The organism is Streptomyces sp. NPDC038213 (assembly GCF_055600495.1).
Genome location: NZ_JBVJYM010000002.1, coordinates 112,550 through 168,850 on the forward strand (window position 1 = coordinate 112,550; position 56,301 = coordinate 168,850).

Annotated in this window: 49 protein-coding genes (1 of these 49 running past the window's edge); 28 read left to right on the top strand and 21 right to left on the bottom strand. The window is 73.7% G+C overall.

The features are described from left to right. The first annotated feature begins 314 nt into the window (after window positions 1-314). From ACZ7JZ_RS03220 to ACZ7JZ_RS03265, 10 genes are all read left to right on the top strand, one after another. A complete protein-coding gene (locus tag ACZ7JZ_RS03220; RefSeq protein WP_470932631.1) occupies window positions 315-1,391 on the top strand; it encodes a nitronate monooxygenase in 1,077 nt (358 codons plus the stop codon). Further along, complete coding sequence (locus ACZ7JZ_RS03225; protein WP_470932633.1) at window positions 1,388-2,134, top strand: 16S rRNA (uracil(1498)-N(3))-methyltransferase; 747 nt, start codon at window positions 1,388-1,390, stop codon at window positions 2,132-2,134. Before ACZ7JZ_RS03220 ends, ACZ7JZ_RS03225 begins: the two co-directional genes overlap by 4 nt. 85 nt (window positions 2,135-2,219) lie before the next feature. Further along, the gene (locus ACZ7JZ_RS03230; RefSeq protein WP_470932635.1) at window positions 2,220-2,579 is read left to right on the top strand and encodes a histidine triad nucleotide-binding protein; all 360 of its coding nucleotides are present in this window, start codon (window positions 2,220-2,222) and stop codon (window positions 2,577-2,579) included. Between the two features lie 6 nt (window positions 2,580-2,585). Beyond that, entirely contained in the window at window positions 2,586-3,491 is a 906-nt protein-coding gene (locus ACZ7JZ_RS03235; protein ID WP_470932637.1) for a ribonuclease Z, read from the top strand. 254 nt (window positions 3,492-3,745) lie between these two features. Continuing rightward, window positions 3,746-4,861 carry a PfkB family carbohydrate kinase gene (locus ACZ7JZ_RS03240; RefSeq protein ID WP_470932639.1) on the top strand — a complete coding sequence of 372 codons (1,116 nt, stop codon included), beginning with the start codon at window positions 3,746-3,748 and terminating at the stop codon, window positions 4,859-4,861. A 136-nt stretch (window positions 4,862-4,997) separates the two neighbouring features. Then, the gene (locus ACZ7JZ_RS03245; protein WP_470932641.1) at window positions 4,998-6,020 is read left to right on the top strand and encodes a PhoH family protein; all 1,023 of its coding nucleotides are present in this window, start codon (window positions 4,998-5,000) and stop codon (window positions 6,018-6,020) included. A gap of 12 nt (window positions 6,021-6,032) precedes the next feature. Further along, entirely contained in the window at window positions 6,033-6,536 is a 504-nt protein-coding gene (gene ybeY, locus ACZ7JZ_RS03250) for an rRNA maturation RNase YbeY (protein ID WP_470932643.1), read from the top strand. Continuing rightward, entirely contained in the window at window positions 6,533-7,834 is a 1,302-nt protein-coding gene (locus tag ACZ7JZ_RS03255) for a hemolysin family protein (RefSeq protein ID WP_470932645.1), read from the top strand. The genes ybeY and ACZ7JZ_RS03255 overlap by 4 nt, the downstream gene beginning before the upstream one ends. Continuing rightward, a complete protein-coding gene (locus ACZ7JZ_RS03260; protein ID WP_470932647.1) occupies window positions 7,831-8,184 on the top strand; it encodes an MmcQ/YjbR family DNA-binding protein in 354 nt (117 codons plus the stop codon). Before ACZ7JZ_RS03255 ends, ACZ7JZ_RS03260 begins: the two co-directional genes overlap by 4 nt. Before the next feature lie 333 nt (window positions 8,185-8,517). Next, entirely contained in the window at window positions 8,518-8,871 is a 354-nt protein-coding gene (locus ACZ7JZ_RS03265; protein ID WP_470932649.1) for a cytidine deaminase, read from the top strand. Window positions 8,872-8,919: 48 nt separating this feature from the next. Here the strand turns inward: ACZ7JZ_RS03265 and ACZ7JZ_RS03270 are convergent, their stop codons facing one another. Continuing rightward, the gene (locus ACZ7JZ_RS03270; protein ID WP_470932651.1) at window positions 8,920-10,215 is read right to left on the bottom strand and encodes an MFS transporter; all 1,296 of its coding nucleotides are present in this window, start codon (window positions 10,213-10,215) and stop codon (window positions 8,920-8,922) included. A gap of 93 nt (window positions 10,216-10,308) precedes the next feature. Between ACZ7JZ_RS03270 and ACZ7JZ_RS03275 the strand changes: the two genes are divergently transcribed. From ACZ7JZ_RS03275 to era, 3 genes are all read left to right on the top strand, one after another. After that, on the top strand, window positions 10,309-11,364 hold the full coding sequence (locus ACZ7JZ_RS03275) for a GlxA family transcriptional regulator (protein ID WP_470932653.1): 1,056 nt from the start codon (window positions 10,309-10,311) through the stop codon (window positions 11,362-11,364). A gap of 175 nt (window positions 11,365-11,539) precedes the next feature. After that, entirely contained in the window at window positions 11,540-12,910 is a 1,371-nt protein-coding gene (locus ACZ7JZ_RS03280) for a beta-xylosidase (RefSeq protein WP_470932655.1), read from the top strand. A gap of 980 nt (window positions 12,911-13,890) precedes the next feature. Continuing rightward, window positions 13,891-14,844, top strand: coding sequence for a GTPase Era (gene era / locus ACZ7JZ_RS03285; RefSeq protein WP_470933365.1), 954 nt, complete (start codon window positions 13,891-13,893; stop codon window positions 14,842-14,844). Between the two features lie 80 nt (window positions 14,845-14,924). On the opposite strand, the gene ACZ7JZ_RS03290 is transcribed toward era, so the two are convergent. From ACZ7JZ_RS03290 to ACZ7JZ_RS03300, 3 genes are all read right to left on the bottom strand, one after another. Next, complete coding sequence (locus ACZ7JZ_RS03290) at window positions 14,925-15,791, bottom strand: GNAT family N-acetyltransferase (RefSeq protein WP_470932657.1); 867 nt, start codon at window positions 15,789-15,791, stop codon at window positions 14,925-14,927. A 68-nt stretch (window positions 15,792-15,859) separates the two neighbouring features. Continuing rightward, complete coding sequence (locus tag ACZ7JZ_RS03295; RefSeq protein WP_470932659.1) at window positions 15,860-16,129, bottom strand: protealysin inhibitor emfourin; 270 nt, start codon at window positions 16,127-16,129, stop codon at window positions 15,860-15,862. 19 nt (window positions 16,130-16,148) lie between these two features. Beyond that, window positions 16,149-17,210, bottom strand: coding sequence for a M4 family metallopeptidase (locus ACZ7JZ_RS03300; RefSeq protein ID WP_470932661.1), 1,062 nt, complete (start codon window positions 17,208-17,210; stop codon window positions 16,149-16,151). A gap of 390 nt (window positions 17,211-17,600) precedes the next feature. Between ACZ7JZ_RS03300 and leuA the strand changes: the two genes are divergently transcribed. Next, window positions 17,601-19,367 carry a 2-isopropylmalate synthase gene (gene leuA / locus ACZ7JZ_RS03305; protein ID WP_470932663.1) on the top strand — a complete coding sequence of 589 codons (1,767 nt, stop codon included), beginning with the start codon at window positions 17,601-17,603 and terminating at the stop codon, window positions 19,365-19,367. Between the two features lie 73 nt (window positions 19,368-19,440). On the opposite strand, the gene ACZ7JZ_RS03310 is transcribed toward leuA, so the two are convergent. Then, window positions 19,441-20,199 (bottom strand): SDR family NAD(P)-dependent oxidoreductase, encoded by a 759-nt coding sequence (locus ACZ7JZ_RS03310; protein ID WP_470932665.1) that lies wholly within the window; start codon window positions 20,197-20,199, stop codon window positions 19,441-19,443. 200 nt (window positions 20,200-20,399) lie between these two features. Between ACZ7JZ_RS03310 and ACZ7JZ_RS03315 the strand changes: the two genes are divergently transcribed. The 4 genes from ACZ7JZ_RS03315 to ACZ7JZ_RS03330 all read left to right on the top strand — a co-directional run bounded on the left by ACZ7JZ_RS03315 (window position 20,400) and on the right by ACZ7JZ_RS03330 (window position 24,930). Then, window positions 20,400-21,095 carry a TerB family tellurite resistance protein gene (locus ACZ7JZ_RS03315; protein WP_470932667.1) on the top strand — a complete coding sequence of 232 codons (696 nt, stop codon included), beginning with the start codon at window positions 20,400-20,402 and terminating at the stop codon, window positions 21,093-21,095. A gap of 611 nt (window positions 21,096-21,706) precedes the next feature. Continuing rightward, entirely contained in the window at window positions 21,707-23,242 is a 1,536-nt protein-coding gene (locus ACZ7JZ_RS03320; RefSeq protein ID WP_470932669.1) for a nucleobase:cation symporter-2 family protein, read from the top strand. A 97-nt stretch (window positions 23,243-23,339) separates the two neighbouring features. Then, complete coding sequence (gene recO, locus ACZ7JZ_RS03325) at window positions 23,340-24,086, top strand: DNA repair protein RecO (RefSeq protein ID WP_470932671.1); 747 nt, start codon at window positions 23,340-23,342, stop codon at window positions 24,084-24,086. A 13-nt stretch (window positions 24,087-24,099) separates the two neighbouring features. After that, window positions 24,100-24,930: an isoprenyl transferase gene (locus tag ACZ7JZ_RS03330; RefSeq protein ID WP_470932673.1), complete on the top strand. Its 831-nt coding sequence runs from the start codon at window positions 24,100-24,102 to the stop codon at window positions 24,928-24,930. A 75-nt stretch (window positions 24,931-25,005) separates the two neighbouring features. Here the strand turns inward: ACZ7JZ_RS03330 and ACZ7JZ_RS03335 are convergent, their stop codons facing one another. From ACZ7JZ_RS03335 to ACZ7JZ_RS03350, 4 genes are all read right to left on the bottom strand, one after another. Next, the gene (locus tag ACZ7JZ_RS03335; RefSeq protein WP_470932675.1) at window positions 25,006-25,443 is read right to left on the bottom strand and encodes a Fur family transcriptional regulator; all 438 of its coding nucleotides are present in this window, start codon (window positions 25,441-25,443) and stop codon (window positions 25,006-25,008) included. Window positions 25,444-25,531: 88 nt separating this feature from the next. Next, a complete protein-coding gene (locus ACZ7JZ_RS03340) occupies window positions 25,532-26,398 on the bottom strand; it encodes a metal ABC transporter permease (protein ID WP_470932677.1) in 867 nt (288 codons plus the stop codon). Further along, on the bottom strand, window positions 26,398-27,207 hold the full coding sequence (locus ACZ7JZ_RS03345) for a metal ABC transporter ATP-binding protein (protein WP_470933366.1): 810 nt from the start codon (window positions 27,205-27,207) through the stop codon (window positions 26,398-26,400). Before ACZ7JZ_RS03345 ends, ACZ7JZ_RS03340 begins: the two co-directional genes overlap by 1 nt. Window positions 27,208-27,236: 29 nt before the next feature. After that, window positions 27,237-28,232 carry a metal ABC transporter substrate-binding protein gene (locus ACZ7JZ_RS03350; RefSeq protein ID WP_470932679.1) on the bottom strand — a complete coding sequence of 332 codons (996 nt, stop codon included), beginning with the start codon at window positions 28,230-28,232 and terminating at the stop codon, window positions 27,237-27,239. Between the two features lie 156 nt (window positions 28,233-28,388). Here ACZ7JZ_RS03350 and ACZ7JZ_RS03355 point away from each other — a divergent pair, with 156 nt between their 5' ends. Beyond that, window positions 28,389-29,771: a glycine--tRNA ligase gene (locus tag ACZ7JZ_RS03355; protein ID WP_470932681.1), complete on the top strand. Its 1,383-nt coding sequence runs from the start codon at window positions 28,389-28,391 to the stop codon at window positions 29,769-29,771. 141 nt (window positions 29,772-29,912) lie between these two features. On the opposite strand, the gene ACZ7JZ_RS03360 is transcribed toward ACZ7JZ_RS03355, so the two are convergent. From ACZ7JZ_RS03360 to ACZ7JZ_RS03370, 3 genes are all read right to left on the bottom strand, one after another. Next, complete coding sequence (locus tag ACZ7JZ_RS03360) at window positions 29,913-30,500, bottom strand: TetR/AcrR family transcriptional regulator (RefSeq protein WP_470932683.1); 588 nt, start codon at window positions 30,498-30,500, stop codon at window positions 29,913-29,915. Window positions 30,501-30,520: 20 nt separating this feature from the next. Next, complete coding sequence (locus ACZ7JZ_RS03365) at window positions 30,521-31,570, bottom strand: aldo/keto reductase (protein ID WP_470932685.1); 1,050 nt, start codon at window positions 31,568-31,570, stop codon at window positions 30,521-30,523. A 379-nt stretch (window positions 31,571-31,949) separates the two neighbouring features. Beyond that, entirely contained in the window at window positions 31,950-33,425 is a 1,476-nt protein-coding gene (locus ACZ7JZ_RS03370; protein WP_470932687.1) for an MFS transporter, read from the bottom strand. A gap of 52 nt (window positions 33,426-33,477) precedes the next feature. Between ACZ7JZ_RS03370 and dusB the strand changes: the two genes are divergently transcribed. The 3 genes from dusB to ACZ7JZ_RS03385 all read left to right on the top strand — a co-directional run bounded on the left by dusB (window position 33,478) and on the right by ACZ7JZ_RS03385 (window position 39,181). Next, window positions 33,478-34,620, top strand: a complete 1,143-nt coding sequence (gene dusB / locus ACZ7JZ_RS03375; protein ID WP_470932689.1) for a tRNA dihydrouridine synthase DusB — start codon at window positions 33,478-33,480, stop codon at window positions 34,618-34,620. Window positions 34,621-34,974: 354 nt separating this feature from the next. Next, complete coding sequence (ppdK, locus tag ACZ7JZ_RS03380) at window positions 34,975-37,689, top strand: pyruvate, phosphate dikinase (RefSeq protein ID WP_470932691.1); 2,715 nt, start codon at window positions 34,975-34,977, stop codon at window positions 37,687-37,689. Between the two features lie 490 nt (window positions 37,690-38,179). Next, entirely contained in the window at window positions 38,180-39,181 is a 1,002-nt protein-coding gene (locus ACZ7JZ_RS03385) for an ArsR/SmtB family transcription factor (protein ID WP_470932693.1), read from the top strand. A 145-nt stretch (window positions 39,182-39,326) separates the two neighbouring features. On the opposite strand, the gene ACZ7JZ_RS03390 is transcribed toward ACZ7JZ_RS03385, so the two are convergent. After that, on the bottom strand, window positions 39,327-40,484 hold the full coding sequence (locus ACZ7JZ_RS03390; RefSeq protein WP_470932695.1) for an alkaline phosphatase PhoX: 1,158 nt from the start codon (window positions 40,482-40,484) through the stop codon (window positions 39,327-39,329). Window positions 40,485-40,852: 368 nt separating this feature from the next. On the opposite strand from ACZ7JZ_RS03390, the gene ACZ7JZ_RS03395 reads away from it, so the two are divergent. Then, window positions 40,853-41,266 carry a VOC family protein gene (locus tag ACZ7JZ_RS03395; RefSeq protein WP_470932697.1) on the top strand — a complete coding sequence of 138 codons (414 nt, stop codon included), beginning with the start codon at window positions 40,853-40,855 and terminating at the stop codon, window positions 41,264-41,266. Window positions 41,267-41,314: 48 nt separating this feature from the next. Here the strand turns inward: ACZ7JZ_RS03395 and nirD are convergent, their stop codons facing one another. From nirD to ACZ7JZ_RS03410, 3 genes are read right to left on the bottom strand one after another with little or no spacing between them, the layout of a single operon-like run. Next, window positions 41,315-41,647 carry a nitrite reductase small subunit NirD gene (gene nirD, locus ACZ7JZ_RS03400; RefSeq protein WP_470932699.1) on the bottom strand — a complete coding sequence of 111 codons (333 nt, stop codon included), beginning with the start codon at window positions 41,645-41,647 and terminating at the stop codon, window positions 41,315-41,317. Then, entirely contained in the window at window positions 41,644-44,196 is a 2,553-nt protein-coding gene (nirB, locus tag ACZ7JZ_RS03405) for a nitrite reductase large subunit NirB (protein WP_470932701.1), read from the bottom strand. Before nirB ends, nirD begins: the two co-directional genes overlap by 4 nt. Before the next feature lies 1 nt (window position 44,197). Continuing rightward, window positions 44,198-45,535, bottom strand: coding sequence for an NAD(P)/FAD-dependent oxidoreductase (locus ACZ7JZ_RS03410; RefSeq protein ID WP_470932703.1), 1,338 nt, complete (start codon window positions 45,533-45,535; stop codon window positions 44,198-44,200). A gap of 193 nt (window positions 45,536-45,728) precedes the next feature. On the opposite strand from ACZ7JZ_RS03410, the gene ACZ7JZ_RS03415 reads away from it, so the two are divergent. Then, window positions 45,729-46,508, top strand: coding sequence for a sulfite exporter TauE/SafE family protein (locus ACZ7JZ_RS03415; RefSeq protein ID WP_470932705.1), 780 nt, complete (start codon window positions 45,729-45,731; stop codon window positions 46,506-46,508). 43 nt (window positions 46,509-46,551) lie between these two features. Here the strand turns inward: ACZ7JZ_RS03415 and ACZ7JZ_RS03420 are convergent, their stop codons facing one another. Both ACZ7JZ_RS03420 and ACZ7JZ_RS03425 read right to left on the bottom strand, forming a co-directional pair. Further along, complete coding sequence (locus ACZ7JZ_RS03420) at window positions 46,552-47,313, bottom strand: class F sortase (protein WP_470932707.1); 762 nt, start codon at window positions 47,311-47,313, stop codon at window positions 46,552-46,554. Between the two features lie 158 nt (window positions 47,314-47,471). Further along, a complete protein-coding gene (locus ACZ7JZ_RS03425; RefSeq protein WP_470932709.1) occupies window positions 47,472-47,996 on the bottom strand; it encodes a hypothetical protein in 525 nt (174 codons plus the stop codon). 519 nt (window positions 47,997-48,515) lie between these two features. Between ACZ7JZ_RS03425 and cutA the strand changes: the two genes are divergently transcribed. Beyond that, window positions 48,516-48,884 carry a divalent-cation tolerance protein CutA gene (gene cutA, locus ACZ7JZ_RS03430; protein ID WP_470932710.1) on the top strand — a complete coding sequence of 123 codons (369 nt, stop codon included), beginning with the start codon at window positions 48,516-48,518 and terminating at the stop codon, window positions 48,882-48,884. Window positions 48,885-49,030: 146 nt separating this feature from the next. Next, window positions 49,031-49,435, top strand: coding sequence for a gamma-glutamylcyclotransferase family protein (locus ACZ7JZ_RS03435; RefSeq protein WP_470933368.1), 405 nt, complete (start codon window positions 49,031-49,033; stop codon window positions 49,433-49,435). Window positions 49,436-49,476: 41 nt separating this feature from the next. Here the strand turns inward: ACZ7JZ_RS03435 and ACZ7JZ_RS03440 are convergent, their stop codons facing one another. The 3 genes from ACZ7JZ_RS03440 to ACZ7JZ_RS03450 form a co-directional block, all read right to left on the bottom strand. After that, the gene (locus ACZ7JZ_RS03440; RefSeq protein ID WP_470933370.1) at window positions 49,477-51,519 is read right to left on the bottom strand and encodes a molybdopterin oxidoreductase family protein; all 2,043 of its coding nucleotides are present in this window, start codon (window positions 51,517-51,519) and stop codon (window positions 49,477-49,479) included. A 263-nt stretch (window positions 51,520-51,782) separates the two neighbouring features. Then, window positions 51,783-52,553, bottom strand: coding sequence for a glucose 1-dehydrogenase (locus ACZ7JZ_RS03445; protein ID WP_470932712.1), 771 nt, complete (start codon window positions 52,551-52,553; stop codon window positions 51,783-51,785). A gap of 107 nt (window positions 52,554-52,660) precedes the next feature. Continuing rightward, the gene (locus tag ACZ7JZ_RS03450; protein ID WP_470933372.1) at window positions 52,661-53,326 is read right to left on the bottom strand and encodes a SanA/YdcF family protein; all 666 of its coding nucleotides are present in this window, start codon (window positions 53,324-53,326) and stop codon (window positions 52,661-52,663) included. 850 nt (window positions 53,327-54,176) lie between these two features. Here ACZ7JZ_RS03450 and ACZ7JZ_RS03455 point away from each other — a divergent pair. Both ACZ7JZ_RS03455 and ACZ7JZ_RS03460 read left to right on the top strand, forming a co-directional pair. Beyond that, entirely contained in the window at window positions 54,177-55,001 is an 825-nt protein-coding gene (locus ACZ7JZ_RS03455) for a sirohydrochlorin chelatase (RefSeq protein ID WP_470932714.1), read from the top strand. 60 nt (window positions 55,002-55,061) lie between these two features. Then, window positions 55,062-56,301, top strand: the 5' portion of a protein-coding gene (locus tag ACZ7JZ_RS03460) for a deoxyguanosinetriphosphate triphosphohydrolase (RefSeq protein WP_470932716.1). Its footprint extends 173 nt past the window's final position; 1,240 of the gene's 1,413 nt are visible here — the first part of the coding sequence; it begins with the start codon at window positions 55,062-55,064; its stop codon lies beyond the right edge, outside the window.

A 56,301-nucleotide genomic window follows, 5' to 3' on the forward strand; every position in this document is an offset into this window, starting at 1 on the left:
CCCCGGCGGGGGCCCTGCCGGGGGTCCGGGGGTGGCCCCCCGGGTGGGTGCAGTCAGCCGGGGCAGCAGGGGCTGTTCTCCCGGCTGAAGGACGCCTTCAACGGCCGCTGGTGATCCCCGGCGGGGGCCCTGCCGGGGGTCCGGGGGTGGCCCCCCGGGTGGGTGCAGTCAGCCGGGGCAGCAGGGGCTGTTCTCCCGGCTGAAGGACGCCTCCAACGGCCGCTGAGCCGGTGCGTGGCGGGTTTCGTCCGGCGGACTATGCCAGACGAATGCCCTGATTCGGACCGGTGCGGGGGACATGGCACGATGCGCTCATGTCCTCCGCACTGAACGGTCTCTTCGGCTATCCGATCGTGCAGGCCCCGATGGCCGGCGGCGGTTCGCGCCCCGAGCTCGCCGCCGCCGTCTCGGAGGCCGGGGGGCTCGGATTCCTGGCCGGCGGCTACAAGACCGCCGACGGCATGTACCAGGAGATCAAGCGGCTGCGGGCGCTCACCGCCCGCCCCTTCGGCGTGAACCTCCTCCTCCCGCAGCAGGCGCAGGTCGACCCCGCCGAGGTCGAGGCCTACCGGGGACAGCTCGCAGGCGAGGCGAACTGGTACGCCACCGCACTCAGCGAGGACGTCTTCGCCTGCACCGACGACGGGTACGACGCCAAGGTCGCGATCCTGCTCGACGACCCCGTCCCCCTGGTCTCCTTCACCTTCGGCTGCCCCGCCCCCGAGACCCTCGCCGCCCTCGCCCGGGCGGGCACCCGTACCGCCGTCACCGTCACCTCCGCCGAGGAGGCGCGCGCGGCGCAGGCCGCCGGCGCGCACGCCGTGTGCGTCCAGGGCATCGAGGCCGGGGGCCACCAGGGCACGCACCGCGACGACCCCGAGGCCGACGGCAGCGGGATCGGACTGCTGTCGCTCGTCGCCCAGGTGCGCGAGGCCGTGGCGCTGCCGATCATGGCTGCGGGCGGGCTGATGCGCGGGGCCCAGATCGCCGCCGTGCTCGCCGCCGGGGCCGAGGCCGCGCAGCTCGGCACGGCCTTCTTGGTGTGCCCGGAGTCGGGGGCCGACGGCGTGCACAAGAAGGCGATGACGGACCCGCTGTTCGTCCGCACCGCGCTCACCCGGGCCTTCTCCGGGCGCCCGGCCCGCGGGCTGGTCAACCGGTTCATGCGCGAGCACGGACCCTATGCGCCGGCCGCCTACCCGCAGGTGCATCATCTGACCACCGGCCTGCGCAGGGCCGCCGCCGAGGCGGGGGACGCGCAGGGGATGGCCCTGTGGGCCGGGCAGGGCCACCGGCTGGCCCGGGCCCTGCCCGCCGGGGAGCTGGTGGAGGTGCTTGCGGCCGAACTGGCCGAGGCGCAGAGTGCGTTGCAGATGAGGAGTGCGTCATGACGGCCCCCGTGTTCGTGGTGGACAAGGTGCCCGGCACCGGGCCCGGATTCGTCCTGGACGGCCCCGAGGGCCGCCACGCGGTCTCCGTGAAGCGCCTGGAGCCCGGCGAGGAGCTCGTCCTCACCGACGGGCGCGGCGACTGGGCCGAGGCCGTGGTCACCGCCGCCGAGGGCAGGGACCGCCTCGTGGTGGACGTACGGGCGGTGGACGCGGAGCCCGAGCCCGCCCCGCGGATCACCGTGGTCCAGGCCCTGCCCAAGGGCGACCGCGGCGAACTGGCCGTGGAGACGATGACCGAGACCGGCGTCGACGCCATCGTGCCCTGGCAGGCCTCCCGCTGCATCACGCAGTGGCGCGGGGACCGCGGCGCGAAGTCCCTGGCCAAATGGCGCAGCACCGCCCGCGAAGCCGGCAAGCAGTCCCGCCGGGTCCGCTTCCCCGAGGTCGCCGAGCCGATGTCCACCAAGCAGGTCGTACAGCTCCTCGCCGGGGCCGACCTCGCGGTGGTGCTGCACGAGGACCGCGAGGCCGGCAGCGGTGCCCTCGCCACGGCCGAACTGCCCGCCTCGGGCTCGATCGTGGTGGTCGTCGGCCCCGAGGGCGGGGTCGCCCCCGCGGAGCTGGAGGCCTTCGCGCAGGCGGGGGCCCGCCCGTACCGCCTGGGCCGCTCGGTCCTGCGCACCTCCACGGCGGGCACGGCCGCCGCCGCGGTCCTCCTGTCCCGCACCGGCCGCTGGTCCTGACGGGGCCCCGGCCACCGGGCCGGGCGGCCCGTAGCGGGGCGGCTACCATGCGCGTAACCGATCAACGCTACGGGAGGCGAGGCCGATGGCAGGCGAACCGCAGGCGGACTGCCTGTTCTGCAAGATCGTCAAGGGGGAGGTCCCGGCGACGGTCGTACGCGAGACCGAGACCACGGTCGCGTTCCGCGACATCAACCCGCAGGCGCCCACGCACGTGCTGGTGATCCCCAAGGTGCACTACCCCGACGCCGCCTCGCTGGCCGCGGCCGAGCCGGCGGTCGCCGCCGACGTGCTCGCCGAGGCGCAGGCCGTCGCCGCCGGGGACAAGGTCGAGGACACCGGGTACCGGATCGTCTTCAACACCGGCGCCGGCGCCGGCCAGACCGTCTTCCACGCGCACGCGCACGTCCTCGGCGGGCGCGGCCTCGCATGGCCGCCCGGGTAGCCGACCGTGTCCGTACGCGAACTCGTGGTGCTCGGGACGGCCAGCCAGGTCCCGACCCGGCACCGCAACCACAACGGCTACCTGCTCCGCTGGGACGGGGAGGGCATCCTCTTCGATCCCGGCGAGGGCACCCAGCGGCAGATGCTGCGCGCCGGGGTGGCCGCCCACGACATCAACCGGATCTGCATCACGCACTTCCACGGCGACCACTCGCTCGGACTGGCCGGGGTCATCCAGCGGATCAACCTGGACCGGGTCCCGCACCCCGTCACCGCCCACTTCCCGGCGAGCGGCCAGAAGTTCTACGACCGGCTGCGCCACGCCACCGCCTACCGCGAGACGGTGGCCATCGGCGAGGAGCCGGTGGCCGCGGACGCGACCCTGGCGGCCGGGCCCCCGTACCGGCTGGAGGCCCGCCGGCTCAGCCACCCCGTGGAGTCCTTCGGCTACCGGATCACCGAGCCCGACGGGCGCCGCATGATCCCGGAACTCCTCGCGGAGCACGGCATCGAGGGCCCCGACGTGGGCCGCATCCAGCGCACCGGCGAGCTGAACGGCACCACCCTCGAGCAGGTCAGCGAGGTCCGCCGGGGCCAGAGCTTCGCCTTCGTCATGGACACCCGGCTCTGCGAGGGCGTGGACGCGCTCGCGGCCGGCTGCGACATGCTGGTGATCGAGTCGACCTTCCTCGACGAGGACGAGCCGCTGGCCGTCGAGCACGGGCACCTGACCGCGGGGCAGGCGGCCCGGGTCGCCCGGGACGCGGGCGTGCGCCACCTGGTCCTCACCCACTTCTCGCAGCGCTACCCCGACCCCGAGCCCTTCGAGCGGCAGGCCCGCGCCGCAGGCTTCGACGGGGAGCTCACGGTCGCCCAGGACCTCCTGCGGGTGCCGCTCCCCAAGCGGTCCTGAGCGCGGACATGGCGCAGTAGCACCCCGCGGTCCCCGGCGGCGGGCGCGGGGTGCCCGCGGCATGGGAGCGTGGTGGGTGCGGGCCCCGGTACCCCCGGGACGGGGGCCGACTCCTGCGCGGAGCCGGGAAGGGAGCGATTCGGCGGTGATCTGAGACACACTGGGTTTGAGCCGGTCCCGCACGGGCAGGGCTGGCGGTCTCACCCCGCGCTTTCGACCCAGCAGAAACCACCCCTCGGGACGGGGAGCCCATCGTGACCAGTCGGGATGCACAGCAGCCGATCCACCCAGTCCGCCCTGTCCGCACCGCACTGGACCCGCTCAGCGGCGTACGGGCCCCGTACGACCCCGGCTGCGACGTCTTCCTGACGGGCACGGTCTTCCTGGACATCATCTTCACCGGCCTGGACACCGCACCCGTCCGCGGTACGGAGACCTGGGCCCGCGGCATGGGCTCCAGCCCCGGCGGCGTGGCCAACATGGCCACCGCCCTGGCCCGCCTCGGCCTGCGCACCTCCCTCGCCGCAGCCTTCGGCGACGACCACTACGGCGAGTACTGCTGGGACGCCCTGGAGCAGGGCGAGGGCATCGACCTGTCCATGTCCCGCACCATCCCCGGCTGGCACTCCCCGGTCACCGTCTCCATGGCGTACGAGGGCGAGCGCACGATGGTCTCGCACGGGCACGAGGCCCCCCTCCCGGCCGGCCCCGGCCCCTTCCCCGACTGCCCCCCGCGGGCCCGCGCCGCCGTCGCCTCCCTCGCACCGGGCCGCAGCGAGGAGTGGATCGCCTCCGCCGCCCGCCGCGGGGCCCGGATCTTCGCCGACGTGGGCTGGGACGACAGCGGGCGCTGGGACCTGGGCGGCCTCCGGGACCTGGAGCACTGCGAGGCCTTCCTGCCGAACGCGGGCGAGGCCATGCGCTACACCCGCACCGAGTGTCCGAGGGCAGCCGCCCGGGCCCTGGCCGAGCGGGTGCCGATCGCCGTCGTGACCATGGGGGCCGAGGGCTCGTACGCCGTGGACGGGCGGACCGGGGAGACCGCGCAGGTGCCCGGGATCCGGGTCGCGGAGCTGGACCCGACCGGCGCCGGGGACGTGTACGTCGCCGGATTCGTGACCGGCACCCTGGCGGGCTGGCCGCTCGCCGACCGGCTCGCCTTCGCGGGGCTGACGGCCGCCCTGTCCGTGCAGGAGTTCGGCGGTTCGCTCTCGGCCCCGGGGTGGCCCGAAGTGGCCGCCTGGTGGCGCACGGTGCCCGGGGAGCTGCGCTACCGCTACGCCTTCCTGGAGGACCTACTGCCCCCCGAGACGGTCTGCGCCCCCCGGCCGCGCGCCGTGCCCACCATCGGGTTCCGCAATTCGGCCTGAGTCCGCTCCTGCCCCCGGGGGCGGTCCGAAAACCCCTCGGGAATCGCTCCGGGGGCGTCGTACGCTTGGAATCACAGAGGCCGTCGAGCGGCGAGGCCTCACAACGGGAGGTATGTGCAGGCCACAGAGCCGGCCCATGACTCAGACACCCACAGACCGGATCCCCGCGCCGGGACAGGCACGAGCCCACTTCACCGTCCCCGCCAAGCACCCGATGGTCATGGTGCTCGGCTCGGGCGACTCCCTGCTGCGCGTGATCGAGAACGCCTTCCCCGCCGCCGACATCCACGTGCGGGGGAACCAGATCAGTGCCGTGGGCGACGCGGCGGAAGTCGCGCTGATCCAGCGCCTGTTCGACCAGATGATGCTGGTGCTCCGCACCGGGCAGCCGATGACGGAGGACGCAGTGGAACGGTCGATCGCCATGCTCAGGGCGAATGGCTCCGACGGCGGGGAGGCCGTCCCGGAGACCCCCGCCGAGGTGCTCACGCAGAACATCCTCTCCAGCCGCGGCCGCACCATCCGCCCCAAGACCCTCAACCAGAAGCGGTACGTCGACGCGATCGACAAGCACACGATCGTCTTCGGCATCGGCCCCGCGGGCACCGGCAAGACCTACCTCGCCATGGCGAAGGCGGTCCAGGCCCTGCAGTCCAAGCAGATCAGCCGGATCATCCTGACCCGCCCCGCCGTCGAGGCCGGCGAGCGCCTCGGCTTCCTCCCCGGAACCCTCTACGAGAAGATCGACCCGTACCTGCGCCCGCTCTACGACGCCCTGCACGACATGCTCGACCCCGACTCGATCCCGCGCCTGATGGCGGCGGGCACGATCGAGGTCGCGCCGCTGGCGTACATGAGGGGCAGAACCCTGAATGACGCGTTCATCATCCTCGACGAGGCGCAGAACACGAACCCCGAGCAGATGAAGATGTTCCTCACCCGGCTCGGGTTCGATTCGAAGATCGTCATCACGGGTGACGTGACGCAGGTCGACCTGCCCGGCGGGACCAAGTCCGGTCTCAAGCAGGTGCAGGAGATCCTGGACGGGGTTCCGGACGTCCACTTCTCGCGGCTCACGTCCCAGGATGTCGTCCGGCACAAGCTCGTCGGCCGTATTGTCGACGCGTACGAGCAGTACGACAGCCGCAACGGGAAGTAGTTCGAGAAGCACATGTCGATCGACGTCAACAACGAGTCCGGTACCGAGGTGGACGAGCAGGCGATCCTGGACGTCGCCCGCTACGCGCTCACCCGCATGAGGATCCACCCGCTGTCCGAGCTGTCCGTGATCGTGATCGACGCGGAGGCGATGGAGCAGCTCCACATCCAGTGGATGGACCTGCCCGGACCGACCGACGTCATGTCCTTCCCGATGGACGAGCTGCGCCCGCCGGCGAAGGACGACGAGGCCGCGGAGCCCCCGCAGGGGCTCCTCGGCGACATCGTGCTCTGCCCCGAGGTGGCCAAGAAGCAGGGCGAGGACGCGCCCACGCAGCACTCCATGGACGAGGAGCTCCAGCTCCTCACGGTCCACGGGGTGCTGCACCTGCTCGGCTACGACCACGAGGAGCCGGACGAGAAGGCCGAGATGTTCGGCCTCCAGGCGGCCATCGTGGACGGCTGGCGGGCCGAGCGCGGCCTGACCGGTCCCTCGCCCGCCCCCACGGTCTCGTGAGCCTCGGCCAGCTGATCGCCGGGGCGGTACCGCTGCTGGTCGTGGCCTGGCTCGCGGCCTGCGCGGAGGCGGGCATCGCCCGCGTCTCCGTCTTCCGGGCGGAGGAGGCCGTACGGGCCGGCCGGCGCGGCGCCGCCCGGCTGCTGCAGGTGGCCTCCGACCCGACGCGGTACCTGAACGTCGCCCTGCTCGTGCGGGTGGCCTGCGAGATGGCCGCCGCCGTACTCGTCACGTACGGCTGCCTCGACGCCTTCGACGAGACCTGGAAGGCCCTGCTGGTCGCCATCGCCGTCATGGTCCTCGTCTCGTACGTGGCCGTCGGCGTCTCCCCGCGCACCATCGGCCGCCAGCACCCCCTGAACACCGCCACGGCCTCCGCGTACGTCCTGCTGCCGCTGGCCCGCATCATGGGCCCCGTCCCGCAGCTGCTGATCCTCCTCGGCAACGCCCTCACCCCCGGAAAGGGCTTCCGCAAGGGGCCGTTCGCCTCCGAGGCGGAGCTGCGGGCGATGGTGGACCTGGCGGAGCAGGAGTCCCTGATCGAGGACGACGAGCGCCGGATGGTGCACTCCGTCTTCGAGCTGGGGGACACCCTCGTGCGCGAGGTGATGGTCCCGCGGACCGACCTCATCTGCATCGAGCGGTACAAGACGGTCCGTCAGGCGACCACCCTGGCGCTGCGCTCCGGCTTCTCGCGGATCCCCGTGACGGGGGAGAACGAGGACGACATCGTCGGGATCGTGTACCTGAAGGACCTGGTCCGCAAGACGCACATCAACCGCGACGCCGAGGCCGACCCGGTCTCCACCGCCATGCGCCCGGCCGCCTTCGTGCCGGACACGAAGAACGCCGGCGACCTGCTGCGCGAGATGCAGCAGGACCGCAGCCACGTGGCCGTGGTCATCGACGAGTACGGCGGTACGGCCGGCATCGTCACCATCGAGGACATCCTGGAGGAGATCGTCGGCGAGATCACCGACGAGTACGACAGGGAGCTGCCCCCGGTGGAGGAACTGGGCGGCGGCCGCTACCGGGTGACGGCCCGTCTGGACATCACGGACCTCGGGGAGCTGTTCGGGCTCGACGAGTTCGACGACGAGGACGTGGAGACGGTCGGCGGCCTCCTGGCCAAGGCCCTGGGCCGGGTACCCATTGCGGGTGCGACGGCCGTGGTCGAGCTGCCGGACGGGCGGCGGCTGCGGCTGACCGCGGAGTCCCCGGCCGGCCGCCGAAACAAGATCGTCACGGTGCTGGCCGAGCCGGAGCCCGAAACGGAACCGGCTGGGGCGGGCGCGTGACCCCCGCGGAGCTGCGCAGCTTCTGCCTCGGCTTCAACGCGGCGGTGGAGGAGTTCCCCTTCGACGAGCGCACCTCGGTCTTCAAGGTGCTGGGCAAGATGTTCGCCCTGTCCGCCCTGGACTCCTCCCCGCTGACCGTGAACCTCAAGTGCGACCCGGAGATCGCGGTACAGCTGCGCGCCGAGTACGAGGCGGTCGCACCGGGCTGGCACATGAACAAGCGGCACTGGAACACCGTCACCGTCGACGGCCTCCCCGCCGGGGTCGTCCGCGAGCTGATCGAGGACTCCTACGACCTCGTGGTCGCCGGACTCCCGAAAGCGGAACGCCTGCGCCTGGACCGTCCGTAACCCTCCGGGCCCCGGGGGCCGGTGCGCCGGACCCCTTCCGGAGTGTGATCCGGTCGAAGGTCACGATTGGGCTGGGCCGCTGGACCACCGGGATCTTTCGCTTAGTCTTGGTTTGCTTCTGCCAAGCAAGATCCTTCGATGCCGCCGGGTGCGGCGCGAGGGCCTTCGCGCGGGCCGTCGTCGGCGCCGGTCGGACCCGGGGTCCGCAGCCGCCGGCCCATCCGGCCCCGCCGGACGTGCAAGCAGGGGGATGGAGGGGAGAGCGCCTCGGCCCGGCCGCGCGAGCGGACGGGCCGAGGCGCTCCATTTCGCCGCCCTCCGTATGCTTCGGGCATGACCGAGAGCACCGGGATCGCCCCCGAGGACAGCAAGATCATCACGCTGGCGCGCAGCGCCCGGGCCCGCAACGGCGTCCCCGAGGGCGCGGCCGTACGGGACGAGACGGGCCGCACCTACGTCGCCGGCACCGTGGAACTCGAATCCCTCAAGCTCAGCGCCCTCCAGACCGCCGTCGCCATGGCCGTGGCCAGCGGGGCGCAGTCCCTGGAGGCCGCCGCCGTCGTCAGCGCCGCCGAGGCCCCGGCCGAGGCCGACCGCGCCGCCGTCCGCGACCTGGGCGGCCCCGCCACCCCGGTGCTCCTCGCCGCCCCCGACGGCACCCTGAAGTCCACCACCCCGGCGGGCTGAGGAACCGGGCCCGTACCGGCGCCGGGGCGGGCCCGCCCCGGCCGTGGATCAGGCCGCGGCCGGCCGGGAGGTCCGTACCACCATCGACATGAGGGCTGCCGCGGCGCACAGCCCGCCCGCCGCGTACCAGACCACGTCGTACGAGCCGAAGGCGTCGCGGGCCGCCCCGCCCAGGAAGGCCACCAGCGCGGCCCCCACCTGGTGCGAGGCCAGCACCCAGCCGAACACGATCGCGCTGTCCTCCCCGTACGCCTCCCGGCACAGCGCCAGGGTCGGCGGGACCGTGGCCACCCAGTCCAGCCCGTAGAAGACGACGAAGAGCAGCATCGGCGGGCGCACCTCCGGGGCCAGCAGCACCGGCAGGAAGAGCAGCGAGACCCCGCGCAGCGCGTAGTACACGGCCAGCAGCCGCCGCGAGTCGAAGCGGTCGGTCAGCCAGCCCGAGCAGACCGTGCCGACCACGTCGAAGACACCGATGACCGCGAGCAGTCCGGCGGCCGCCGTCACCCCCATCCCGTGGTCGTGGGCGGCGGGTACGAAATGGGTTTTGACCAGGCCGTTCGTCGAGGCCCCGCAGATCGCGAAGGCGCCTGCCAGCAGCCAGAAGGGCCCGGTGCGGGCGGCCCGGAAGAGCACGGAGAGGGCGCGGGCCGCGGCCCCCGGCACCGGCTCCGGCTTGGGCACGGCCTCCGTCGCCCCGTACGGCGCCAGGCCCACGTCGGCCGGGTGGTCGCGCAGCAGCAGCCAGACGAAGGGCACCACGGCCAGGGCCGCCAGGCCCGCCGTCACGCTCGCCGGGCGCCAGCCGTGCTCGGCGACCAGCCAGGACAGCAGCGGCAGGAAGACCAGCTGGCCGGAGGCCCCGGCGGCGGTGAGTATCCCGGTCACCAGGCCGCGGCGGGCGGTGAACCAGCGGTTCGTGACGGTCGCGGCGAAGGCCAGGGCCATGGACCCGCTGCCGAGCCCGATCAGCACCCCCCAGTACAGCAGCAGCTGCCAGGCGGCGGTCATGGTCACGGTGAGCAGGGACCCGGCGGCGATGACGGTCAGGGCCAGGGCCACCACCCGGCGGATGCCGAAGCGGTCCATGAGGGCGGCCGCGAAGGGGGCGGTGAGCCCGTACAGGGCCAGGTTCACGGAGACGGCGAGGCCGATCGTCCCGCGCGACCAGCCGAACTCCTCGTGCAGCGGGGTGATGAGGAGGCCCGGCAGGGAGGTGAAGGCCGCCGCGCCGATGATCGTCACGAAGGCCGCGGCGGCCACCGCCCAGGCGCGGTGGATCCGGCGGCGGGCGGGCCGGGGGCCGGTGGTGCGGGGGTCCGGGGGAGTGCTCGTCTGCGTCACGCAGACAGGTTCGCCGGGCGGCCGCGGCCCTTCGAGTGGCCGGGGGGACAGCCTTCGCTACGATCGGGCCAGCCGCCGCCGTACGATGCGGGCATGGCCGAAGCAACCCCCGAATCGACCGCCGGAGCGACTGCCGGAGCGACCGCCGAGGTGACCGCCGCAGGGACGGCGGCCCCCGTCCCGCACCGGGTCGTCGTGCTCGCCCTGCCCGGCCTGCTGCCCTTCGAGCTGGGCATCCCGCACCGCATCCTCGGCCGGGCCCGCGACCGCGCCCACCGCCCCCTGTACGAGGTCCTCACCTGCGGTCTCGCCCCCGGACCCGTGCCCACCGACGCGGACTTCGCCGTGACCGTCGGCCACGGCCCCGAGCTGCTCGCCACCGCCGACACCGTGGTCGTCCCCGCCTCGTACGAGCTCGGCCCGGCCTACGAGGAGGGCCGGCTGCCCGAGCCGCTCGCCGCGGCCCTCGCGCACCTGCGCCCCGGCACCCGGCTGGTGTCCATCTGCACGGGCGGGTACGTGCTCGCCGCCGCGGGCCTGCTCGACGGCCGCCGCGCCACCACCCACTGGGCCTCGGCCGAGCACTTCCAGCGGCTCTTCCCTGCCGTGCGCGTGGACCCGGACGTGCTGTTCACCGACGACGGGGACGTGCTCACCTCGGCCGGGGTGGCCGCCGGGATCGACCTGTGCCTGCACATCGTGCGCCGCGACCACGGGGCGGCGGTCGCCAACGACGTGGCCCGGCGCACGGTGGTGCCCCCGCACCGGGACGGCGGCCAGGCGCAGTTCGTCGAGCGCCCGGTGCCCGAGCCGCAGCTCGCCAGTACCGCGGCGGCCCGCGGCCGGCTGCTCGAACGGCTCCACGAGCCGCTGCGGCTGGCCGACATGGCCCGCGGGGAGGCCATGTCCGTACGGACCTTCACCCGGCGGTTCCGGGAGGAGTCCGGGCTCAGCCCCGGCCAGTGGCTGGTCCGCCAGCGCATCGACCGGGCCCGGCACCTGCTGGAGTCCACGGACCTGCCCATGGACCGGGTCGCGGCCGAGGCCGGGTTCGGGACGGCGCAGTCGATGCGCAAGCACCTGCAGGCCGCACTCGGGGTCACGCCGACGGGGTACCGGCGGACCTTCCGCGAGGCCGGGTCCGCCTGAGCTCCCGGCGGCGCGGCGGCGCCCGGCGCCCGACCGCCCGCCGAGGCTGCCAATATCTGATGGGTCATCAGTTGGTGGGCCGCGGCTCCCTTGACTTCTTCCCCCGGCCGCTCGTGAATGGCCCCCTGCGCGGGCCGCGCGGACCGGGCGGACCGGCTGGACCGAGGGGGATGCGATGGCTGGACGCACGCGCGCGGCCCGCGGGGCCGCCGCCCGCACCGGACGCTGGCCCGCGGTCCTGGGCGCCCTCGTCCTCGCCGCGGCGGGCGGGGCCCTCGCCGCCCCCGCCGGGGCCGCGGACGCCCCCGGGCCGGGCCCGGAGGCCGGCGCCGTGGAGTTCCCCACGCACTGCACCCCGCCCCAGGAGGCCGGGCTGCCGCCCGCGGACGGCCCCACCGCCGCGGTCCTGACCGTGGACAACCCGGCCCCGCGGGTCGGCGACACCGTGACCGTCACCTACCAGGTCACCCGGACCGCGGCCGGCAACCCCTTCGAGGCCGAACTGCCCGCCGACGTGCTCACCCCCAGCGGCCGGATCCTCCTCGGCGGGGCCCAGCAGGGCGCGGTCACGGTCACCGGGCCCAGGCGCAACGCCCCCGTACCCGGCCGGGCCGCCTTCCCGGCCTTCGCCATGACGGGCACCTTCACCGTCACCGGACCCGGGGAGATCACCCTCACGCCCGGCGACTACACCCTCCACACCAGCCACCTCGTGGAGCTCGACACCCCCTGCACGCCCGACCCCGGCTCCCCGCCCCCCGTCTCCCGCCGGATCACGGCCGCGGCGGAGCCCGGGGCCAACCTGCGCGCCGTGGCCCTGTCCGCCGCCGCCGGACCGCCCGGCCGCACGGTACGGGTGACCGGATCCGGTTTCGCGCCCGGAGCCGCCGTCACCGTGGCCGGCCGGGCCGGGGCCGCCGCGACCGGGGACCGGACCGCGGCCACCGCCGACGCCCGCGGGGCCTTCACCGCCGAGCTGCGCATCGGGGACCGCGCGACCACGGCCGTCCTCGCCCACGAGGGCCCGGCCTGGACCGCGGAGACCGGCTCGGGCCCGGCCGCCTACACGGTCGTGGAGCCCGTACCGCTGCCGCCCGGCACCCAGCGGATCGGCCTCGACGTGCTCCCCGGGGCCCTGTCCATGGAGCAGGCGGGGGAGGAGGTCGCGCTGAGCCCGGTGCCCTACGGCGAGGGCGGCAGGGCCACCGGCCGGATCCGCACCGTCACCGTCAAGGACGCGCGCGGCGGGCCCGCGGGCTGGTCGCTGACCGGCCGCCTCACCGATTTCACCGGCCCGTCCGGCGGGCGCATCGACGGGGCCCGGCTCAGCTGGACCCCGGTCTGCCGCACCGCCGGGGGCAGCCCCAGCACCTGCGCGGCGGGTACCCCCGGGCCCGTGGGCGCCGAGGGCGCCACCCTGGCGGGCACCCCGGACGCGGACCTGGCCGGCGGCGAGTTCACCGTGGACGCGGAGGTGTCCCTGGACGTCCCGCCGTACACGGCCCCGGGCGCCTACAGCGCGGTCCTGACCCTGACCCTCTCGTGAGCCGGAGCCGGGTGGCCGCGGCCCTGGCCGCGGGACTCCTCGCGCCCCTCCTCGCCCCCCTCCTCCTGCTGGCGGGCGCGGCCCCCGCCGCGGCCGCCGACAACGGGCAGTGGGCCGTACAGCCCGCCGCCAGCCGGATCGCCCAGCGCCCCTACTTCCACCTCGCCGCCCCCGCGGGCGGGACCGCCGCCGACCGGGTCACCGTCACCAACCGCACCGCCCGCCCGCTCGCCCTGCGCCTGTACGCCGCCGACGCCTACAACACCCCGCGCGACGGCGGTTTCGCCGTCCGCGGCCCCGAGGAGCCCCGGCGCGGGGTCGGGGCCTGGACCCGGCTGGCGCAGGAGCGGGTCACCGTGCCCCCGCGCTCCGCCGTGGACGTGCCCTTCACCGTCCAGGTCCCCGACCGGGCCGAGCCGGGCGACCACCCCGGTGCGGTCGTCGCCCTGGACGAGCGCCTCGAACCCGCCGCGGGCGCCCCGGCCGCCGCCCCCGGCCGCGGCATCGGGGTCCGCCGGGCCGTGGCGGCCCGGGTGCTGCTGCGGGTGGCCGGGCCCACGGCCCCGATGCTCGCCGTGGAGGACCTCGCGGTCTCCCGGCAGGGCTCCGGCACGGCCCTGGTCTCGTACACCCTGCGCAACCTCGGCAACGTCACCCTGCAGCCCCGCGCGGCCCTGCGCGCCGAGGGCCTGCTCGGCCGGGAGCTGCTGGACCGCCCCGCCGCCCGCCTCCCCGCCGAGCTGCTGCCCGGAGCGCACGTACGGCTGGCCGAGCGCTGGACCGGGCTGCCCGCCCTGGACCGGGTCGAGCTCACCGTCACCGCCCGCGCGCGGGACAGCGGGGACCGGGCCGCGACCACCCTGACCACCGGGAACTGGGGGGCGGCGGGGGCCGCGGCCGCCCTGCTCCTGCTCCTCCCGGCGGGGCTGTGGAGGCCCGCCCGGCGGTACGTGTCGGCGCGCGCGGCCGCATCGGGGAGAATGGCCCGCATGAGCGATCGTTCCCCCTCGTCCACGACCACCCCGCACCGCGCGGGCTTCGCCTGCTTCGTCGGCCGCCCCAACGCGGGCAAGTCGACCCTGACCAACGCTCTCGTGGGCACGAAGGTCGCGATCACCTCCAACCGGCCGCAGACCACCCGGCACACCGTGCGCGGCATCGTGCACCGCCCGGACGCCCAGCTGGTCCTGGTGGACACCCCCGGGCTGCACAAGCCGCGCACCCTGCTCGGCGAGCGCCTCAACGACGTGGTGCGCACCACCTGGGCCGAGGTCGACGTGATCGGCTTCTGCCTGCCCGCCGACCAGAAGCTCGGCCCCGGCGACAAGTTCATCGCCAAGGAACTGGCCGCGATCAAGAAGACCCCGAAGATCGCCATCGTGACCAAGACCGACCTGGTCGACTCGAAGGCGCTGGCCGAGCAGCTGCTCGCGATCCACCAGCTCGGCGCCGAGCTGGGCATCGAGTGGGCGGAGATCGTCCCGGTCTCGGCCGTGGGGGACAAGCAGGTGCAGCTGCTGGCCGACCTGATCGCCCCACTGCTGCCCGAGAGCCCCCCGCTGTACCCGGAGGGCGACCTCACGGACGAGCCGGAGATGGTGATGGTCGCGGAGCTGATCCGCGAGGCCGCCCTGGAGGGCGTGCGGGACGAGCTGCCGCACTCGATCGCGGTGGTCGTCGAGGAGATGCTGCCGCGCGAGAACCGCCCGGCCGACAAGCCGCTGCTCGACATCCACGCCAACGTCTACATCGAGCGGCCGAGCCAGAAGGGCATCATCATCGGGCCGAAGGGCTCGCGCCTGAAGGAGGTCGGCATGAAGTCGCGCAAGCACATCGAGGCGCTGCTCGGCACGCCGGTCTTCCTGGACCTGCACGTGAAGGTGGCCAAGGACTGGCAGCGGGACCCGAAGCAGCTGCGCAAGCTGGGCTTCTGAGCCCGCGGGCCCCGGCCCCGCGCGTGCGGAAGGCCCCCTCGCCACCCGGATCCGGGCGGGTGAGGGGGCCTTCCGCGTGCTCAGGCCGCGGGCGGTTCCGCGATCAGGGCCGTGCCGGCCCGGCGGAACCCGGCGCGGGCGTAGACGCGGGCCACGTCCTCGTCGCCGGCCGACAGGAACACCAGCTCCGTGCCGCGGGCGCGGGCGTCCGCCACCAGCGCGGCGGTCACGGCCAGGGCCAGGCCGCGCCGGCGGGCCGACGGCAGGGTGCCCACGCCGACGATCTCGGCCACCCCGGCCACGGGGTTGTACTGGCCCGCGCACAGCGCCGTGCCGTCCCCGCCGAAGGCGGCGGCCAGGGCCGTGCGCCCGTCGGTGAGCTTGCGGACCACGTGGGCGAAGCGCGCGTCCGCGGGGTCCTGCACGCGGGCCTCGGCGAGGGCCGCGGCGAGCTCCGCCGGGCCGGCCGGGCCCCGGGCGGTGCCGGGGTCCCCGAAGGCCAGGGCCGGTACGGTCAGGGCGGCCGCCAGGTCCGGGTCCGCCGGTCCGAGCAGCCGTACGGTGACGTCCGGGTCCCGGAGGGCGGGCGCCGGGCCGGCCGCCGGGTCCAGCACCATCAGCGGGTGCGCGTGGACGTGCAGCCCGGCCTCCTCCACGGCGGCCCGCAGGCCGGGGGTGGTCTCCGCCACCCATTCGAAGGACTCGGGGACGCCGAGCTCCCGCTGCCGCTCCAGGACGGCCGCGACGTCCGCGGCGGTGACGGGCCCCGTGGCGCCCAGGGTCGGGCGGGCGTAGTACTGCCAGCCCTGGCCCTCCTGCACGAAGAGGGTCAGCGGGCCGAAGTCCTCGGCCCGGGCCCCGCCGGTGCGCGGGACGGTGTCGTAGTACTGCTCGACGGCCTGCGGGAGGGCCTGCTCATCGGCTCGGTCGGTGTTCAGAAGGGTCACCCGGGGCATCCAAGCAAGACCTGCCTGGTCGAGCACCTTCTTTTGCGGGCTCCCGGGCGGGGGAGGGCTCAGGCGCCCTCCTTGAGCACCCGGCTGACCAGCGCCCGCTGCGGCTCGGTCAGGTCCGGGTCCGCGCAGTGGACGGTCCGCCCGTCGACCGTGATCCGGTACGAGAACCCGTCCCGGACCCCGCCGGAGTGCGGGCCGGGCGGCGCCGGGCGCAGCGCCAGCTCGGCCAGCGCCGCCCACTCGTCCGCATCGGCCCGGCCCGCGGTGTCCACCTCGGCCCGCCGCTCGATGCCCGCGAAACCGCCCGTCCGCCGCACTTCGATACGCATGGGTGCTGTTCTACCGTGCCTACGGCACCGGCACACCCACCTGGGACCAGGCCTTCAGCAGGGCCTGTACCTCCTCGCCCTCCCCGAAGCGGGCCCGGGCGGCCGCCGCCGACAGCCGGGCGAACTCGGCGAAGTTCGCCCGCTTGCCCAGTTCGCCGCCGGTCAGGGTGTCGTACCAGATCAGCCCGGCCCGCTCCCAGGCGTGCCCGCCGAGGGCGGTGGCCAGCAGGTAGAAGGCGTGGTTGGGGATGCCGGAGTTGATGTGCACGCCGCCGTTGTCCCGGCCGGTGGTGACGTAGTCGTCCATGGTCGCGGGCTGCGGGTCCCTGCCGAGCACGTCGTCGTCGTACGCCGTGCCGGGGGCCTTCATCGAGCGCAGCGCCGTGCCCTCGACGGCGGGGGCGAAGAGCCCGGCGCCGATCAGCCAGTCGGCCTCGGCGGCGGTCTGCCCGAGGACGTGCTGCTTGACCAGGGAGCCGAAGACGTCCGACATGGACTCGTTGAGGGCTCCCGGCTGGCCGAAGTAGGTCAGGTTCGCGGTGTACTGCGTGACCCCGTGGGCGAGCTCGTGGGCGATGACGTCCACGGGCAGGGTGAAGTCGAGGAAGATCTCCCCGTCCCCGTCGCCGAACACCATCTGCTCGCCGTTCCAGAAGGCGTTGCCGTAGTTCTCGTCGTAGTGCACGGTCGCGGTCAGGGGCAGGCCCTCGCCGTCGATCGAGACCCGCCCGAAGGCGTCGCGGAACAGCTCGAAGGTGGCGCCGAGGCCGGCGTAGGCGCGGTTGGCCGTGGCGTCCCGGCCGGGGGTGTCCCCCTCGCACAGGACGATCTCGCCGGGCAGGTCGAGCCCGTTCCGCGCGTCGTGGACGGTCCGCTTCGGCCGCTCGCCGGCCGGGTCGGCGGGGTCCGGGGACGGGACGCCGATGACGGTGTTGAGCCGCCGGGTGGTGCGCAGGGAGGCGTCGGCGATGAGGGTGCGGCGTGCGGGGTCGGCGACGAGCCGGTTGTCGGACTGGGCGAGCCGGTCCAGCAGGTGCGGCGGCACGATGGTGCAGAAGACGGGGTGGAGGGCAGCAGCCATGGCATCCATGCGACAGCAATGTGGCAGCGGGTAATGCCGCTGTCACTACCTGCGAACATGATTCATTCGCTTGTCTGAAAGCCGCGCGGACGCGTTGACGGATCCACCTGACCTCCAGTCCGGACCGAGCGGCATAGGTCACATTCCGGACAGATCGGAAATGTGGTCCCGCATACTGGAACGGCCGCGCACCTCTCGCCGCGTCCGGCTAGGCTGCGGCCCATCATGCGTTTCGGGCTGCTTCTCCTTAGCTGCCGCGGCGAGGGTCTGTAGTCGTAGGCCGACCCCCTCCCCGCGGAGTCTGGTGTTGCGCCTCCCTCCCAGAAGAGGCAGTACGACCCCGTCGGCCGTCCCAGTGAGCCACACGCGGACATACGAGGAGCCCTACGCATGAGCCAGCAGTACAGCTACGCCGGTCGCCCCACGCCCATCACCAGCGCGACCCACACGCAGCAGCCCTCCGGAATGCCCATCCACAAGTACGGCGCGTACGAGCAGGTGGACCTCCCGGACCGCACCTGGCCGGACGCCCGGATCACCCGGGCCCCCCGCTGGCTCTCCACGGACCTGCGCGACGGCAACCAGGCCCTGATCGACCCCATGAGCCCCGCGCGCAAGCGCGAGATGTTCGACCTGCTGGTCCGCATGGGCTTCAAGGAGATCGAGGTCGGCTTCCCGTCCTCCGGCGAGACCGACTTCGCCTTCGTGCGCTCCATCATCGAAGAGGGCGCGATCCCGGACGACGTCACCATCTCCGTGCTGACCCAGGCCCGCGAGGACCTGATCGAGCGCACGGTGGAGTCCCTGCGCGGCGCCAAGCGCGCCACCGTGCACCTGTACAACGCCACCGCCCCGACCTTCCGCCGGGTGGTCTTCCGCGGCTCCAAGGAGCAGATCAAGCAGATCGCCGTCGACGGCACCCGCCTGGTCATGGAGTACGCCGAGAAGATCCTCGGCGACGACACCGTCTTCGGCTACCAGTACAGCCCGGAGATCTTCACGGACACCGAGCTGGACTTCGCCCTGGAGGTCTGCGAGGCGGTCTGCGACGTCTGGCAGCCCGGCCCCGGCCGCGAGATCATCCTGAACCTGCCCGCCACGGTGGAGCGCTCGACCCCCTCCACCCACGCGGACCGCTTCGAGTGGATGGCCCGCCACCTGACCCGCCGCGAGCACGTCTGCATCTCCGTACACCCCCACAACGACCGCGGCACCGCCGTGGCCGCCGCCGAGCTGGCCGTCATGGCCGGCGCCGACCGCATCGAGGGCTGCCTGTTCGGCCAGGGCGAGCGCACCGGCAACGTGGACCTGGTCACGCTGGGCATGAACCTGTTCTCCCAGGGCGTGGACCCGCAGCTGGACTTCTCCCAGATCGACGAGGTCCGCCGCACCTCCGAGTACTGCAACCAGATGGAGGTCCACCCGCGCCACCCCTACGCGGGCGACCTGGTCTACACCGCCTTCTCCGGCTCCCACCAGGACGCCATCAAGAAGGGCTTCGACGCCATGGAGGCCGACGCGGCCGCCCAGGGCAAGACGGTGGACGAGATCGAGTGGGCGGTCCCGTACCTGCCCATCGACCCCAAGGACGTCGGCCGCTCCTACGAGGCCGTCATCCGCGTCAACTCGCAGTCCGGCAAGGGCGGCATCGCGTACGTCCTGAAGAACGACCACAAGCTGGACCTGCCGCGCCGGATGCAGATCGAGTTCTCCCGGATCATCCAGGCCAAGACCGACGCCGAGGGCGGCGAGGTCACGCCCAAGCAGATCTGGTCGGTCTTCCAGGACGAGTACCTGCCCAACCCCGCCGACCCGTGGGGCCGCATCCAGCTGCGCTCCGGCCAGACCACCACTGACAAGGACGGTACGGACACCCTGACCGTCGACGCGGTCGTGGACGGCGCGGACACCGTCCTGTCCGGTACCGGCAACGGCCCGATCTCGGCCTTCTTCGACGCCCTGGCCGCCATCGGTGTGGACGCCCGCCTGCTGGACTACTCCGAGCACACGATGAGCGAGGGCGCCTCCGCGCAGGCCGCCTCGTACATCGAGTGCGCCATCGACGGCCGGGTCCTGTGGGGCATCGGCATCGACGCCAACACCACCCGCTCCTCCCTGAAGGCCGTCATCTCGGCGGTCAACCGCGCCGGCCGCTGAGCCCCGCCGGACCCCGTACGGGCCCCGCTCCTCCTGCCGGAGGGGCGGGGCCCGTCCCGTGCGCGGGGACCCGTCAGCGGGCCAGGTAGCCGCCGTCCACCGGCAGGACCGCCCCGGTGATGAAGGAGGCCGCGTCGGAGGCGAGGAAGGCGATGGCCCGCGCCACCTCCTCCGGCTCCCCGATCCGGCCCATGGGATGGGCCCGGGTGACCTCCGCCAGGTACTCGGGACCGCCCGGCTCCGAGTCCAGGGCCCGGACCCGCTCCGTACGGATGGTCCCGGGCGCGACCGCGTTGACGCGGATGCCGTGCGCGGCCCACTCCACGGCCAGGTGCTTCGTCAGCCCCGTGGCCACGAACTTGGCGGGCCCGTACGCCGCCTGGCGGGCCTGCCCCGCCAGCCCCGAGATCGAGGACACGCACACCAGCGCCCCGCCGGGCCGCTCCTGGGCCAGCATGGCCTCGATGGCGTACTTGCAGGTCAGGAACATGCCGCGGCCGTCCACGGCCATGACGTGGTCCCAGTCCTCGACGGTGGTCCCGCGGATGTCGGACAGCGGGATCACCCCGGCGTTGGCCACGGCGGCGTCCAGGCGGCCGAAGGCCCGTACCGCCGCCTCCACCATGCGGCGGTTGTCGGCCGGATCGGAGACGTCTCCCGTGACCGTCTCCACGGGGATGTCCTCGGCGGCCAGCTCGGCGCGCAGGGCCGCCAGGCCCGCCGCGTTCACATCGGAGGCGGTGACCCCGGCACCCCCGCGGGCCAGCAGCAGGGCCGTGGCCCGTCCGATCCCGCTCGCGGCCCCGGTCACCAGACACGACTTGTCCTTCACGCCGCACACCGTAGGCGGAGTGCGGGCGCACGAGGGGGCGCGCAGGGGCGCACTTCGGCCAACTCCCGTTCGCCTACGGGAGATCTCTCGTCACAGGGCTGCCGTCACCACACCGGTGTGGCTAACATCACGCCAGCGCGGTGATGGGGCCGCGTGCTCCCTGCCGGGCCTTCGGGCCCGGGGCGAAACGGAGGTGGGACGTGCTGCCTGCTCGGGGCGAGAACGGCCGGAACCGCACCTGGACCGTGTGCGGGACCCGCACCACGTGGAGCACCGTCGGGGACGGCGAGTTCTTCTGCCCAGGCTGCGGCGGGGACCGCAACTACCGCCGCCGCACCGGCCGGCGCCGCTTCACCCTCCTGGGCCTCCCGCTGGTCCCGCGCGGGAAGACCGGCCCTGTCGTCGAGTGCGGCTCCTGCCGGGACCGGTTCGGCACGGAGGTGCTCGACCACCCCACCAGCACCCGCTTCGGGGCCATGCTCCGCGACGGCATCCACACCGTGGTCCTCGCCGTGCTGTCCGCGGGCGGTACGGACTCCCCGGCGGCCCTGGAGGCCGCGGTGGCCACGGCCCGGGCGGCAGGGTTCGAGGACTGCACCGAGGAGGAGCTGTCCTCGGTGGTCGAGGCGCTCTCGGGGGACTCCGGCAGACTGTCCGCCGACATGTTCGGGGCCTCGCTGTCCATCGAGCTGCACGAGGCCCTGGAGCCGCTCTCCCCGCACCTGGCCCCCGCCGGCCGCGAGGCCGTCCTGCTCCAGGGGGCCCGGATCGCCCTGGCCGACGGCCCGTACAGCCCGGCCGAGCGGGACGTGCTGCTGACGGTCGGCAGCGCGCTGCGGCTGGGCTCCGACGAGGTCACCCGGCTGCTCGCGGCGGCCCCGCGCACCCCCTCCTGATCCGTACGCACCAGCGGCACGCACCACCGGCACGCACGGGCACCGCTCCGCTGAGCGGTGCCCGTTGCCGTGTGTCCGGACACCGGCGGGTGCTGCGGTCCGTACCAACGGCCGGGCGCGGGTAACGATTTCGCGTCGCGGGGCCCGCGAGGGGGCCCGGAGGGCCCGGGAAGGTGTCCGGAAGTGGTCCTTCCGGGGTCCGGGCGGCCCACCCCCGAAGGCCTTCACGAAGGGTTCACAGCCTGTTCGCATTCGCAGGCAGAAACCCGCCGCGCACCTGGTCGCGCACCGCGCGCGGCCAGGGGATTCGCGCCCGCGGAGGGCGAATCGCACCGGACCGCCCCGCTGCCTCATAGCCCCCCGCTGCCCGGCGCACCACTGTGCGATCCGACAAAGTGGTGCCGCGTCAGCATCAACACTTTGTAGAAGTCGACGATGTCCGTGAGGCCGGTCACGGGCGTTTGATTTCGGTCACACGACGAGACGCTGCTGGTCATCCGGCGGGGCTTCGAATCCACGTGACTGCACTGACAACCCTGCCGCCAGAGCTGCCGGACCAGGGATAACCAGATCTCCTCTCACTTACCTACCTCTTGAAGGGCAAGGCAGAGATGGCACGTGTCGCCGCCCGGCTCTCCGCAGACGGAGAGCAGAGCACGCACCCGGTCGACGAGGTGCTCCCCCTTCCCAAGCTCGCGCTGTACGGCTTCCAGCACGTACTCGCCTTCTACGCAGGCGCGGTGATCGTCCCGATCATCGTCGGCAGCGCACTGAAACTGAGCCCCGAACAGCTCGTCTACCTGATCAACGCGGACCTCTTCACCTGCGGTATCGCCTCGATCATCCAGGCCTGGGGCATCGGCCGCGTCGGCGCCCGCCTCCCCCTGATCCAGGGCGTGACCTTCACCGCGGTCTCCCCGATGATCGCCATCGGCCTCGGAGCCGGCGGGGGCACCGCCGCCCTCCTGCTGATCTACGGCGCGGTCATCACCGCGGGCATCGCGACCTTCGCCTTCGCCTGGCTGCCCGCCCAGGCCTTCCGCACGGTCATGAGGCTCTTCCCGCCGGTGGTGACGGGCACGGTGATCACCGTCCTCGGCATCGTCCTGCTGCCCGTGGGCCTCAACGACGCGGCCGGCGGCCTCGGGAGCCCCGACTTCGGAGACCCCAAGCACTTCGCCTACGCCGGCGGCACCATGCTCTTCATCCTGATCCTGATGAAGATCGGCCGGCCCTTCCTCTCCAGCATCGCGATCCTCCTCGGCCTGATCGGCGGCACCGCGGTCGCCTTCCTCCTCGGGGACGCCAAGTTCGGCGGGGTCGGCGACGCGGACTGGATCGGCGTCACCACCCCCTTCCACTTCGGTATGCCGAAGTTCGAGTGGTTCCCGATCCTCCTCATGCTCATCGTCATGCTGATCACCATGGTCGAGACGACCGGCGACACGTACGCCGTCGGCGACATCGTCGGCAAGGAGGTCGACAGCGAGACCGTCGCCCGCGCCCTGCGCGCCGACGGCGCCGCCACCGCCCTCGGCGGCGTGCTGAACTCCTTCCCGTACGTGGCCTTCGCCGAGAACGTCGGCCTCGTCAGGATGACCAAGGTCAAGAGCCGCTTCGTGGTCGTCGCCGCGGGCGTGTTCATGATCATCCTCGGTCTGCTCCCGAAGGCCGCCGCGATCGTCGCCTCCGTGCCCCACGGGGTCCTCGGCGGCGCCGCCACCGTGATGTTCGGCATGGTCGCCCTCGCCGGCATCCAGACCCTCGCCAAGGCCGACCTCAAGGAGGAGAAGAACGCCCTCGTCGTGGGCGTCTCCCTGGCCTTCGCCCTGCTCCCCGCCACCGTGCCGGTGCTCTTCAGCGACAAGCACATGGACACCGACCTCGCCTCGCTGCTCAACAGCGGCGTGACCCTCGGCGCCACCGCCGCGATCGTCCTCAACCTGCTCTTCAACGGGCTCGGCAAGGACCCGGCACCCGCCGCCGCCCCCGCCGTGCCCGCCCAGGGCCCCGCCCCGGCCGCCGAAGCCCCTGCCGACGAAGCCCCCGCCCCGGCCGCCGCAGCCGCCCCGTCCGCCGCCCCCGCGGGCGGCGGAGCCCCGGACGCCGACGCGGCGGGCGACCCCGCCAGGACGCCGGCCCCCTGATCCTCCCAAGGGGCGACGGCCCCCGACCGGCTCCCCCGGCCGGTCGGGGGCCACCGCTGCGCACGGGGCTGTCAGTGCCGTACGGGACAATGGGCCCATGAGTCTGTTCCGCGACGACGGCATCGTGCTGCGCACCCAGAAACTGGGCGAGGCGGACCGGATCATCACGATCCTCACCCGCGGCCACGGCCGCGTCCGCGCCGTCGCCCGCGGCGTACGCCGGACCAAATCCAAATTCGGCGCCCGGCTCGAACCCTTCTCCCACGTGGACGTGCAGTTCTTCGCCCGCGGCAGCGAGCTCGTCGGCCGCAGCCTCCCGCTCTGCACCCAGACCGAGATCATCGCCCCCTACGGCCGCGGGATCGTCACCGACTACGCCCGCTACACCGCCGGCACCGCGATGCTCGAAACCGCCGAGCGCTTCACGGACCACGAGGGCGAACCCTCCGTCCAGCAGTACCTCCTCCTCGTCGGCGCCCTGCGCACCCTCTCCCGCGCCGAGCACGAGCCGCACCTGATCCTCGACGCCTTCCTCCTGCGCTCCCTCGCGGTCAACGGCTACGCCCCCTCCTTCGAGAACTGCGCCAAATGCGGAATCCACGGGCCGAACCGCCACTTCTCGGTCTCCGCGGGCGGAGTGGTCTGCGGGGACTGCCGGGTCCCCGGTAGCGTCGTACCCTCGGCAGAGGCCGTCGCCCTGCTCAGCGCCCTGCTGACCGGCGACTGGGCCGCCGCGGACGCGTGCGAGCCGCGGTACGTCAGGGAGGGCAGCGGACTGGTCTCCGCCTACCTGCACTGGCACCTGGAGCGCGGGCTACGCTCCTTGCGATACGTAGAGAAATAAGGAGCGCAGCGCCATGGCACGACGCGGGATCCTGGGACGCACCCGCCGCGAGTACCTCACTCCCGAACCGCACCCCTCCGGCGAGCGCCCGCCGAAGATCCCCGGGGAGCTCGTCCCCAACCACGTCGCCATCGTCATGGACGGCAACGGCCGGTGGGCCAAGGACCGCGGGCTCCCGCGCACCGAGGGCCACAAGGTCGGCGAGGGCGTGGTCCTCGACGTGCTCAAGGGCTGCCTGGAGATGGGCGTCAAGAACCTCTCCCTGTACGCCTTCTCCACCGAGAACTGGAAGCGCTCGCCCGACGAGGTCCGCTTCCTCATGAACTTCAACCGCGACGTGATCCGCCGCCGCCGCGACGAGATGAACGCGCTCGGCATCCGCATCCGCTGGGTCGGCCGGATGCCGAAGATGTGGAAGTCCGTGGTCCAGGAGCTCCAGATCGCCCAGGAGCAGACCGTCGACAACGACGCCATGACCTTGTACTTCTGCGTCAACTACGGCGGCCGCGCCGAGATCGCGGACGCCGCCCAGGCCATCGCCCGCGACGTGGCCGCCGGCCGGCTGGACCCGTCGAAGGTCAACGAGAAGACCTTCGCGAAGTACCTGTACTACCCCGACATGCCGGACGTGGACCTCTTCCTGCGCCCCAGCGGCGAGATGCGCACCTCGAACTACCTGATCTGGCAGAGCAGCTACGCCGAGATGGTCTTCCAGGACGTGCTGTGGCCCGACTTCGACCGCCGCGACCTGTGGCGGGCCTGCCACGAGTACGCCAGCCGCGACCGCCGCTTCGGCGGCGCCCTGCCGAACGAGATCCCCGGCCAGGGCCAGCCGAAGGGCTGACCGGCAGCGGATGTGCGCGAGCCCCCCGCCCGTGGGTACGGGCGGGGGGCTCGCGCATCGCCTCCGGGCCGGCGGTCAGGCCGCGGGCTTGCCCTTCGCGCAGTCCGCGCAGGTGCCGAAGATCTCCACGGTGTGGGCCACGTTCACGAAGCCGTGCTCCGCGGCGATGGCGTCCGCCCACTTCTCCACGGCCGGACCCTCCACCTCGACGGCCTTGCCGCACATCCGGCACACCAGGTGGTGGTGGTGCTCGCCGCTGGAGCAGCGGCGGTAGACGGACTCGCCGTCACTGGTCCGCAGCACGTCCACCTCGCCCGCGTCGGCCAGCGACTGCAGGGTCCGGTACACGGTGGTCAGGCCCACGGAGTCGCCGCGGTGCTTGAGCATGTCGTGCAGCTCCTGGGCACTGCGGAACTCGTCCACCTCGTCCAGGGCGGCCGCCACGGCGGCCCGCTGCCGGGTCGATCGGCCTCGCACTGGCGCGGTCTTCGTCTCGCCGGGCGCAGTCCCCACCGGTTCCTCCTCACATCGGCCGAAGGGCCATTGTGCCAGTCCCGCCGCCGCGCGCAGGCCCGGCGGGCGGGCGCTGCGGCGGTGCGGCTCAGACCCTCACATCGTCCCGCGTGCAGTGCTCCCCGGCCCCCCGGGCGCTCCTGGCCCGCCTGCGGGCCAGCGGTGCGGACACCGCGGAGAGCACCAGGAACACCCCGATCGTGAGCAGGACGATAGCGGCGCCCGAGGGGGCCTCGACGTAGTACGTGCCGACGGTGCCGGACACGGAGACGGAGACGCTGATCGCGATGGCCAGGGCCAGGGTGGCGGTGAACCCGCGGGTCAGCCGCTGGGCCGCCGCGACCGGCAGCACCATCATGGCGCTGACCAGCAGCAGGCCCACGATCCGCATGGCCACGGTGACGGTGACCGCGGCGGTGACCGCGATGAGCAGGTTCAGGGCGCGCACCGGCAGCCCGGTGACCTTGGCGAACTCCTCGTCCTGGCAGACGGCGAACAGCTGCCGGCGCAGTCCGATGGTGATCGCGACGACGAAGGCCGTGAGCAGGGCGATGGCGGTGACGTCCTCGGCCGCGACCGTGGTGATCGAACCGAACATGAAGCTGACGAGGTTGGCCGTGGAACCGCCCGGCGCCAGGTTGATGATCATGACTCCGCCGGCCATGCCCCCGTAGAAGAGCACCGCGAGCGCGATGTCGCCGCTGGTCTTGCCGCGGGAGCGGATCAGCTCCATGCCGACGGCGCCGACCACGGCGACCAGGGTGGCCATCCAGACCGGGCTGGTCTGGAGCAGGAAGCCGAGGGCGACGCCCGTCATCGCGACGTGCCCGATGCCGTCGCCCATGACCGCCTGCCGGCGCTGGACGAGGTACGTGCCGATGGCGGGCGCCGCGATGCCGACCAGGAGGGCGGCGATCAGGGCCCGCTGCATGAAGGCGGGTTCGAGGAATTCCATCAGCTCAGCAGTCCCGTCCGGAGCGGCTCGGCATCGTGGGCCGCATGGGGGTGTACGTGGTCGTGGCCGGGCAGGGCGTGCTGGCCCACGGCCTCCGGGGGCGGGCCGTCGTGGACGACGCAGCCGTCGCGCAGGACGACGGCCCGGTCGATCAGGGGCTCCAGCGGGCCCAGCTCGTGCAGGACGAGCAGCACGGCGGCCCCGGCCGCGACCTGCCGGCGCAGGGCGTTCGCCAGGACCTCCTGGTTGCCGAGGTCCACGCCCGCCATCGGCTCGTCCATGATCAGCAGTTCGGGCTCCACGGCCAGCGCCCGCGCGATCAGCACCCGCTGGTGCTGGCCGCCGGAGAGGGCGTTCACCGAGGTCTCGGCGCGGGGGAGCATGTCCACGAGCGCGAGCGCCCGGTCCACGGCCTCCCGGTCGGACCTGCGCAGGAAACCGAAGCGGGAGCGGGCCAGCCGCCCGGCGGTGACCACCTCGCGGACGGTGGCGGGGACCCCGCTGGCGGCGGTGGTGCGCTGCGGTACGTACCCGATGCGCGACCAGTCCCTGAACCGCTTGAACGGGGTGCCGAAGAGGGACAGCTCGCCGCCGGTCAGCGGCACCTGGCCGACGACGGAGCGGACGGCCGTGGACTTGCCGGAGCCGTTGGCCCCGAGGAGGGCGACGACCTCGCCGCGGCGGACGGTGAGGTCCACCCCGCGCAGGACGGTGCGCGAGCCCAGCGAGGCCGTGGCCCCGCGCAGGGATATGACGGGCTGCTCCGCTTCCGCGGAGCCCGCCCGGTCCGCCGGTGCCGTGGACTTCATGGCCTGCGCCTCCGTCGCTGCTGGGGTGGTCACTTGGCGCCGAGCGCCTTCTCGAGGTTCTTCAGGTTGGCCCGCATGACCTCGAAGTAGTCCTTGCCCTGGGACGTGTCCGTGATGCCTTCCAGGGGGTCGAGTACGTCCGTCTTGAGGTTGAGGTCGCCGGCGAGGGCGTCGGCGGTCTTGGGGCTGGCGAGGGTCTCGAAGAAGACGGTGGTGACCTTCTCCTTGCGCGCCAGGGCCTGGAGGTCCTTCATCCGGGCCGGGCTGGGCTCGGACTCGGGGTCCACGCCGCTGATGCCCTCCTGGTCGAGGCCGTAGCGCTCGGCGAGGTAGCCGAAGGCGGAGTGGGTGGTGATGAAGGTGCGGGTGGCCGTGTCCTTCAGGCCGGAGGCGAACTCGCCGTCGAGGGTCTTCAGCCTGGCGACCAGGTCGGCGGTGTTCTTCTCGTAGGCGGCGGCGTGGGCCGGGTCGGCCTTCGCGAAGGCCTTGCCGACGCCCTGGGCGACCTCGGAGTACTTCACGGGGTCGAGCCAGACGTGCGGGTCCTCGCCGGCCTCGCCGTGGCCGTGGTCGTGGCCGTCGCCTTCGGCGTGGCCCTCGTGCTCGCCGTGGCCCTCCTCGGCGTGGCCGTCCCCGCCCGCGGTGCCGTGGGTCTCCATGGTGGTCAGCGCGGCCGCGTCCACCTTCGCGCCGGCGCCGGACTGCTCGACGGCCTTGTCCACGGCGGGCTGGAGGGTCTTCAGGTAGAGGACCACGTCCGCCTCGTCGAGGGCGGCGGTCTGCCGGGCGGTGATCTCCAGATCGTGCGGCTCGACCCCGGGCTTGGTCAGCGAGCTGACCGCCACGTGGTCCCCGCCTATCTGCTCGGCGAGGAACTGCACGGGGTAGAACGACGCGACGACGTCGAGCTTGCCGTCCTTGTTCCCGCCCGATGCGGTAGCCCCGGAGCAGGCGGTGAGGGCCGTGCCACCGAGGGCGACGGCTCCGGCGAGGGCGGCGGCGGGTATCAGTCGTCGTACGTTCATGACACTCATTTTCATCAAAAATGGAAACGGTTGTCAAAACCCCCGTCGGGCAGGGCTGCCTCGCGCGCGGTATAAGAGGAACCGATTTGAAACCGGGGGTGATGCCGCCGGTACGCTAAAGGCTTCTCCGTTCGTCCTCGTAATGAAGAGAGCACCGTGGCCGCCGACAAGATCGACACCATCGTCAGCCTCAGCAAGCGCCGTGGCTTCGTCTACCCGTGCAGCGAGATCTACGGCGGTCAGCGTGCCGCCTGGGACTACGGGCCGCTGGGTGTCGAACTGAAGGAGAACATCAAGCGCCAGTGGTGGCGTTCGATGGTCACCGCGCGCGAGGACGTCGTCGGTATCGACTCCTCCGTGATCCTCGCCCCCGAGGTCTGGGTGGCCTCCGGTCACGTCGCGACCTTCTCGGACCCGCTGACCGAGTGCACCGCCTGTCACAAGCGCCACCGCGCGGACCACCTGGAAGAGGCCTACGAGGCCAAGCACGGCCGCCTGCCCGAGAACGGCCTGGCCGACGTCAACTGCCCCAACTGCGGCAACAAGGGCCAGTTCACCGAGCCCAAGCAGTTCTCCGGCATGCTGGAGACCCACCTCGGCCCGACCCAGGACACCGGCTCGAAGGCCTACCTGCGCCCCGAGACCGCCCAGGGCATCTTCACCAACTTCGGCCAGGTGCAGCAGACTTCCCGCAAGAAGCCGCCGTTCGGCATCGCGCAGATGGGCAAGTCCTTCCGGAACGAGATCACTCCGGGCAACTTCATCTTCCGGACCCGCGAGTTCGAGCAGATGGAGATGGAGTTCTTCGTCAAGCCGGGCGAGGACGAGCAGTGGCAGGAGTACTGGATGCAGCAGCGCTGGGACTGGTACCTCGGCCTCGGCATCCGCGAGGAGAACATCCGCTGGTACGAGCACCCGAAGGAGAAGCTGTCCCACTACTCGAAGCGCACCGCCGACATCGAGTACCGCTTCAACTTCGGCGGCAACGAGTTCTCCGAGCTCGAAGGCGTGGCCAACCGCACCGACTTCGACCTCAAGGCGCACTCCGAGGCCTCGGGCCAGGACCTGTCCTTCTTCGACCAGGAGGCCGGCGAGCGCTACGTGCCGTACGTGATCGAGCCCGCGGCCGGTGTGAACCGCGCGATGCTCGCCTTCATGCTCGACGCGTATGTCGAGGACGAGGCGCCCAACGCCAAGGGCGTCATGGAGAAGCGCGTCGTCATGCGCCTCGACCCGCGCCTCGCGCCGGTCAAGGTCGCCGTGCTCCCGCTGTCTCGCAACGAGAAGCTCTCCCCGAAGGCCAAGGGCCTCGCGACCGACCTGCGCAAGAACTGGAACATCGAGTTCGACGACGCGGGCGCCATCGGCCGCCGCTACCGCCGCCAGGACGAGATCGGCACGCCGTTCTGCGTCACCGTCGACTTCGACACCCTGGACGACAACGCGGTCACCGTGCGCGAGCGCGACACCATGAAGCAGGAGCGCGTCTCCCTGGACCAGATCCAGTCCTACCTGGGCGCCCGCCTGCTGGGCTGCTAGTCCCCGGGCCTGCGGGCCCCCTCCGGGCCTGCGGGCCCACCCGGCTGTACGAAACCCCCGGCTCCGTCCTCGGAGCCGGGGGTTTCGCCGTGCCGGGGGATTCCCTTACGGCTTGGAGGGGTTCGGCTGCGGCCGCCGGGCTCAGGGGCGCAGGCCGCGCACCACCAGGGAGGTGACCGCCTCGAACTCGGAGGCGATCTCCGGGCGGGCCCACTCCGGCGCGTACTGCGGATCGTGGAACCGCGAGGTGGCGTCGAAGACCGCCCGGGCCGTCGCCGGCACGTCCCCGGCGGCGAACTCGCCCGCGGACGCGCCCTGCGCGATGATCCGGCCGAGCTGCCCGATCAGCTCGTCGAGGTGGGCGTCGACCACGGAGCTGTTCTCGGCGAGCAGCACGGTGTACGTGGCGAACAGCTCGGGGTCGTCGCCCGCCTTGTGCCGCTTGGCGTCGAACAGGGCCTCCAGCCAGGACTCCAGCTTGGAGGGCGCGGCCTCGGCCGGTGCCGCCGCGATCTCCTCCAGCCGGCCCGCGGTCCTGTCCAGCCAGCGGCTGGTCACGGCCTCGCGCAGGGCGGCCTTGGAGGGGAAGTGCCGGTACACCGTGCCGTGGCTGACGCCCAGGGCCCGGGCCACGTCCACGACGGTGGCCTTCGCGGGGCCGTAGCGGCGCAGCACCTCCTCGGTGGCTTCGAGGATGCGCTCGGGGGTCAGGGCTTCGGCGGCTGGCATGGCACGACCGTACCCGGATCTCAGTGCTCGCTGTCCAGGTGGGCCATCTGCGCCGCGGGATAGCGCTCGCCCGCCGCGGAGTCCGCGGGGACGGCCGCCTCGATCGCGGCGAGGTCGGAGGCGTCCAGCGCGAGGTCCAGGGCACCGAGTGCCTCGGCGAGGCGGTCGGGGCGGCGGGCGCCGATCAGGGGCACGATGTCCGAGCCGCGGGACAGGACCCAGGCGATGGCGGCCTGCGCGACCGTGACCCCGCGGGACTCGGCGACCTTGCGCAGGGCCTCGACCAGGTCGAGGTTGCGGTGGAGGTTGTCCCCCTGGAAGCGGGGGCTCATCCCGCGGAAGTCACCGGCGGACAGGGCCCGGTCCCGGGTGAAGTGCCCGCTGATCAGGCCGCGGGAGAGGACCCCGTACGCCGTGACGCCGATGCCGAGCTCGCGGGCGGTCGGCAGGATCTCCGCCTCGATGCCGCGGGATATGAGGGAGTACTCGATCTGGAGGTCGGAGATCGGGGCGACGGCGGCGGCGCGGCGCAGGGTGTCGGGGCCGACCTCGGACAGGCCGATGTGCCGGACGTGTCCCGCCTGGACGGCCTCGGCTATCGCGCCGACGGTCTCCTCGATCGGTACGGCCGGGTCGACGCGGGCGATGCGGTAGACGTCGATGTGGTCCCGGCCGAGGCGCTGGAGCGAGTACGCGAGGAAGTTCCTGACGGCCTCGGGGCGGCCGTCGTAGCCCGTGAAGCCGCCTTCCACCGTGCGCAGGGCGCCGAACTTGACGCTGGTCAGGGCCTTGGCGCGGGCGGCGGGCGGGGCGGAGCGGAGGGCTTCGGCGATGAGGAGCTCGTTGTGCCCCATGCCGTAGAAGTCGCCGGTGTCGAGCAGGACGTCCGTGCCGTCGGGGGCGGCGGCCAGGGCGGCGTGGATGGTCGCGATCGACTCGGTGCGGTCGGCTTCGCCGTAGAGGGCGGACATGCCCATGCAGCCGAGGCCGAGGGGGAAGACGGTGGGGCCGGTCGAACCGAGGGTTCGCGGGGTGTGGGGGGCCTGGGGGGTCTGCGTGTGCGTCGTCATGCAATGAGAATGGCATGACCGATGACAGATTTCAATATCTGTCACTCCGTGGGTTGAATGGTCCACCGGTGGGGTGGGGGGGTGGGTGGGTCGGTGTGCGGTGGGTTCGGCCGCTGCGCGGGGCTTTCCCCTACCCGCCCCTTCCCGAAGCGGGGGCTCCGCCCCCGCACCCCCGCGCCTCAAACGTCGGCGGGGCTGGATGTTGCCGGGGTGGGTGGGTCGGGTGCCGGTGGGGGGTGGGTTCGGGGCTCCGCCCCCGCGCCCCCGCACCCCCGCGCCTCAAGCGCCGGCGGGGCTGGGATTCGCCGGCGGTGGATGGGTCGGGTGCGGCCTGGGGGGTGGCCGGGGGTGCTCAGTTCTGGGGGCGGTCCGGGGGTGCTCAGTTCTGGGGGTGGTGGAGGGGGGAGGGGTGGGGTGGGGTGCCGGTTTCCGGAAGGGGGGTGGGGGAGTGGCGGGGGGTGGTGAGGAGGGTGACGGTGGTGATGAGGGCGCCGCAGGCGGTGATGATCCACCAGGCGGGGCGGGCGGCGGTTTCGAAGGAGGCGGCCAGGGTGGTGGCGGCTTGTGCGGGCACGGGACCGGAGGCCGCGGTCCAGGGGCCCGAGGCCAGGACGGCCCCGATGACGGCTACGCCGAGCGCGCCGCCCGTCTGGCGGCTGGTCGAGGCGACCGCCGCCGCCACCCCCGCCTGGGCCCTCGGCATGCCGGACACCGCGGCCACCGTGATGGGGGCGTTGACCAGGCCGAAGCCGATGCCGAAGAGGGTGAGGGCGCACAGGAGCAGCGCCGGACGGCTCGCCGCGTGGAAGACGGCGAAGAGCAGGCCGCTCGCGGCGGTCGCCGTGCCCGCCGCGAGCAGCGGCAGCCGGGGGCCGACGGCTGCGACCAGCCGCCCCGAGAGGGGGGAGCAGACGATGGCGGCGCCCGCCATGGGCAGCAGGGTGAGCCCGGCCCGCAGGGCGCTGTATCCGCGTACCTCCTGGAGGTACAGGGTGGTCAGGAAGAGCAGGCCGGACAGGGCCGCGAAGGCGCAGACGGCGGTCACGGTGGCACCGCTGAAGGGCGGGCTGCGGAAGAACCGCGGGTCGATGAGGGGTTCGTCGCGGCGGGACTCGTACGCGACGAGCCCAGCGACGGCGCCGGCCGCCACCCCCGCGCAGGCCAGGGTCTGCGGGGTCGTCCACCCGGCCGCCGGGGCTTCGATGATCCCGAAGGTCACGGCGGCCAGCAGGGTCGCGACCAGCGCCTGGCCCACCGGGTCGGGCCGGCGCGGGCGCGGGGCGCGGGACTCCGGTACGTACCGCAGGGTCAGGGCGAGGGCGGCGAGGCCGACCGGGAGGTTGACCCAGAAGACGGCCCGCCAGCCGACCGTGTCGACCAGCAGCCCGCCGACGAGCGGGCCCAGTGCCATCGACAGTCCGGCGACGGCTCCCCAGGCGCCGATGGCGCGCGCCCGCTCGCGGGGCTCCGTGAAGGTGTTGGTGATGATCGACATCGCGACGGGGTTGAGCATCGAGCCGCCCACGGCCTGCACGGCCCGGAAGGCGATCAGCCAGCCCAGCCCGGGGGCGAGGGAGCAGAGCAGCGAGCCCAGGGTGAAGAGGACCAGGCCGGTTGCGAAGACCCTGCGGCGGCCGATCCGGTCGGCGGTGGACCCGGCGAACATCAGCAGCGAGGCCAGGACGAGCGTGTACGCGTCCACCGTCCACTGCATGCCCGCGACGGAGGCGCCCAGTTCGCGGCGCATCGACGGCAGGGCCGTGTGCAGCGCGGTGGTGTCCAGGCTGACGATCAGCAGGCTGGTGCAGCAGATCGCCAGGACGAGGATGCGCCGCCGGCGGCTCGACTCGGTCACTTCTCGATAGTACGCCTAACTAAGGAAATGGAGGATGGGGGAGAATGGGGGGATGACCACGCTCCCCCCCGCCCTCTCCATCGGCCCGCACACCGTGCAGCCGCCGGTGGTGCTCGCGCCGATGGCCGGCATCACCAACGCCCCGTTCCGTACCCTCTGCCGCGAGTTCAGCGGCGGCAAGGGGCTGTACGTGAGCGAGATGATCACCACGCGGGCGCTGGTCGAGCGCAACGACAAGACCATGCAGCTGATCCACTTCGACGCCGCCGAGACCCCGCGCTCGATCCAGCTGTACGGGGTCGACCCCGCCACGGTCGGCAAGGCGGTCCGGATGATCGTCGAGGAGGACCGGGCCGACCACATCGACCTGAACTTCGGCTGCCCCGTCCCCAAGGTCACCCGCAAGGGCGGCGGCTCCGCCCTGCCCTACAAGCGGAACCTGCTCCGGGCCATCCTGCGCGAGGCCGTCGCCGGCGCCGGGGACCTCCCGGTCACGATGAAGATGCGCAAGGGCATCGACGACGACCACCTCACCTACCTGGACGCGGGCCGGATCGCCGTGGAGGAGGGCGTGACCGCCGTCGCCCTGCACGGCCGCACCACCGCCCAGCACTACGGTGGCACCGCGGACTGGGAGGCCATCGCCCGCCTCAAGGAGCACGTGCCGGAGATCCCCGTGCTCGGCAACGGCGACATCTGGTGCGCCGAGGACGCCCTGCGCATGGTCCGCGAGACCGGCTGCGACGGCGTGGTGGTCGGCCGCGGCTGCCTGGGCCGCCCGTGGCTGTTCAACGACCTCGTGGCCGCCTTCGAGGGCCGGCCGCAGGACTACTACGCCCCGAACCTCCGCGAGGTCGCGGCGGTCATGCTGCGGCACGCGACCCTGCTGGGGGAGTGGATCGGCGACGAGACCCGCGGAGTGATCGACTTCCGTAAGCACGTGGCCTGGTACCTCAAGGGCTTCTCGGTCGGCTCCGAGATGCGCAAGAAGCTGGCGGTCACCTCCTCCCCGGCCGAGCTCGACGCTCATCTGAGCGAGCTGGACCTGGACCAGGCCTGGCCCGAGAGCGCGGACGGCCCCCGGGGCCGTACGTCCGGAAACAACCGGGTTGTCCTCCCGGACGGCTGGCTCAAGGATCCGTACGACTGCGCAGGGGTGAGCGAGGAAGCCGAACTGGACACGTCCGGGGGCTGAACGGCGGGCGTGATATGCGCCACGCATGCGAGGGGTTGCGCTCAGATGAGCGCCTTCACCGCGGATGCACTTCTCAAAGGGTGGCACTGGGTGCCACCCTTTGTTCGTTCAAGAAGTGAACGCAAATGTATCGATGATCGCTCACCTGAGCGTGTTCAGGCCTGTCCCGGGGGTCCGGGCTTCGGAAGGTGAACGATCTTTCTCGGTTCTCGCTACCGTTGAGTTACTTTCGATCTGCTGGCGGACGGGTGGTTGAAGCCCCATGACCGCCAAGTGGACGTACCGCAACGCCTTCGATCTGGGTATGTTCCTGGCCGTCAGGGCAGCCACCGAGTCCTCGAGGAGTCGAGACCCGTGTCGGAAAACAAAGATCAGAAGTTCGTCTACGACTTCACCGAGGGCAACCGGGACCTCAAGGACCTTCTCGGCGGCAAGGGTGCCAACCTCGCCGAGATGACCAACCTGGGTCTCCCCGTGCCCCCCGGCTTCACCATCACCACCGAGGCCTGCAAGGTCTACCTGGAGAGCGGCGAGGCCCCGGCCGCGCTGCGCGACGAGGTCAGCGCCCACCTGGACGCCCTCGAAGCGACGATGGGCAAGAAGCTCGGCCAGTCGGACGACCCGCTGCTGGTCTCCGTCCGCTCCGGCGCCAAGTTCTCGATGCCGGGCATGATGGACACGGTCCTCAACATCGGCCTCTCCGACGCCTCCGTCGAGGGCCTCGCCGTCCAGGCGAAGAACGAGCGCTTCGCCTGGGACTCGTACCGCCGCCTGATCCAGATGTTCGGCCGGACCGTCCTCGGCGTGGACGGGGAGCTCTTCGAGGAGGCCCTCGAGGAGGCCAAGGCCGCCAAGAAGGTCACCGTCGACACCGACCTCGACGCCGCCGACCTCAAGGCCCTGGTCGCGCAGTTCAAGGAGATCGTCAAGGCCGAGACCGGCCGCGACTTCCCGCAGGACGCCCGCGAGCAGATGGACCTCGCCGTCCACGCCGTCTTCGACTCCTGGAACGGCGACCGCGCCAAGCTCTACCGCCGCCAGGAGCGCATCCCCGGCGACCTGGGCACCGCGGTCAACATCTGCTCCATGGTCTTCGGCAACCTCGGCCCCGACTCCGGCACCGGCGTCGCCTTCACCCGCGACCCCGCCAGCGGCCACGCGGGCGTCTACGGCGACTACCTCCAGGACGCCCAGGGCGAGGACGTGGTGGCGGGCATCCGCAACACCGTGCCGCTCGCCGATCTGGAGCAGATCGACAAGAAGTCGTACGACCAGCTCATGGGCATCATGGAGACCCTCGAGACGCACTACAAGGACCTGTGCGACATCGAGTTCACCATCGAGCGCGGCCAGCTGTGGATGCTGCAGACCCGCGTCGGCAAGCGCACCGCCGGCGCCGCCTTCCGCATCGCCACCCAGCTCGTCGACCAGGGCCTCATCGACGAGGCCGAGGCCCTCCAGCGGGTCAACGGCGCGCAGCTCGCCCAGCTGATGTTCCCCAAGTTCGACGAGACCGCCGAGGTGGAGCAGGTCGGCCGCGGTATCGCCGCCTCCCCGGGCGCGGCCGTCGGCAAGGCCGTCTTCGACTCGTACACGGCCGTCAAGTGGTCGCGCTCCGGCGAGAAGGTCATCCTGATCCGCCGCGAGACCAACCCCGACGACCTCGACGGCATGATCGCCTCCGAGGGCATCCTGACCTCGCGCGGCGGCAAGACCTCGCACGCCGCCGTCGTCGCCCGCGGCATGGGCAAGACCTGTGTCTGCGGCGCCGAGGAGCTCGACGTCGACACCAAGCGCCGCCGGATGACCACGTCCTCGGGAGTGGTGGTCGAGGAGGGCGACGTGGTCTCCATCGACGGCTCCACCGGCAAGGTGTACCTGGGCGAGGTACCGGTCGTACCCTCCCCGGTCGTCGAGTACTTCGAGGGCCGGATGCACGCCGGCGCCGACGACGCCGACGAGCTGGTCCAGGCCGTCCACCGGATCATGGCGTACGCCGACCGGGTCCGCCGCCTGCGGGTGCGCGCCAACGCCGACAACGCCGAGGACGCGCTGCGCGCCCGCCGCTTCGGCGCCCAGGGCATCGGCCTGTGCCGCACCGAGCACATGTTCCTCGGCGAGCGCCGCGAGCTGGTCGAGCGCCTGATCCTCGCGGACACCGACTCCGAGCGCGAGCAGGCACTCAGTGCCCTCATGCCGCTCCAGAAGAAGGACTTCGTCGAGCTCTTCGAGGCGATGGACGGCCTGCCGGTCACCGTCCGCCTGCTCGACCCGCCGCTGCACGAGTTCCTGCCCGACATCACCGAGCTGTCGGTGCGCGTCGCCCTCGCCGAGGCCCGCAAGGACCCCAACGAGAACGACCTGCGCCTGCTCCAGGCCGTGCACAAGCTGCACGAGCAGAACCCGATGCTGGGTCTGCGCGGGGTCCGCCTCGGCCTGGTCATCCCCGGCCTGTTCGCCATGCAGGTGCGGGCGATCGCCGAGGCCGCGGCCGAGCGCAAGAACGCCAAGGGCGACCCCCGCCCCGAGATCATGATTCCGCTCGTCGGCACCGTCCAGGAGCTGGAGATCGTCCGCGAGGAGGCCGACGCGGTCATCGCCGAGGTCGAGGCCGCCACCGGCACCGAGCTGAAGCTGACCATCGGCACCATGATCGAGCTCCCGCGGGCCGCGCTGACCGCCGGCCAGATCGCCGAGGCCGCGCAGTTCTTCTCCTTCGGTACGAACGACCTGACCCAGACGGTGTGGGGCTTCTCCCGCGACGACGTCGAGGCCAGCTTCTTCACCGCGTACCTGGAGAAGGGCATCTTCGGGGTCTCGCCCTTCGAGACCATCGACAAGGACGGCGTCGGCTCGCTGGTGCGGCACGCCGTCAAGCAGGGCCGCGCCACCCGCCCCGACCTCAAGCTCGGCGTCTGCGGCGAGCACGGCGGAGACCCGGAGTCGGTGCACTTCTTCCACGAGGCCGGCCTCGACTACGTCTCCTGCTCGCCGTTCCGGATCCCGGTGGCCCGCCTGGAGTCCGGCCGCGCCGCCGCCTCGAACGCGGCCGGCAGCGACAGCCGCTGACGCGGCGCGCCGAGCGCCCCGCAAGGCCCCCAGACGGCGCCCGCCCCGGGAGACCCTGACCTCCCGGGGCCGGCGCCTCCCACTCCGGAGCCGTCGCCGGCCCACCTCAACCCTCACCGAGGGGCCGGCGGCGGCTCCGGCATGTCCGATTTTGGTTGATCGTTCATTAACCGGAATTCACTCTCCGGCCGTACGCGCCCGCACACCAGCAGGCGGCGGACGGATCCCCACCCGTCCGCCGCCTCCTGTCAATCTGCCGGACACGTCGGCGCATCCCAAGGCGACCGACCGCCAGGCTCCGCAAAGCCCCCCACGGCCTTCGCGGAGCGTTTCCGGTCGCCCCGGAGTGTGCCCGGCGGAGTACAGCATTTCGCTTGTCACGCCCCTGCCGAAAGGGGTTTCAACTGTGGCCGAAAGGGCGTGGTGACGTCGCGTGACGGTGTGCATACTCGTGGGGCGGGGGGATTGCGGTTGCACAGGTGGGGGTTCGGTGCTGCGTATCCATTTCACTGGAGTGGACCTGGCACGGGTGCGGATGGCGGGAAGACCCGATGCGTTGTGGGAAACGATTCTGAGTTTCCACCGATTAAGAGACCGTCGGGATGTCCGGCTGTTCGGCGATTGGCGTACCGAAACCCGTACCCGGTTGAATGCTGAAACACGCCTCCTGGGCGCGTTGATACCTACTCGTGGGTACTTCCCGGACTTCCTCACCCCGGTCGAGGGCCGGTACGGCATGGACCTGGGGCTGGACGCGGTCGAGGGCACGAAGGCGCACCGGCTGCGCCGGGAGACCGCCCTGCTGACCGGGCCGGGCCGGGTGCTGTCCGGGCGCATCAGGGAGTTCGCGGAGGGCGGGCCCGGGCAGATGACCCGGCTGGTCGGCGAGCTGCGCCGGTACCACCGGGCGGCCGTGGAGCCGTACTGGCCGCACATCCAGGCCCAGGTGGAGGCCGAGCGGGCCGCCCGCGGCCGGGCCCTGCTCGACGGCGGCGCGGACGAGCTGCTGGCCTCGCTGCCGACGATGATGCGCTGGCGGGCACCGGTGCTGGAGTGCGACTACCCCGTGGACCGGGACGTGCGGCTGCGCGGGCGCGGGCTGCTGCTCCAGCCCTCGTTCTTCTGCCGCCGGACCGCGGTGACCCTCCACGACCCCGAGCTGCCCCCGGTGCTGGTCTACCCGGCCGCGGCGCAGTTCGCCTCGGCGCACCCCGGTGCGGAGCCGGGCCGGCCGGCGGAGGAGTACCGCCAGCGCACCCTCGGCAAACTCGTCGGGCACACCCGGTCCGTGGTGCTGCGGGCCATAGGGGACGGGGCGACCACCAGCGAGCTGGCGCGCCGCGCCGGGGTCTCGCTGGCCTCCGCGAGCCAGCACGCCTGCGTGATGCGGGAGGCGGGCCTGGTGACCACCCTGCGGCACGGCAGCGCCGTCCTGCACACGGTCACCCCGCTGGGCGCGGCCCTCCTGCGGGGCGGGGCCGTGGCCTCCTGAGGCACCCGCCGCGCGCCGCCCGGTGGTGCCCCGCCGGGCGGCGCGCGGAAGGCCCCCGGCCCCGGGGGGTACCCGGGGCCGGGGGCCTTGGACGTCCCGGCCGCGGCCGGACTTTGCGGTGGCAGCGGGTGCGGCCCGCCGCGGATCAGGTGCGGAAGGGGCCCGTCACCTCGTAGGTGATGCCGCCGGAGGAGCTGCCGCTCGTACCGCGCTGGCTGGAGAAGTACAGGCGGTTGCCGGCCGGGGAGAAGGCCGGGCCGCAGATCTCCGAGGAGGACTGGCCGGTGATCCGCAGGAAGGGCGCGACCACGTCGTCCGGGGTGATGACGCAGATCTCCATGTTGCCGCCGTCCTCGGCCACGTACAGGTCGCCGTACGTGGAGCCGGTGACGTTGTCCACACCCGTCAGGGGGGCGCCGCCGGAGACCAGGGAGTCGTCGTAGGCGAGCTCGTAGGTGCTGTTCAGCAGGTTGAGCTGCCAGACCCGGTTGTCGCCCTTGGTGGTGAACCACACGGTGTCGTTGGCGTAGTGGCAGCCCTCGCCGCCGTTGAACTTCTTCGAGCCCGAGACCTGGCTGCGGGTGGCGGTCGGGGAGCCGTCCGGGTCGGGCACGGTCTGCCAGGTGAAGGAGCCGGAGGAGGCCGTGCCCGCCTTGAGGACCTGGAGGGTGCCGGAGGAGAGGTTGCCCCAGGTGGTCGGGATGAAGCGGTAGAAGCAGCCGCTGGACTCGTCCTCGGTCAGGTAGATCACCTGGCGGACCGGGTCGGCGGCGGCCGCCTCGTGCTTGAAGCGGCCCATGGCGGGGCGCTGCACGGCGGCGTTCACGCCCCACGGGTCGGTCTCGTAGACGAAGCCGCGGTCCACCTCCTCGCAGGACAGCCAGGTGTTCCACGGGGTCTTGCCGCCCGCGCAGTTGGTGCGGGTGTTGGAGAGGATCCGGTACGCGCCGGTGACGGTGCCCGAGGAGTTGAACTTCACCGCGCTCGCGCCGCCGCTCGGGTTGATCTCGGAGTTGGACACGTAGATCCACCCCGAGCCGTCGGCGAAGCAGGCTCCGCCGTCGGGGGCGCTGTGCCAGGTGTACGAGGTGCCGCCGACGGTCTGCCCCGAGCGGGCGATCACCCTGCTGGTGAACCCGCTGGGCAGTTGGATCCCGTTCGCGTCCGCCGCGCCGAGCGCTCCGTAGGGCCCGGGGCCGGGCTGGGCGGGGGCTGCGTACGCGGCCCCGCGCATCAGCGTGCCGCCGAAGGCTGCGGCCGAGGTGCCGATCGCGGCACCGCGCAGGAAGGTACGACGTTCCACGGTCACTCCATGGGGGAGACAGGCCCCGCGGCCGGGTGGTCGCGGGGTCGCGCCGAGGAACATAGGAGTGCCGAATTGACGGCGCGTCAACGGTACGTGTCGCGCCGGGGGCCGGGGGGAGTCCTCCGGGCGGCGGGGCGGCGGCCCGTCGGGGTCCCCGCCGCCGGGGCGCCGCGGCCGACGGGGACGGGGAGGCGGACCGGGTTCTCGCGGCCTCGCCTCGCCTGCTCTGACCTGCGGTTTTTCGGGTCGGGCAGAATTCTTGGAAAAAAATTGCCAGGAACCGATGAGTTCCGTGGTGCCAAGGGGTCTACCCCTCGAACGCAGCACCGGCAAGGCCGGGCACGCACCGAGAGAGAAGAGACGCCATGTCCGCCACCATGATCTTCGTGAACCTGCCGGTCAAGGACCTGGAGGCGAGCAAGGCCTTCTGGGGCAAGGTGGGCTACTCCTTCAACCCCCAGTTCACCGACGAGACGGCCGCCTGCATGGTCATCAGTGACACGATCTTCGCGATGCTTCTGACCGAGCCCAAGTTCCGGGACTTCACCAAGAAGGACATCGCGGACGCCACCCGCACCACCGAGGCGATCATCGCCCTGAGTGCGGACGACCGCGAGGGCGTCGACCGCCTGGCCGACGCGGCCCTCGCCGCGGGCGCCACCCAGACCCGCCCGGCCGACGACTACGGCTTCATGTACGCCCGCTCCTTCGACGACCTGGACGGGCACCAGTGGGAGGTCGTCTGGATGGACGTGGAGGCCGCCGCGGCCCAGGGCTGAACCGGCGGCCGGCGCCCGGCCGGGGAAGGCGGCCCGGCCGGGCCCCCGTCACCCGGTCGGGGCCGTGCGCACCCGGTAGACCGGCACCGCCACGTCCTCGTCGTCCAGGCACCGGCCCGACTCCAGGTCGAAGCGCTGCTTGAGGAGCGGGGAGGCGACGAAGGGGCGGCCGGAGGCCGAGCCGAGGAGGCCGCGGGAGAGCACCTGCGCCCCGGTGAAGGGGTCCTGGTTCCCGATGGCGTACGGGCGTCCCGCGCGGTCCACGAAGACCGCCGCCTGGCTGCCGTCGGGCAGCAGCGCCGCCACGCCCCGGCCGGGGGTGACGGCGGTCAGCTCGCAGACCGTCAGCCAGTCGTCTTCGAGGCACAGTTCGATGGTCATCGGGCGGAGCTTCCTTCCAGGGAGCGGCGCGGGCCCGGGGTCAGCACGGTCAGGTCCGGCTTGACCTGGTCCCGCTCGGGGACGAAGCGCACGGAGGGGTCGGGCGCGCCGGGGGCGTTGACGAAGGACACGAAGCGGCGCAGCCGGTCCGGGTCGCGGAGGGTCTCCGCCCATTCGTCGCGGTAGTGCGCGACGTGGTCGGCCATCAGCGCCTCCAGCTCCCCGCACAGCCCGAGCGAGTCGTTCACGACCACGTCGCGCAGGTGGCCGAGGCCGCCCTCCAGCCGCTCCAGCCAGGTCGAGGTCCGCTCCAGCCGGTCGGCGGTGCGGATGTAGAACATGAGGAACCGGTCGATGAGCCGGACCAGCTCGTCGTCCGTGAGGTCCTGGGCGAGCAGGTCGGCGTGGCGCGGGGTCGCGCCGCCGTTCCCGCCGACGTACAGGTTCCACCCGTTGGCGGTGGCGATCACCCCGAAGTCCTTGCTCTGCGCCTCCGCGCACTCGCGGGCGCAGCCGGAGACCGCCGACTTCAGCTTGTGCGGGGCGCGCAGGCCCCGGTAGCGCAGCTCCAGCTCGATGGCCATCCGGACGCTGTCCTGGACCCCGTACCGGCACCAGGTCTGCCCCACGCAGGACTTCACGGTCCGCAGGGCCTTGCCGTACGCGTGCCCGGACTCGAAGCCGGCGCCGACGAGCCGGGCCCAGATCTGCGGGAGCTGGTCCACGGCGGCCCCGAACAGGTCGATCCGCTGCCCGCCCGTGATCTTCGTGTACAGCCCGAAGTCCCGGGCCACCTCGCCGATGACGATCAGCTTCTCGGGGGTGATCTCCCCGCCGGGGATCCGCGGCACCACCGAGTACGAGCCGTTGCGCTGCATGTTCGCGAGGAAGTGGTCGTTGGTGTCCTGGAGGGCGCCCTGCTCGCCCGCGAGGACGTAGCCCTCGGCGCCGATGGTCGGGGCCAGCGAGGCGATGATCGAGCCCACGGCAGGCTTGCAGACCTCGCAGCCGTCCCCGCCGCGCGCCGCTGCCCGCCCGTGGCTGTCGAGCAGCCCGGCGAAGGAGGTGACGCGCAGGGTGCGGACGATCTCGTACAGCTCGGCGCGGGTGTGCGGGAAGCAGCCGCACAGCCCCTTGTCCCCGGCTGCCGGGAGCAGCTGGCCGATCACCTTGATGCAGGAGCCGCAGCCGGTGCCCGCCTTCGTGCACTTCTTGACCTCGGGCAGGGAGGTGCAGGCGGCGACGGCCTTCTTGGTGACGTTGTGGCAGGAGCAGATGACGGCCTCGTCCGGCAGGGAGGCCGGGCCGAGGGCGGCGGGGGCGCCGGTCCCGGCGGGCAGCACCAGCTGCTCGGGGGCCACGGGCGGCACCGAGCCGGTGAGCGGGCGCAGCAGCCCGTAGGAGTCGGCGTCGCCGACCAGGACCCCGCCGAGGAGGGTGCCGTCGGCGGCGACGACCAGCTTCTTGTAGACCCCGGAGCGGGAGTCGGAGTACACCACGTCGAGGCAGCCCTCGGCGGCGCCGTGGGCGTCTCCGAAGGAGGCCACGTCCACGCCGAGCAGCTTGAGCTTGGTGGACAGGTCGGCGCCGGTGAAGCGGCGCTGCTCCAGCCCGCCCGCCAGGTGGTCCGCGGCGGTCTGGGCCATCTCATAGCCGGGGGCGACGAGCCCGTACACGCGGCCGTCGGAGGCGAGGGCGCATTCGCCGATGGCGTAGACGTGCGGGTCGGAGGTCAGGCAGTGCCCGTCCACGGTGATGCCGCCGCGCTCGCCGACCGCCAGACCGCAGTCCCGGGCCAGCTGGTCGCGGGGGCGGACCCCGGCGGAGAAGACGACGAGCTCGGTGTCGACGGTGGAGCCGTCGGACAGCTTCATCCCGGCGACGGAGCCGTCGGGCCCGGTGACGATCTCCTGGGTGCCGACCCCGGTGTGCACGGTCAGCCCCATGCCCTCCACGGTCCGCAGCAGGGCCGCGCCGCCGCCCTCGTCGACCTGTACGGGCATCAGGCGGGGCGCGAACTCCACGATCCGGGTGCCCAGGCCCAGACCCTGGAGGGCGCCGGCGGCCTCCAGCCCGAGCAGCCCGCCGCCGACCACGGCCCCCTGGGAGCGGCCCTGCGCGTACTCCTCGATCGCGAGGAGGTCCTCGATCGTGCGGTAGACGAAGCAGCCGGGGGCGTCCTTCCCGGGCACCGGCGGGACGAAGGGGTACGAGCCGGTGGCGAGCACCAGCCGGTCGTACGCGAAGACCGCGCCGGAGCGGGCGGTGACGGTACGGGCCTGCCGGTCCACGGACTCGGCGGGGTCGCCGAGGTGCAGCTCGATCCCGTGCTCGGCCATGAACCCGGCCGGGGTCAGGGACAGGTCCTCGGCGGTGCTGCCGGAGAAGTATGAGGTCAGGTGCACCCGGTCGTAGGCGGGCCGGGGCTCCTCGCACAGGACGACGATGCGGTGGGTCCGCCCCGTGACTCCGCGTTCGGCGAGCGCTTCGAGGTAGCGCTGACCGACCATGCCGTGCCCGATGAGCACGATCGTTCGGGGGTGGGTCATGTCAGGAGCCTCCGTCGTCGGTGAGCAGGTGGAGCAGCGGATTCCGGGGGGAATCCGGAAGCGGTTCGTCGTCCTCCCAGGTGCGGGCGAGGGCGCCCACCGAGGAGAGCTCGCCCAGCAGCACCCCGCCGACCAGCCGGTCGCCGCGCAGGACGACCTTGCGGTAGGTGCTGCGGGTGGCGTCGGCCAGGCGCAGGACGTCGTCGCCGGGGCGCGGGACGGTCTCGCCGAAGGCGGCCAGGTCCAGGGGGCGCTCGCCCGCGACCAGGGTGAGGCGGGTCAGGGCGCGGGTGCCGCTGTAGCGGGGACCGCCGGGGGAGGGGCGGGTACCGGCGCGGTCTGCACGGTCTGCACTGTCTGCGGGCGCTGCCGGGTCCGGCGCGCCTCCCGCCAGCACGGCGGCGAGGGCGTCGGCCTGCTCCAGGGCGGGGCCCGCCAGCCCGTAGACCCGGCCGCGGTGCTCGGCGCAGTCCCCGACGGCGTGCACGTGCGGATCGCTGGTGCGCAGCTCGTCGTCCACGAGGATCCCCTCGCGGACGGCCAGCCCGGCGGCCCGCGCCAGTCCGGTGCGGGGCCGCACCCCGCAGGCGAGCACGACCAGCTCGGCGTCCAGGCGCAGCCCGTTGGCGAGCTCGGCCCCGGTCACCCGGCGCGGGCCGGGCCCGCCCGCCGTGGTCAGGCCGCGCACGCGGCACTCGGTGTGCACCTCCACGCCCAGCGCGCCGATGTGCCCGCGCAGCAGGGCGGAGGCCTCCTCGTCGAGCTGGCGCTCCATCAGCCGGTCGCCCTGCTGGGCCAGGACCACCTGGGCCCCCCGCTCGGCGAGGGCCCGCGCGGCCGAGACCCCGAGCAGCCCGCCGCCGATGACCACGGCGCGCAGCCCGGGCCGGACGGCCTCCGACAGGGCCAGGCAGTCGGTCATGGTGCGGAAGGGGTGCACGCCCTCCGGCAGCTCGCGCCCGGCGCCGGAACCGGGCCCGCCGCGGCCCGCCGGGGGCTCGAACAGCCCGCGCAGCGGGGGCAGCACCGGGTTCGAGCCGGTGGCGAGCACCAGGGAGTCGTACGGCAGGACCGCTCCGTCGTCACAGTGCACGGCCCGGTCCGCGCGGTCGATGCGGACCGCCCGGACCCCGCGCCGCAGCGCCGGGCCGGCCGCCGGGAGCGCGGTCACCTCGGGCCCGTAGCGGCCCGCGAGCACCTCGGCGAGGAGCACGCGGTTGTAGGGGACGTGCTGCTCCTCGCCGAGCACGGTCACGGAGGCGGCGGGGCCGAGGCGCTGGGCGAGCCGCAGTCCGGCCAGGCCGGCGCCGATCACCACCACGCGCGGTTGCGGGGTCATACCGGTGAGCCTGCGGCCGGGCTGTTTCCCGGGGGGAACCCCCCTGTTACCCGTACGGAACGCTGACCTCACCGGGGAGGGGCCGGGCTGTGAGCCCGCGGCGCCGGAGCCCCGGTGGGCGGAACCTCAAGTCCCGCGCAAGTTTTCGATGATCGATGGATTCTGCACCTAACTACTCCGTAGGGTCGCGGGCGTGCCTGACATATCGCTGACGATGCTGCTCGTGCTGTGCCTGGCCGCGGCCGCCGCGGGCTGGGTGGACGCCGTGGTCGGGGGCGGCGGGCTGATCCTGCTGCCCGCCCTGCTGGTGGGCCTGCCCGCGGGGGTCTCCCCGCAGCACGCCCTCGGTACGAACAAGGCCGTGGCCATCGTCGGCACCACGGGAGCCGCGGTCACGTACGTGCGCCGGGCCCCGGTGGACGTGCGCACCGCCGTCCGCGTCGGGCTCGCCGCCCTGGGCGGCTCCACGGCCGGGGCCGCCTGCGCCGGACTGCTCAGCCGGGACGCGCTGCGGCCGCTGATCATGGTGGTACTGGTGGCGGTGGCCGCCTTCGTGATCCTGCGGCCCGCCTTCGGCACCGCCGCGGCCGCGGGCCCCGCGTCCCGCCGCCGGCAGATCGCCGCGATCCTCCTCGCCGGTGTGGGCATCGGCTTCTACGACGGCATGATCGGACCGGGTACGGGCACCTTCCTGGTGCTCTCCCTGACGGCGCTGCTCCACCTCGACCTGGTGACCGCCTCCGGCACCGCCAAGATCGTCAACGTCTGCACCAACGCGGGCGCGCTCGCGATGTTCGCCTGGCAGGGCCAGGTGCTGTGGCAGCTGGCCGGGCTGCTCGCCCTGTTCAACCTGGCGGGCGGGATGCTCGGGGCGCGTACGGCGCTGAAGAAGGGCACCGGCTTCGTCCGCGGGGTGCTGCTGGCGGTGGTCGGCGTGCTCGTGGTCAAGCTCGGCTTCGACCAGTGGGGCTGACGGGGGCCGTGGGGCGGGCGGGGGCGGCAGCGCCTGCTCCGGCTCACCGGGAGCCGGTCAGCCGGGCGAAGACGACCACGTTCCCGCGGTACGCCGAACCCGTCCCCGCCGCGGCGTCCGTCCGTCCGCCGCCGCACGTGATCACCCGCAGCTCGGCGCCGTCCGAGGGCCCGTACACCTTCCGGTCCGGGAAGTCCCGGGCCTCGTAGACCTCCACCGCGTACACGGTGAACACGGCGGTACGGCCGTCCCGGCGCAGCACCTCGACGGTGTGCCCGCGGCGCAGCGCGCCCAGTTCGTAGAAGACGGCCGGTCCGCGGGCGTGGTCCACGTGGCCCGCGACGATCGAGGTCCCGGCGGCCCCGGGCGGGGTGCCGTCCCGGTACCAGCCGGCCAGTCCGGGCTGCTCCGGGGGCGGTACCTCCAGGCGCCCGTCGGGCTGGAGCCCGAGTCCGGCCAGCGGGGCGTCCACCCGGATCGCGGGGATCCGGATCCGCTCGGGGGCGGCGGGCTCCAGCGGGGGAGCGGCCGGCGGGTGCGGGGCCGGGCGCGCGGGGCCGGTGCGGCCGGGGGCCGCGGGGCCGGCGGCTGCGGGGTCGGACGGGGTACCGGTACCGGGTTCGGCGGTGCGTGCGGGGCCGGCCGCGAGGGCTTCGGTGACCGGGGGCTGCGGGGGCTCCTCGCGGGCCCCGGCGCCCACGCCGATCAGCCAGATGCCCGTACACGCGGCGAGGGCGGCGAGCCCGCCGTGGCGGGCGTTGCGGTTGCCGCCGCGCGGGCCGGAGGTTCCGGAGGTGCCGGACATGGGAGGCCCCCTGGGACGGGTGGATGGTGCGGACGTGCCGTCGGGTGGTGCCGGCGGTGCCGCCGGGTGCTGCGGATGTGCCGTCGCCCGCCCGCACGAGCGGGGGGACCTCGGGGGCGGGCGACGGGGGCGGTGCCTGCGGACCTCGGAGGTGTCCGTCAGCCCTGCGCGCCGCTCGCCCGGCGGCGCAGGACCCAGGTACCGCCTACGGCCGAAGCGGCCAGCAGGGCCGCTCCCGCCGCGATCGTGACGGGGTCGGCGGACTCCTCGGTCCCACCGCCCGCGCCGGTCTGCACGTGGCCCCGCGGGCCGCGCTCGGTGACGGTCAGGTCGCCGGTGGCGAACTTGCCGTTCGCGCAGGTGACCCCGATGCCGTAGGTCCCGGGCCGGGTGTCCCCGGCCACGGTGAAGCGGCCCACGACGTCCTCCTTGTGCGTGCCCGGGGCCAGCTTGAAGCGACCGCCGCCCACGGTGCTCGCGTCCCCCTCCGCGGAGCCGCCCGGGCCGCACGCCGTGGTGTTCACGGTGACGGTGGTGCCGGGTGCGGCGGACCGCGGGGAGACCTCCAGGTGCCCGAACTCCGCGGCTGAGGCGAGGGCGGCAGCGGCGAGGGCGGCGGCCGGACCGAGCAGGGCTGCGGTCAGCAGGGTGCCCGTCGGCAGGGGCGCGGTACGGCGGCGCATGGTCGCTCCTCGGGATACGCGGGGCTCGTGTCTCCGAGGTAAGTCCCCGCGCGGCCCGCACGCCTGCTGACGTACCGTCAGGTCTGCTCTGACGCTACTCCGGACGGGCTGCGCGCGGGCCCCGGGCCCCCGCATCTGCGCTCGTCAGAGCCCTGCCGGGCGGTACCGCGGCCATCCGGGGCACGCCCGCACCGTCCGGGTGACGGGTCACGCGCCCTCGGCGCCGCGGGCAGGGTGACGGCGCCCGGGCCCCGCCCCCCGGCGGGTTCGACGGGTCCACGCGGGCGCCGATGACCTGGGCCTGGCCCAAGGCGGTGGTCAGGCCCGGCCCCGTGCCCTGGCCGCGCTCCGGAGCACCCGTCAGGAACCGCTGCGGGCCCCTGCGGCGACCGACCGTAGGCCGGGCTCCGTCACGGTCGCCGGGAGGTCGTGCAACGGCGGCGCATACGATGCCCCGGCACACGTGAATCGGGACTTCCGGCAGGGCCGGACCTCCCGTCGTACCCGAGGGAGGAACCCGTGGCATCGGTCGAACGGCCGGAACCGGCAGCCGTCGGCCCGGCGCCCGCCGCGCAGGTCCTGGCGGTCCTGACCACCGTCGATTCCGCGGACGCGGCCCGCGCCCTGGCCCGCGGAGCGGTCGCCGCCCGGCTCGCCGCCTGCGCCCAGGTCGGGGGCCCGGTCACCTCGGTGTACCGCTGGCAGGGCGCGGTCGAGACCGCCGAGGAGTGGCAGGTGGCGTTCAAGACCACCGCTGAGGCGTACGGGCGCCTGGAGGCCTGGCTGCTGTCCGAGCACCCGTACGACACCCCCGAGGTCATCGCCACCGAGGTGGTCCGGGGCAGCGCCGCGTACCTGGAGTGGGTGGCGGCGGAGGCGAGCCGGTGACCGCGCCCGCGCCCGATCCGGCACCGGCACCGGCACCGCAGCCCGTACCGGCGTGCGTACCCGTACCGGCACCGGCGTCCCGGCCCGTACCCGCGCCCGCGCCCGTACCGGCATCCGCCCCCGCCAGCCCCCCTCCCCCCGCCGAGCTGCCGTTCTTCGTCTACGGCACCCTGCGTCCCGGCGAGGTCAACCACGGCCTGTTCCTGCGCGGGCGCACCGCCGCCGAGGTGCCCGCGCGGCTGCCCGGCGCCGCCCTGTACGACGGGCCCGGCTACCCCTACGCCGTCGCCGCGGACGCCGGTTCCGTCACCGGGGAACTGGTCACCGCGGCGCCCGGCCGGTACGCCGGGCTCGTGACCGCGCTCGACGGGCTGGAGGAGTGCTTCGGCCCCGGCCACCCGCGGAACCTGTACGACCGGGTGGCCCGCGAGGTCCTCCTCGCCGACGGCACCCCCGTGCGGGCCTGGGTCTACCTCGCCGCCGCCCCGCTGGCCGCCCGCCTGGCCCGCACCGGCACCCCGATCCCCACCGGCGACTGGCTCCGCCGCTGAGCGCCGGCCGGTCAGCCGGGTACCGGCAGCCGTACCCGGGGTCAGACCGGCTGCACCCGCACCGCGCACACCTTGAACTCCGGCATCCGCGAGACCGGGTCGAGCGCCGGGTTCGTCAGGGAGTTGGCCCGGCCCTCGCCCGGCCAGTGGAAGGGCATGAACACCGTGTCGGCCCGGATCGCGTCCGTGATCCGGGCCGGGGCCACGGCCCGGCCCCGCCGCGAGACCACCGCGACCGGCGCCCCGTCCACGGCCCCGATCCGCTCGGCCAGCCGCGGGTGCAGCTCCACGAAGGGCTCCGGCGCGGCGGCGTTCAGCTCCGCCACCCGCCGGGTCTGCGCCCCGGACTGGTACTGGGCCACGACCCGGCCCGTGGTCAGGATCAGCGGGTACTCGGCGTCCGGCACCTCGGCCGCGTCCCGGTGGGCCACCGGCACGAACCGGGCCCGCCCGTCCTCCGTCGCGAACCGGTCCAGGAAGAGCCGGGGCGTGCCCGCGCTGCCCTCGGGGCAGGGCCAGAAGACCCCGTCCTCCGCGGCGATCCGCCGGTAGTCGATCCCCGAGTAGTCCGCGGGCCCGCCCGCCGAGGCCCGGCGCAGCTCCTCGAAGACCTCCTCCGGGTCGGTGGGGAAGCGCTTGTCGGCGTTCTCCACCCCCAGCCGGCCGGCGAGCCCGTGCAGCACCTCCAGATCGCTGCGGACCCCCGGCGGGGGAGTGAGGGCCTGCCGGCGCAGCAGCACCCGGCCCTCCAGGTTCGTCGTGGTGCCGGTCTCCTCGGCCCACTGGGCCACCGGCAGCACCACGTCCGCGAGCGCCGCCGTCTCCGACAGCACCACGTCCGCGACCGCGAGGAAGTCCAGCGAGCGCAGCCGCTCCTCGACGTGCGCGGCCCGCGGGGCCGACACCACCGGGTTCGAGCCCATCAGCAGCAGGGACCTGACCTCCCCGCCGAGGGCGTCGAGGAGCTCGTACGCGCTGCGCCCCGGCCCGGGCAGGCTGTCGGGGTCCACACCCCACACGGCGGCTACGTGCGCGCGCGCCGCCGGGTCGGTGAGCTTGCGGTAGCCGGGCAGCTGGTCGGCCTTCTGGCCGTGCTCGCGGCCGCCCTGCCCGTTGCCCTGGCCGGTGAGGCAGCCGTACCCGGACAGCGGGCGGCCCGCCCGGCCGGTGGCCAGGCACAGGTTGATCCACGCGCCGACCGTGTCGGTGCCCTTGGACTGCTGCTCGGGGCCGCGGGCGGTGAGCACCATCGCCGACTCCGGCGCGCAGAACATCCGTACCGCCTCGCGGAGGCTGGGCACCGGCACGCCGGTGAGCCGCTCCACGAGCTCGGGCCAGTGCGCCATCGCCGAGGCCCGCGCCTCCTCCCAGCCGGCCGTACGGGCCGCGATGAACTCCTCGTCCGTGCGGCCCTCGGCCACCACCAGGTGCAGCAGGCCCAGGGCGAGGGCGAGGTCCGTACCGGGGCGGGGGGCGAGGTGCAGGTCGGCCTGCTCGGCGGTGCGGGTGCGGCGCGGGTCGACGACGATCAGGGTGCCGCCGTTCTCCCTGAGCTCGGTGAGGTAGCGCAGGGCCGGCGGCATGGTCTCGGCGAGGTTCGAGCCGACGAGGACCACGCAGCCGGTCCTGGGGATGTCCTCCAGGGGGAAGGGCAGCCCGCGGTCGAGCCCGAAGGCCCGCTGGTGGGCGGCGGCCGCGGAGGACATGCAGAAGCGGCCGTTGTAGTCGATCTGCGAGGTGCCCAGCGCGATCCGGGCGAACTTCCCGAGGGTGTACGCCTTCTCGTTGGTGAGCCCGCCCCCGCCGAACACCCCGACCGCGTCCGCTCCGTGTGCGGCGCGGGTACGGGCCAGGCCCGCGGCGACGGCGTCGAGGGCCTCCTCCCAGCCGGCCGGCTCCAGCCGCCCCGTGGCCCGGTCGCGGACCAGGGGCCGGGTCAGCCGCACCCGCGAGGAGAGCAGCGCGGGCGCCGTCCGGCCCTTGCCGCACAGCGCCCCCCGGTTGACCGGGAAGTCCACCCGCTCGCCGACCGTCACGCCGCCGTCCGGGCCGCCGTCCGGGCCGGGCCCGGGCAGCACGTCCATGCCGCACTGCAGGGCGCAGTACGGGCAGTGGGTCGGGGTGCGGCCGGTGACGCTGCCGGGGCCGTCGGCGGTGGAGGCGGCGGGGCGGGCGGCGCGGTCTTCGGGGAGCATGGCGCCAGCGTGGGCGGCGGGTGTTACACGGGCCGCCGCACCGCGTTACGAACCCCGCACACCTCCCTCAGCGCCCCGCACCCGCCCCGGTGAGCCCGGGCCGGCGGGCCGCCCCCCGCCTTCCCCGTACCCCTACTGCCCTGTGACGTGCCCTACTGCCCTGTGAGCTGCGCGATCGTCTTCCCGGCGGTCCAGCCGCCGTCCACGGCCAGCTCGGCGCCCGTCATGTAGCCCGAGGCGTCCGAGAGCAGGAAGGCTACGGCGGCCGCGATCTCCTCGGGTACGCCGACCCGGCCCATCGGGGCCCCGGGGTAGTTGCCCTCGCCGGTTCTGATCCCGACCGGCTCGGTCATGGGGGTGAGGGTCATGCCGGGGTGGACGGAGTTCACGCGGATCCGGGACTCGGCCAGCTCCACCGCCCCGATCTTCGACAGCCCGCGCACTCCCCACTTGGAGGCCCCGTACCCGGAGGTCAGCGCCAGACCGGTGAGGCCCGCGGCCGAGGAGACGTTCACGATCGAGCCGCCCCCGCCCGCGCGCATCAGCGGTACGGCCGTCTTGATGCCGATGAACACGCCGAGGAGGTTGACCTCCAGGACCCGCCGGAAGTACTCGGTGCTCTCGTGCTCCAGCGGCGAGGCCGAGGCGATCCCGGCGTTGTTGACCAGCCCGTCCAGCCTGCCGAACTCCGCCAGCGCGCAGTCCAGGGCGGCCTGCCACTGGGCCTCGCTGGTGACGTCGTGCTCCACGAAGCGGGCGCGGTCCCCGAGGGCGGCAGCGGTGGCGGCCCCCTCGGCGGCCAGCACGTCCGTGACCACGACCCGGCCGCCGCCCTCCACCACGGCCCGCGCCGCCGCCGCACCGAGGCCGCGGGCCCCGCCGGTGACGACGACGACCTTGCCGGTCAGATCCACAACAGCCACGGGGCACCTCATCGGGCAGACGGGACGGGAGGGACGGCACTGCGATCCGTATGCCTATTAGTCATATGGCCGCACCGCGCCAGTCTGCCAGAGCCCCGGTGACGGTGTCAGCGCCCCGGCGCCCCTCCCGGCGCCCGCTGGCCCTCGGCCTCCCCGGACCGGCGCCCCGCGGCGGCCAGCGCCCGGGCGACCCCCTCCTCCCGCTGCCCGAGGAAGTGCGGATCCGGTTCGAGGGCCGCGTCCAGAGCCGCCTTGCCCGCGGCGAACACCTCGCGGGCCCCGCCGTAGTACCAGGTCGCGTCGTGCACGTCGGTGACCCCGACCCCGTACGAGTCCACCCCCGCCGCCTGGCACAGCGCGACCGCCCGCCGGATGTGGAAGCCCTGGCTGATCAGCACGGCCCGGTCCACACCGAAGATCTTCTTGGCCCGGACGCACGAGTCCCAGGTGTCGAAGCCGGCGTGGTCGCTGACCACCCGGTCCGCCGGGACGCCGTGCTCGGTCAGGTACGTGCGCATCGCATCGGGCTCGTCGTACTCGGTACGGCTGTTGTCCCCCGTCACCAGCACCACCTTGACCCGGCCGTCCCGGTACAGCTCGGCGGCGGCATCGAGCCGGCGGGCGAGGTACGGGGTCGGGCGGCCCTTCCACAGACCCGCGCCGAACACCACCGCCACCTCGGACGCCGGTGCGTCCGCCGTGCTCCGGAGCCGGTCCTCCGCCACCGCGTGGGTCCAGGCCGAGGGCAGCAGCGCCAGTACGCACAGTCCCATCACGGCCTGGACCGCCCTGCGCCGTCCCCGAATCCCCACCGGAACCTCCCCACCCGAGGGGCCCCGAGCCACCGCGCCCGCCCACCACCCCCCACTCACGATTCACAAGACGCCCCCACACCCCCCACGGTTGCCCTCGCCCCCGACCCACCTGAGCGGCCCCTGCCCCCGACCCGCCTGAGCGGCCCCTGCCCCCGACCCGCCGCGCGGTGCCCGACCCCAGCTCCCGCCGCGCGGGGCGCCCCCCCCCTGCTCCCGCTGCGCGGGGCCGTCCCCCACCCCGCCCCTTCCCGAAACCGGGGCTCCACCCCGGACCCCGTTCCGTGCGCTCCGCGCCCGGTGCGCTCAATCGCCGCGCGGGCTGGATGAACCGGGCTCGGCGCCGGACCCCGTCCCGTGCGCTGCCCGCCTGGTGCGCTCAATCGCCGCGCGGGCTTGATTTCCCCGAGCCGGAATCGGACAGCAGCAACATCCAGCCCCGCCGGCGTTTGAGGCGCGGGGGTGTGGGGGCGGAGCCCCCGCTTCGGGAAGGGGCGGGTAGGGGAAAGCCCCGCGCAGCGGCCGAACCCACCGCACCCCGCCCCGCACACCGACCCCCCCACCCGCACCCCCATCCCCGCCACTGACACCCGCCCCGCCCCCTCCGTGAGCCGCCCGAAAACCCCCGTCACGCCCACGCAACGACCCCGCAACCTCCCCCCGGCACGATCGGACATCCGAATCCCCCTCCGGACCGGAATGCCATACGAGACCCGCAACACCTCAGCCCCCGGCACCCGCCCAGCCCCCGCCAGGCCGCCACCCCCGCCCCGCCCCCGCCAGGGCCCCGGCCCCGCCGAAAGGAGCCCCGATGCCCACCCTCGTCGCCGTAGCGCACGGCAGCCGGGACCCCCGCGCCCTGCGGACCGTGTCCGCCCTGCTCGGGCTCGTCCGCGAACTGCGCCCGCAGCTGGACGTACGGCTTGCCCACATCGAGCTGAACGAGCCCCTTCTCGACCCCGTCCTGGAAGGACTCACCGACCCCGAGGCCGTCCTCGTCCCCCTCCTCCTCGGCCGCGGCCACCACGTCAAGCACGACCTCCCCCGCGCCGCGGCCCGCGCCGAATCACGCGCCCAGGCACAAGCCCAGGCACAAGCCCAGGCACCCACCCCCGCCCCCACCCTCCGCATCCACGCAGCCGCCCCCCTCGGCCCGCACCCCCTCCTCGCCGAGGCCCTCCTCGACCGGCTCCTCGACACCGGCTGGAGCCCCGGTCCAGGCGCCGCCGTCGTCCTGGCCTGTGCCGGCTCCCGCGACCCGCACTCCGCCGACGACGCCCGCGCCACCGCCCTCCTGCTCTCCGAGCGGCTCGGCGGCCTCCCCGTGGTCCCCGCCTTCGCCTCGGCCGTGTCCGCGACGGTCCCCACCGTGCCCGCCGCCCTCCGCTCGCTCGCCGCCCGCGGCTACCACCGCACCGCGCTGGCCTCGTACTTCACCGCTCCCGGCCGGTTCGCCACCGAGTGCGCCGCCGCCCTGCCCGGCGCCGCCGCCGCACCGCTGGGCGCCCATCCCGCCCTCGCCCGGCTGGTCCTGCACCGCTACGACCGGGCCCTGGCCGCCCGCCCGAACCGGGCCGCGCACCCCGCCGGGCACCCCCGCACCCCCGCCGCCCCCCACCTCCTCGCCTCCGCCTGACCACCGCGCCTGCGCGCATACGCCCCCGGACCCCCGACCCGTCCGGTTACCGTCGGAGGCATGGAAGGCACCGCACGCGAAGCGCTCCACGAGTCCCCGTCCCACACCACCCCCGCCCCACCCGCCCCACCGGCCCCACAACGCGTCACCCCCACCCCCCACACCACCCCAGCCACCCCCACCCCCGCGCCCCCCACCTACGGTCCCGCCGACACCGACCGCTGGGTCCCCGAACCCGACAAGCGCCCCGGCCGCACCGCCTTCCAGCGCGACCGCGCCCGCGTGCTCCACTCCGCCGCGCTCCGCCGCCTCGCCGGCAAGACCCAGGTCGTCACCCCCGGCACCAGCAGCCAGGACTGGGACGCCAGCCCCCGCACCCGCCTCACCCACTCCCTGGAGTGCGCCCAGGTCGGCCGCGAGCTCGGCGCCGCCCTCGGCTGCGATCCCGACCTCGTCGAAGCCGCCTGCCTCTCCCACGACATGGGCCACCCGCCCTTCGGGCACAACGGCGAGGAGGTCCTCAACGAGTTCGCGAAGGACTGCGGCGGCTTCGAGGGCAACGCCCAGTCCCTGCGGCTGCTCACCCGCCTCGAGCCCAAGCGGTTCGTGCACTCCGCCGAGACCGGCGGACCCGTCAGCGTCGGCCTCAACCTCACCCGCGCCTGCCTGGACGCCGCCACCAAGTACCCCTGGCCCCGCGGCGGCCACCCCACCGACCCCGCCTCGGTGAAGTTCGGCGCCTACGAGGACGACCTGCCCGTCTTCGCCTGGCTCCGCGAGGGCGCCCCCGCCGACCGCAAGTGCTTCGAGGCCCAGGTCATGGACTGGTCCGACGACGTCGCGTACTCCGTCCACGACTTCGAGGACGGCCTGCACGCCGGGCACCTCGACCCCAACCTCCTCTTCGCCGACCCCGAGCGCGACGAGATCTGGCGCGTGGCCATCGGGCGCTACGTACCCGCGGGCACCGACCCCGAGGAGCTGCGCGAGGCCCTCGACCGCCTCATGGGGGAGGAGTGGTGGCCGCACGGGTACGACGGCTCCGCCGTGGCCCAGGCCCGTCTGAAGGACGCAGCGAGCCAGCTCATCGGCCGGTTCTGCCTCGCCGCCGAGACCGCCACCCGCGAGGCCTTCGGCCCCGGCCCGCTGACCCGGTACGCCGCCGAACTCGTCGTCCCGCGCGCCACCCGCAACGAATGCGCCGTCCTCAAGGCCGTGGCCGACCTCTACACGATGCAGCGCGAGGAGCAGGAGCGGCAGCGCGCCGAACAGCGCATCGTCCTGGCCGAACTCGCCGAGG

Bases quoted from the DNA above. Each gene is read 5' to 3' on its own strand.
- ACZ7JZ_RS03330 (WP_470932673.1), top strand. From the start codon at position 24,100: ATGGCACGACGCGGGATCCTGGGACGCACCCGCCGCGAGTACCTCACT.
- recO (WP_470932671.1), top strand. From the start codon at position 23,340: ATGAGTCTGTTCCGCGACGACGGCATCGTGCTGCGCACCCAGAAACTG.
- nirD (WP_470932699.1), bottom strand. From the start codon at position 41,647: ATGACCATCGAACTGTGCCTCGAAGACGACTGGCTGACGGTCTGCGAG.
- ACZ7JZ_RS03350 (WP_470932679.1), bottom strand. From the start codon at position 28,232: ATGAACGTACGACGACTGATACCCGCCGCCGCCCTCGCCGGAGCCGTC.
- ACZ7JZ_RS03425 (WP_470932709.1), bottom strand. From the start codon at position 47,996: ATGCGCCGCCGTACCGCGCCCCTGCCGACGGGCACCCTGCTGACCGCA.
- ACZ7JZ_RS03225 (WP_470932633.1), top strand. From the start codon at position 1,388: ATGACGGCCCCCGTGTTCGTGGTGGACAAGGTGCCCGGCACCGGGCCC.
- ACZ7JZ_RS03320 (WP_470932669.1), top strand. From the start codon at position 21,707: ATGGCACGTGTCGCCGCCCGGCTCTCCGCAGACGGAGAGCAGAGCACG.
- ACZ7JZ_RS03365 (WP_470932685.1), bottom strand. From the start codon at position 31,570: ATGACGACGCACACGCAGACCCCCCAGGCCCCCCACACCCCGCGAACC.
- ACZ7JZ_RS03275 (WP_470932653.1), top strand. From the start codon at position 10,309: ATGGCCGAAGCAACCCCCGAATCGACCGCCGGAGCGACTGCCGGAGCG.
- dusB (WP_470932689.1), top strand. From the start codon at position 33,478: ATGACCACGCTCCCCCCCGCCCTCTCCATCGGCCCGCACACCGTGCAG.
- ACZ7JZ_RS03410 (WP_470932703.1), bottom strand. From the start codon at position 45,535: ATGACCCCGCAACCGCGCGTGGTGGTGATCGGCGCCGGCCTGGCCGGA.
- ACZ7JZ_RS03245 (WP_470932641.1), top strand. From the start codon at position 4,998: ATGACTCAGACACCCACAGACCGGATCCCCGCGCCGGGACAGGCACGA.
- leuA (WP_470932663.1), top strand. From the start codon at position 17,601: ATGAGCCAGCAGTACAGCTACGCCGGTCGCCCCACGCCCATCACCAGC.
- ACZ7JZ_RS03345 (WP_470933366.1), bottom strand. From the start codon at position 27,207: ATGAAGTCCACGGCACCGGCGGACCGGGCGGGCTCCGCGGAAGCGGAG.
- ACZ7JZ_RS03455 (WP_470932714.1), top strand. From the start codon at position 54,177: ATGCCCACCCTCGTCGCCGTAGCGCACGGCAGCCGGGACCCCCGCGCC.
- nirB (WP_470932701.1), bottom strand. From the start codon at position 44,196: ATGACCCACCCCCGAACGATCGTGCTCATCGGGCACGGCATGGTCGGT.
- ACZ7JZ_RS03440 (WP_470933370.1), bottom strand. From the start codon at position 51,519: ATGGACGTGCTGCCCGGGCCCGGCCCGGACGGCGGCCCGGACGGCGGC.
- ACZ7JZ_RS03280 (WP_470932655.1), top strand. From the start codon at position 11,540: ATGGCTGGACGCACGCGCGCGGCCCGCGGGGCCGCCGCCCGCACCGGA.
- ACZ7JZ_RS03265 (WP_470932649.1), top strand. From the start codon at position 8,518: ATGACCGAGAGCACCGGGATCGCCCCCGAGGACAGCAAGATCATCACG.
- ACZ7JZ_RS03230 (WP_470932635.1), top strand. From the start codon at position 2,220: ATGGCAGGCGAACCGCAGGCGGACTGCCTGTTCTGCAAGATCGTCAAG.
- ACZ7JZ_RS03450 (WP_470933372.1), bottom strand. From the start codon at position 53,326: ATGGGACTGTGCGTACTGGCGCTGCTGCCCTCGGCCTGGACCCACGCG.
- ACZ7JZ_RS03395 (WP_470932697.1), top strand. From the start codon at position 40,853: ATGTCCGCCACCATGATCTTCGTGAACCTGCCGGTCAAGGACCTGGAG.
- ybeY (WP_470932643.1), top strand. From the start codon at position 6,033: ATGTCGATCGACGTCAACAACGAGTCCGGTACCGAGGTGGACGAGCAG.
- ACZ7JZ_RS03220 (WP_470932631.1), top strand. From the start codon at position 315: ATGTCCTCCGCACTGAACGGTCTCTTCGGCTATCCGATCGTGCAGGCC.
- ACZ7JZ_RS03300 (WP_470932661.1), bottom strand. From the start codon at position 17,210: ATGGCTGCTGCCCTCCACCCCGTCTTCTGCACCATCGTGCCGCCGCAC.
- era (WP_470933365.1), top strand. From the start codon at position 13,891: ATGGCCCGCATGAGCGATCGTTCCCCCTCGTCCACGACCACCCCGCAC.
- ACZ7JZ_RS03420 (WP_470932707.1), bottom strand. From the start codon at position 47,313: ATGTCCGGCACCTCCGGAACCTCCGGCCCGCGCGGCGGCAACCGCAAC.
- ACZ7JZ_RS03360 (WP_470932683.1), bottom strand. From the start codon at position 30,500: ATGCCAGCCGCCGAAGCCCTGACCCCCGAGCGCATCCTCGAAGCCACC.
- ACZ7JZ_RS03340 (WP_470932677.1), bottom strand. From the start codon at position 26,398: ATGGAATTCCTCGAACCCGCCTTCATGCAGCGGGCCCTGATCGCCGCC.
- ACZ7JZ_RS03295 (WP_470932659.1), bottom strand. From the start codon at position 16,129: ATGCGTATCGAAGTGCGGCGGACGGGCGGTTTCGCGGGCATCGAGCGG.